This is a genomic window from Ruegeria sp. HKCCD6428 (genome assembly GCF_013110595.1).
Taxonomy (GTDB): domain Bacteria; phylum Pseudomonadota; class Alphaproteobacteria; order Rhodobacterales; family Rhodobacteraceae; genus Ruegeria.
The window spans coordinates 340,122-389,139 of record NZ_WVQX01000004.1; the positions used below are offsets into that span (position 1 = coordinate 340,122).

The 49,018-nt window shown below is 59.0% G+C and carries 47 protein-coding genes and 2 tRNA genes (1 of these 49 running past the window's edge); 30 read left to right on the forward strand and 19 right to left on the reverse strand.

What is annotated here, in order from left to right:
• The 3 genes in view from GS620_RS12280 to gatC are tightly spaced (at most 38 nt apart) and all read right to left on the reverse strand, a layout consistent with a single transcriptional unit that may run on beyond the window.
• Nucleotides 1-244: the start of a hypothetical protein gene (locus GS620_RS12280; RefSeq protein WP_171362448.1), read on the reverse strand. It extends 461 nt beyond the left edge of the window; only the first 244 of its 705 coding nucleotides appear in the window; the start codon lies at nt 242-244; its stop codon lies off the left edge, out of view.
• A gap of 38 nt (nt 245-282) precedes the next feature.
• Complete coding sequence (gene gatA / locus GS620_RS12285; RefSeq protein ID WP_171616090.1) at nt 283-1,770, reverse strand: Asp-tRNA(Asn)/Glu-tRNA(Gln) amidotransferase subunit GatA; 1,488 nt, start codon at nt 1,768-1,770, stop codon at nt 283-285.
• A gap of 3 nt (nt 1,771-1,773) precedes the next feature.
• Nucleotides 1,774-2,061, reverse strand: a complete 288-nt coding sequence (gatC, locus tag GS620_RS12290; protein WP_171092525.1) for an Asp-tRNA(Asn)/Glu-tRNA(Gln) amidotransferase subunit GatC — start codon at nt 2,059-2,061, stop codon at nt 1,774-1,776.
• Between the two features lie 228 nt (nt 2,062-2,289).
• Between gatC and GS620_RS12295 the strand changes: the two genes are divergently transcribed.
• Together GS620_RS12295 and GS620_RS12300 are read left to right on the forward strand one after the other, a co-directional pair.
• Nucleotides 2,290-2,448 (forward strand): hypothetical protein, encoded by a 159-nt coding sequence (locus tag GS620_RS12295; protein WP_171167089.1) that lies wholly within the window; start codon nt 2,290-2,292, stop codon nt 2,446-2,448.
• 156 nt (nt 2,449-2,604) lie between these two features.
• Complete coding sequence (locus GS620_RS12300) at nt 2,605-3,168, forward strand: DUF4202 domain-containing protein (RefSeq protein WP_171616092.1); 564 nt, start codon at nt 2,605-2,607, stop codon at nt 3,166-3,168.
• Nucleotides 3,169-3,239: 71 nt separating this feature from the next.
• On the opposite strand, the gene GS620_RS12305 is transcribed toward GS620_RS12300, so the two are convergent.
• Nucleotides 3,240-3,911: a ceramidase domain-containing protein gene (locus GS620_RS12305; protein ID WP_171616095.1), complete on the reverse strand. Its 672-nt coding sequence runs from the start codon at nt 3,909-3,911 to the stop codon at nt 3,240-3,242.
• A 60-nt stretch (nt 3,912-3,971) separates the two neighbouring features.
• On the opposite strand from GS620_RS12305, the gene GS620_RS12310 reads away from it, so the two are divergent.
• Entirely contained in the window at nt 3,972-4,664 is a 693-nt protein-coding gene (locus GS620_RS12310; protein ID WP_171616097.1) for a metal-dependent hydrolase, read from the forward strand.
• 15 nt (nt 4,665-4,679) lie between these two features.
• Here GS620_RS12310 and GS620_RS12315 read toward each other — a convergent pair whose 3' ends face one another.
• Entirely contained in the window at nt 4,680-5,144 is a 465-nt protein-coding gene (locus GS620_RS12315; RefSeq protein ID WP_171616099.1) for a nucleoside deaminase, read from the reverse strand.
• On the opposite strand from GS620_RS12315, the gene GS620_RS12320 reads away from it, so the two are divergent.
• From GS620_RS12320 to GS620_RS12385, 14 genes are all read left to right on the forward strand, one after another.
• Nucleotides 5,143-6,021 (forward strand): pseudouridine synthase, encoded by an 879-nt coding sequence (locus GS620_RS12320; RefSeq protein WP_171616101.1) that lies wholly within the window; start codon nt 5,143-5,145, stop codon nt 6,019-6,021. The two genes, GS620_RS12315 and GS620_RS12320, sit on opposite strands and share 2 nt — an antisense overlap.
• A gap of 175 nt (nt 6,022-6,196) precedes the next feature.
• On the forward strand, nt 6,197-7,111 hold the full coding sequence (locus GS620_RS12325; RefSeq protein ID WP_171616103.1) for a 5-bromo-4-chloroindolyl phosphate hydrolysis family protein: 915 nt from the start codon (nt 6,197-6,199) through the stop codon (nt 7,109-7,111).
• A 29-nt stretch (nt 7,112-7,140) separates the two neighbouring features.
• Nucleotides 7,141-8,331: a toxic anion resistance protein gene (locus tag GS620_RS12330; RefSeq protein ID WP_171616105.1), complete on the forward strand. Its 1,191-nt coding sequence runs from the start codon at nt 7,141-7,143 to the stop codon at nt 8,329-8,331.
• 49 nt (nt 8,332-8,380) lie between these two features.
• Nucleotides 8,381-9,301: a DUF2927 domain-containing protein gene (locus tag GS620_RS12335; protein ID WP_171205350.1), complete on the forward strand. Its 921-nt coding sequence runs from the start codon at nt 8,381-8,383 to the stop codon at nt 9,299-9,301.
• 22 nt (nt 9,302-9,323) lie between these two features.
• The gene (locus GS620_RS12340) at nt 9,324-10,472 is read left to right on the forward strand and encodes an SPFH domain-containing protein (protein ID WP_152458781.1); all 1,149 of its coding nucleotides are present in this window, start codon (nt 9,324-9,326) and stop codon (nt 10,470-10,472) included.
• Nucleotides 10,473-10,618: 146 nt separating this feature from the next.
• Nucleotides 10,619-11,734 (forward strand): TFIIB-type zinc finger domain-containing protein, encoded by a 1,116-nt coding sequence (locus GS620_RS12345; protein WP_171616108.1) that lies wholly within the window; start codon nt 10,619-10,621, stop codon nt 11,732-11,734.
• 101 nt (nt 11,735-11,835) lie between these two features.
• Nucleotides 11,836-12,504 (forward strand): nitroreductase, encoded by a 669-nt coding sequence (locus tag GS620_RS12350; protein ID WP_371809804.1) that lies wholly within the window; start codon nt 11,836-11,838, stop codon nt 12,502-12,504.
• A gap of 42 nt (nt 12,505-12,546) precedes the next feature.
• Nucleotides 12,547-12,984, forward strand: a complete 438-nt coding sequence (gene dtd, locus GS620_RS12355; RefSeq protein ID WP_171114725.1) for a D-aminoacyl-tRNA deacylase — start codon at nt 12,547-12,549, stop codon at nt 12,982-12,984.
• Nucleotides 12,984-14,087, forward strand: a complete 1,104-nt coding sequence (locus tag GS620_RS12360; RefSeq protein WP_171167066.1) for a glycerate kinase — start codon at nt 12,984-12,986, stop codon at nt 14,085-14,087. The genes dtd and GS620_RS12360 overlap by 1 nt, the downstream gene beginning before the upstream one ends.
• A gap of 237 nt (nt 14,088-14,324) precedes the next feature.
• The gene (locus GS620_RS12365) at nt 14,325-15,911 is read left to right on the forward strand and encodes an ABC transporter substrate-binding protein (protein WP_171167064.1); all 1,587 of its coding nucleotides are present in this window, start codon (nt 14,325-14,327) and stop codon (nt 15,909-15,911) included.
• A gap of 15 nt (nt 15,912-15,926) precedes the next feature.
• The gene (locus tag GS620_RS12370) at nt 15,927-16,883 is read left to right on the forward strand and encodes an ABC transporter permease (protein ID WP_152458791.1); all 957 of its coding nucleotides are present in this window, start codon (nt 15,927-15,929) and stop codon (nt 16,881-16,883) included.
• On the forward strand, nt 16,880-17,695 hold the full coding sequence (locus GS620_RS12375; RefSeq protein ID WP_171205344.1) for an ABC transporter permease: 816 nt from the start codon (nt 16,880-16,882) through the stop codon (nt 17,693-17,695). The genes GS620_RS12370 and GS620_RS12375 overlap by 4 nt, the downstream gene beginning before the upstream one ends.
• Nucleotides 17,692-19,329 (forward strand): ABC transporter ATP-binding protein, encoded by a 1,638-nt coding sequence (locus tag GS620_RS12380; RefSeq protein WP_171616110.1) that lies wholly within the window; start codon nt 17,692-17,694, stop codon nt 19,327-19,329. The genes GS620_RS12375 and GS620_RS12380 overlap by 4 nt, the downstream gene beginning before the upstream one ends.
• Before the next feature lie 153 nt (nt 19,330-19,482).
• Nucleotides 19,483-20,319: an alkaline phosphatase family protein gene (locus GS620_RS12385; RefSeq protein ID WP_171616112.1), complete on the forward strand. Its 837-nt coding sequence runs from the start codon at nt 19,483-19,485 to the stop codon at nt 20,317-20,319.
• A gap of 23 nt (nt 20,320-20,342) precedes the next feature.
• On the opposite strand, the gene GS620_RS12390 is transcribed toward GS620_RS12385, so the two are convergent.
• From GS620_RS12390 to GS620_RS12415, 6 genes are all read right to left on the reverse strand, one after another.
• The gene (locus tag GS620_RS12390; protein ID WP_171616114.1) at nt 20,343-21,146 is read right to left on the reverse strand and encodes a methyltransferase domain-containing protein; all 804 of its coding nucleotides are present in this window, start codon (nt 21,144-21,146) and stop codon (nt 20,343-20,345) included.
• A 99-nt stretch (nt 21,147-21,245) separates the two neighbouring features.
• Nucleotides 21,246-22,169 (reverse strand): alpha/beta hydrolase, encoded by a 924-nt coding sequence (locus GS620_RS12395; RefSeq protein WP_171616116.1) that lies wholly within the window; start codon nt 22,167-22,169, stop codon nt 21,246-21,248.
• Between the two features lie 12 nt (nt 22,170-22,181).
• Complete coding sequence (locus tag GS620_RS12400) at nt 22,182-24,071, reverse strand: acyl-CoA synthetase (RefSeq protein ID WP_171329518.1); 1,890 nt, start codon at nt 24,069-24,071, stop codon at nt 22,182-22,184.
• Nucleotides 24,072-24,231: 160 nt separating this feature from the next.
• Nucleotides 24,232-26,052 (reverse strand): ABC transporter transmembrane domain-containing protein, encoded by a 1,821-nt coding sequence (locus tag GS620_RS12405; protein ID WP_171616118.1) that lies wholly within the window; start codon nt 26,050-26,052, stop codon nt 24,232-24,234.
• Nucleotides 26,053-26,181: 129 nt separating this feature from the next.
• Nucleotides 26,182-26,255: transfer RNA gene (locus GS620_RS12410), tRNA-Gly, on the reverse strand.
• Nucleotides 26,256-26,348: 93 nt separating this feature from the next.
• Nucleotides 26,349-27,221 carry a MurR/RpiR family transcriptional regulator gene (locus GS620_RS12415; protein ID WP_171114706.1) on the reverse strand — a complete coding sequence of 291 codons (873 nt, stop codon included), beginning with the start codon at nt 27,219-27,221 and terminating at the stop codon, nt 26,349-26,351.
• A 103-nt stretch (nt 27,222-27,324) separates the two neighbouring features.
• Between GS620_RS12415 and GS620_RS12420 the strand changes: the two genes are divergently transcribed.
• From GS620_RS12420 to GS620_RS12450, 7 genes are all read left to right on the forward strand, one after another.
• Nucleotides 27,325-28,110 carry an N-formylglutamate amidohydrolase gene (locus GS620_RS12420; RefSeq protein WP_253283898.1) on the forward strand — a complete coding sequence of 262 codons (786 nt, stop codon included), beginning with the start codon at nt 27,325-27,327 and terminating at the stop codon, nt 28,108-28,110.
• A 16-nt stretch (nt 28,111-28,126) separates the two neighbouring features.
• Nucleotides 28,127-28,645, forward strand: coding sequence for a TRAP transporter small permease subunit (locus GS620_RS12425; protein WP_152458809.1), 519 nt, complete (start codon nt 28,127-28,129; stop codon nt 28,643-28,645).
• Nucleotides 28,645-29,970 (forward strand): TRAP transporter large permease subunit, encoded by a 1,326-nt coding sequence (locus tag GS620_RS12430; RefSeq protein WP_171205339.1) that lies wholly within the window; start codon nt 28,645-28,647, stop codon nt 29,968-29,970. The genes GS620_RS12425 and GS620_RS12430 overlap by 1 nt, the downstream gene beginning before the upstream one ends.
• 67 nt (nt 29,971-30,037) lie before the next feature.
• Nucleotides 30,038-31,069 (forward strand): TRAP transporter substrate-binding protein, encoded by a 1,032-nt coding sequence (locus tag GS620_RS12435; protein ID WP_170343589.1) that lies wholly within the window; start codon nt 30,038-30,040, stop codon nt 31,067-31,069.
• A 90-nt stretch (nt 31,070-31,159) separates the two neighbouring features.
• Complete coding sequence (locus GS620_RS12440) at nt 31,160-32,512, forward strand: glutamine synthetase family protein (protein ID WP_171205338.1); 1,353 nt, start codon at nt 31,160-31,162, stop codon at nt 32,510-32,512.
• Between the two features lie 94 nt (nt 32,513-32,606).
• Nucleotides 32,607-33,989 (forward strand): aldehyde dehydrogenase family protein, encoded by a 1,383-nt coding sequence (locus tag GS620_RS12445; RefSeq protein ID WP_171616122.1) that lies wholly within the window; start codon nt 32,607-32,609, stop codon nt 33,987-33,989.
• A gap of 67 nt (nt 33,990-34,056) precedes the next feature.
• Nucleotides 34,057-35,202, forward strand: coding sequence for an iron-containing alcohol dehydrogenase (locus GS620_RS12450; RefSeq protein WP_171616124.1), 1,146 nt, complete (start codon nt 34,057-34,059; stop codon nt 35,200-35,202).
• A gap of 60 nt (nt 35,203-35,262) precedes the next feature.
• Here GS620_RS12450 and GS620_RS12455 read toward each other — a convergent pair whose 3' ends face one another.
• The gene (locus GS620_RS12455) at nt 35,263-36,495 is read right to left on the reverse strand and encodes an HlyD family secretion protein (protein ID WP_171616125.1); all 1,233 of its coding nucleotides are present in this window, start codon (nt 36,493-36,495) and stop codon (nt 35,263-35,265) included.
• Nucleotides 36,492-36,920 (reverse strand): hypothetical protein, encoded by a 429-nt coding sequence (locus tag GS620_RS12460; protein ID WP_171616127.1) that lies wholly within the window; start codon nt 36,918-36,920, stop codon nt 36,492-36,494. Before GS620_RS12460 ends, GS620_RS12455 begins: the two co-directional genes overlap by 4 nt.
• A gap of 162 nt (nt 36,921-37,082) precedes the next feature.
• Between GS620_RS12460 and GS620_RS12465 the strand changes: the two genes are divergently transcribed.
• The 3 genes from GS620_RS12465 to GS620_RS12475 all read left to right on the forward strand — a co-directional run bounded on the left by GS620_RS12465 (nt 37,083) and on the right by GS620_RS12475 (nt 39,214).
• Nucleotides 37,083-38,156: an FAD-binding oxidoreductase gene (locus GS620_RS12465; RefSeq protein ID WP_171616129.1), complete on the forward strand. Its 1,074-nt coding sequence runs from the start codon at nt 37,083-37,085 to the stop codon at nt 38,154-38,156.
• Entirely contained in the window at nt 38,153-38,806 is a 654-nt protein-coding gene (locus GS620_RS12470; RefSeq protein WP_171616131.1) for a DUF938 domain-containing protein, read from the forward strand. The genes GS620_RS12465 and GS620_RS12470 overlap by 4 nt, the downstream gene beginning before the upstream one ends.
• A 72-nt stretch (nt 38,807-38,878) precedes the next feature.
• Nucleotides 38,879-39,214 carry a carboxymuconolactone decarboxylase family protein gene (locus GS620_RS12475; RefSeq protein ID WP_171329503.1) on the forward strand — a complete coding sequence of 112 codons (336 nt, stop codon included), beginning with the start codon at nt 38,879-38,881 and terminating at the stop codon, nt 39,212-39,214.
• 42 nt (nt 39,215-39,256) lie between these two features.
• Here the strand turns inward: GS620_RS12475 and GS620_RS12480 are convergent, their stop codons facing one another.
• From GS620_RS12480 to GS620_RS12505, 6 genes are all read right to left on the reverse strand, one after another.
• Nucleotides 39,257-41,764, reverse strand: coding sequence for an FAD-dependent oxidoreductase (locus GS620_RS12480; RefSeq protein ID WP_171616133.1), 2,508 nt, complete (start codon nt 41,762-41,764; stop codon nt 39,257-39,259).
• A 142-nt stretch (nt 41,765-41,906) separates the two neighbouring features.
• Nucleotides 41,907-42,185, reverse strand: coding sequence for a hypothetical protein (locus GS620_RS12485; RefSeq protein WP_171616135.1), 279 nt, complete (start codon nt 42,183-42,185; stop codon nt 41,907-41,909).
• A gap of 86 nt (nt 42,186-42,271) precedes the next feature.
• Nucleotides 42,272-43,681, reverse strand: a complete 1,410-nt coding sequence (locus tag GS620_RS12490) for an FAD-binding oxidoreductase (RefSeq protein ID WP_171616137.1) — start codon at nt 43,679-43,681, stop codon at nt 42,272-42,274.
• Nucleotides 43,682-43,774: 93 nt separating this feature from the next.
• Nucleotides 43,775-45,562: a gamma-glutamyltransferase gene (gene ggt, locus GS620_RS12495; protein ID WP_171205330.1), complete on the reverse strand. Its 1,788-nt coding sequence runs from the start codon at nt 45,560-45,562 to the stop codon at nt 43,775-43,777.
• Between the two features lie 110 nt (nt 45,563-45,672).
• A complete protein-coding gene (locus GS620_RS12500) occupies nt 45,673-46,062 on the reverse strand; it encodes a GFA family protein (protein ID WP_171231164.1) in 390 nt (129 codons plus the stop codon).
• Nucleotides 46,063-46,082: 20 nt separating this feature from the next.
• Nucleotides 46,083-47,069, reverse strand: coding sequence for a D-glycerate dehydrogenase (locus GS620_RS12505; protein WP_171167022.1), 987 nt, complete (start codon nt 47,067-47,069; stop codon nt 46,083-46,085).
• 198 nt (nt 47,070-47,267) lie between these two features.
• Between GS620_RS12505 and GS620_RS12510 the strand changes: the two genes are divergently transcribed.
• From GS620_RS12510 to GS620_RS12520, 3 genes are all read left to right on the forward strand, one after another.
• A complete protein-coding gene (locus tag GS620_RS12510; RefSeq protein WP_152459907.1) occupies nt 47,268-47,729 on the forward strand; it encodes an SH3 domain-containing protein in 462 nt (153 codons plus the stop codon).
• Nucleotides 47,730-47,825: 96 nt separating this feature from the next.
• Entirely contained in the window at nt 47,826-48,815 is a 990-nt protein-coding gene (locus GS620_RS12515) for an NADPH:quinone reductase (RefSeq protein WP_171616139.1), read from the forward strand.
• Nucleotides 48,816-48,905: 90 nt separating this feature from the next.
• Nucleotides 48,906-48,980, forward strand: a tRNA-Gln gene (locus GS620_RS12520).
• Nucleotides 48,981-49,018: the final 38 nt, after the last annotated feature.

Consider the following 49,018-nt stretch of genomic DNA (forward strand, 5'->3'; position numbering starts at 1 on the left):
CGGTCTGGTTGGCGATATCCGCGTTTTCACCCGTGGCAACAGGCGCCGTACCCGGGGCGCCCAGCGGTTGTTGTGAAACTTCGACCGGGGCCAGCAGAGGGTTGCCGGCCACGCCCTGACCTGCCAATTGAGCCTCGCGCTGCGCCTGGTATTCAGGCGTGTTGAAACCCGTGCTGGTCAGCGGCGCGACATCCGTGCACGCCGTTGCCAGTGCAAGAGCGGGGACCAAAAGCAAAACGCGCATTGTTTGGCTCCGTGTCTAGTGCTTCAGTTGCCCGAGGCTTACCACCATTTCCCGGGCTTGGCCACAAAACCGGCCGCGTTTTCCAGCGCATAGGCGGTATTGAGCAGGTCGCCTTCTTCCCAGGGACGCCCGATCAGCTGCAATCCCAGCGGAAGACCTTGTGTGTCCAGGCCTGCGGGGACCGAGATACCGGGCAGTCCGGCCAGGTTCACGGTCACGGTGAAGACATCGTTCAAATACATTTGAACAGGATCTGCTTCGGTCATTTCGCCCAGACCGAAGGCCGCCGATGGGGTTGCCGGGGTCAGGATGGCGTCGACACCGGCCGCGAACACGTCTTCGAAGTCTTTCTTGATCAGCGTGCGCACCTTGCGGGCACGATTGTAATAGGCGTCGTAGAATCCAGCCGACAAAACATACGTGCCGACCATGACCCGGCGCTGCACTTCGTGGCCAAAGCCCTCGGCGCGGGTCTTTTCGTACATCTCGGTGATGCCATCCCCCTGCGCCAACTGTGCACGATGCCCATAGCGGACACCGTCATAGCGGGCGAGGTTCGAGGACGCCTCGGCCGGGGCGATCACATAGTAGGCAGGCAGCGCATACTTGGTGTGCGGCAGCGAGATATCGACGATCTCGGCCCCCGCATCCTTCAGCATCGCGGCACCATCGGCCCAGAGCTTTTCGATCTCGGCGGGCATGCCGTCCATGCGGTATTCCTTGGGGATACCGATCTTCTTGCCCTTGATGTCGCCAGTCAGCATCGCTTCGAAATTCGGAACGGCCAGATCCGCACTGGTCGAATCCTTGGCGTCATGGCCGCACATGGTTTCCAGCATGATCGCGGCGTCGCGGACATTCTTGGTCATCGGACCGGCCTGATCCAGCGAGGACGCAAACGCCACAATGCCCCAGCGCGAGCAACGACCATAGGTCGGCTTGATGCCGGTGATCCCGACAAAAGCCGCGGGCTGCCGGATGGAACCGCCGGTATCGGTACCCGTTGCTGCAAGGCACAGATCGGCAGCAACGGCGGCCGCAGATCCGCCCGACGAACCGCCCGGCGTCAGCTGCGCATCATCGTTACCACGACGCCACGGGCTGACCGCGTTGCCATAGACCGATGTTTCGTTGGACGAGCCCATGGCGAATTCGTCCATGTTCAGCTTGCCCAGCATCACCGCGCCTGCGTCGGCCAGTTGCTGTGACACGGTGGATTCGTATTCCGGCTTGAAGCCTTCAAGAATGCCCGACGCGGCTTGTGACGGCACGCCCTTGGTGCAGAACAGGTCCTTGATGCCGATCGGCAGGCCACACATTGACGGAGCGTCCCCACCCTTGATCCGTTCATCCGCGGCCTTGGCGCGCTCCATCGCGATCTCGGGCGTCTTGTGGACGAATGCGTTCAGCGCATCTGCTTCATCAATGGCTTTCAAGCAGGCTTCTGTCAGCTCAACAGAGGTGACGTCGCCGGCTCGCAACGCGTCGCGGGCCTCGGCCAGGCCCAATTTGTTCAGATCGCTCATGTCTTACTCCACCACTTTGGGGACTGCGAAGAACCCTTCGCGGGCGTCGGGGGCGTTGGCCAGAACCTTGTCCTGCTGATTGCCATCGGTGACTTCGTCCTGACGGCGCTTGAGGCGCATGGGTGTGACCGAAACCATCGGCTCGACACCTTCCACATCCACTTCGTTCAGCTGTTCGATGAACCCAAGGATGGTGTTGAACTCGGATGCCAGCGCCGGCAGCGCGTCATCCTCGACCTTGATCCGGGCCAGTTTGGCCACTTTGGCGGCGGTGCTTTGGTCAATCGACATCGGCTTCCCTCATCTATGTTAGGGGGCGTTTACCCGTCTGTAGCGGCAGTCGCAAGACCGGGCTGCCCTGGGCAGGTCCGAGTTTGGAACTCCCCCCTTTTCTGAGGCTATTCAAAACTGAATGACTGGTATGCAAAAAAGTAAACCGAATAGTTCATTATCGATCTTGAAAACTAAACTGTACTGTTCATTTTATTTATGCGACATAACGCAAACCGGAGAAAAAACATGAAACCCCTGATAACAGCCGCAGTCTTGTCCGCCACGATTTTGGCCGCACCGGCCATGGCTTTGGGTATCGACACAAGCAACCTGACACGCACGTTGACCTTCCCGTCCCCTATCACGGAACCGGTCACGCAGGATCAGGTTAAACCTGCCAAGTAACGCGCAGGTCCTGGCCGGGTCAGATATCCCCTCTCTGACCCGGCTGTTTTTCATTTTCGAGGATGCACATCCCAGAGCAAGCCGCTAGCATGACGCCGAATACAGAACAGAACTGCGCCGAGGTTTCGTAGTTCAGGCAAGCCAGTGGAGCAGATTATGAGCACGCAAAAACAAGCGGTTCTGGACGCAATCGACGCAGCCAATGCAAATGACCCCAACCAAGACGAGGGCCGCCCCGCGGCGCTGTTGTATGGCGAACGCATGAGTGCCGAGCTGGGCCGCCTGTTTCCGGACGCTTCTGACGCCCTTCAAATCGCCGCGCGCGGGCAGCATGTGGAACGTTGGAAACTTGCCCGCAGTGAATATCCCGAAGGTCGGGTTGGATACCTGTCATGGCGCAAGGCGCAGGGCGAACACCATGCCGACGTGGTCATGGGGTTGATGACCCGCGAAGGTTACGATTCAGAACAGGTCGAGGCCGCAGGGCGTATGTTGCGCAAACAGGGCATCAAGCGGGACGCGGAAGTGCAGGCGTTGGAAGACGTGATCTGCTTTGTGTTTCTGAAATGGTATTTCCAGCCCTTTGCCGCAAAACACTCGGCCGAGAAAATCCAGAGCATCGTTGAAAAAACAGCCCGCAAGATGTCGCCCGAAGGCCGCGCTCGGGTGTTGAACGAATTTGATCTGCCCGACCATCTGGCCGCAGCCTTTCAGAACTAGGAGCGGACCAGGGCGGTTTCGTTGACCTACTTGTCACGAGGCTCGGAGGACACAAGCGATCCTTCCGCGCCTCAAGACGCCGGGCCTTTGCCGAAACGGCCCCTGACAAGAGCTGCGCGATAAACCTCGATCATCCATCCCAGCATGATGGCATTCAGGATATGCCACATGAAATGCGTCCCCATTGGCCATTGCCTGCAAATAGGCAAATCCAGCGCCCGGAACGTGATCGACAGAATCAGGATCAAGGCCCCGATTGTCATCCCTTTGGCCAGGATCATGTCTTGGCCCCGCAGCAGGAACGCATAGATCAGGATCAACAAAGGAACCGGCGCGTAAACCGCCGACCCGCCAAGCCCCGGCACAAGCTGGAACAGGGGCGCAACGAGTGCCGCATAGGGAAGAAACAGAATCGTACCGCAGATCGCCATTCCGGACGACATGCGACAGATGTCGCGGTTCACCGCAAATATATAGACCAATATGAACAGCAGGATCGGCGCCACATCCGCCAAAGCCGCCCAAACCCGGGCATGGGTGTGAAACAGATAGCTTCCGACCCCGATCATGGCCAAAATCACGACCAGACCCTTGGCAAACGGCATGTCCTGATCGCGCACGCGCCGCCACATGATCCATGCGGCAATCAGAAAAGCAGCGTTCGTGATCGCATTGATCGGCTCGGCCCAATAGTCCGCCGACACGCGTTCGCAATAGCCATCAATTTCTCGAATCCAGTCCATGGAATTTTACATAGCCGATGCTAGGCTGCTGCCAAGAGACCTTATGGGAGGAAAACCGGAATGAACATTATCTGGCTGGGCCATGGCAGTTTTCGCATTGAAACTCAGGGGCAGGTTCTGTTGATCGACCCGTGGCTGACCGGCAACCCGGTCTTGCCGGAAGATCAGCATGATGCAGCGCTGGATGGTGCGTCTCATATCCTTCTGACCCACACGCATTTCGACCATGTGGTTGACATTCTGCCGCTGGCCAAACACCTGAAAATCCCCGTTGTCGGACAGTATGACCTGATGGGATACTGGAGCGAAGCGGAAGGCATCGAGACCATCGGTTTCAACAAAGGCGGCACCGTCGATCTGAACGGCGTCAAGGTGACAATGGTTCCGGCCTCTCACAGTTCGACTTTTTCAACACCAGATGGTCTGCGCACCGGCGGCAGCGAGGTCGGCTTCATGATCGCGGCCGAGGGGCGTATGCTCTATGTTTCGGGCGATACCGACATCATGGCGGACATGGATTGGATGGGGGATTACTACAAGCCCGATATCGGCATCCTTTCAGCCGGCGGGCATTTCACCATGGATATGAAAGCCGCCGCCTATGCCGCGAAACGGTACTTCGACTTCAAGACGGTCATCCCATGCCACTACAGGACGTTCCCCATTCTGGAACAATCCGCACAGGCATTGATCGACGGATTGCCGGGGGTCGAAGTGATCGAACCTGAGGTTATGAAAGCCATCACCGTCTGACGACAGCGCAGCGCGTCAGCCCGGCTTGTCCTGGCGGCGCGCTTCGAAGAAGGCCTTCAAAAGCGCGGCGGCCTCTTCGCCTGCAATCCCGTCATAGACCTCGGGCACGTGATGCGCCTGTGCATGTGAAAACACGCGCGCGCCATGCGCCACGCCCCCGGATTTGGGGTCTGCCGCACCGTAATAGATCCGCCGGATACGCGCGACCGCCAAGGCTGCGGCGCACATCGCGCAAGGCTCCAGCGTGACGTAGAGATCATGATCCGGCAGCCGTTCAGAGCCCGCCTGCGCACAGGCTGCTCGCAAGGCCATGATTTCCGCATGGGCCGTGGGATCATTCAACTCGCGCGTCCGGTTTCCGGCCGCGGCCACGACCGTTCCGTCCGGACCAACGACAACAGCCCCCACGGGCACCTCCCCCCTGTCGGCTGCCGCTCGCGCCTCGGACAGGGCCTGTTGCATATGCGATTTGAACACCATGCCCCTGACTGCATCAGAAACCCGCCTTTCGCAAGCGCGCGGGATGCGGTATGGCCCTGACATGAACAAGACCCCACCCCCCGGCGATCGGATCGCCAAAGTCCTGGCCCGCGCTGGCGTAGCGTCGCGGCGCGAGGCGGAACGCATGATCGAAGCAGGCCGCGTGGCAGTGAATGGCAAGACCATCGACAGCCCCGCCCTGAACGTGACGGCGAAAGACAAGATCGCAGTCGACGGCAAGCCGGTCTCGGAACCGGAACCGTCGCGTCTCTGGCTGTATCACAAGCCCGCCGGGTTGGTGACGACGACCAGCGACGAAAAAGGACGAGAGACAATTTTCGACAAGCTGCCCGACGACATGCCACGGGTGATGAGCGTCGGTCGGCTGGACCTGAATTCCGAAGGATTGCTGCTGTTGACCAACGATGGCGGCATCAAGCGCAAGCTGGAACTGCCCTCGACCGGCTGGTTGCGGAAGTACCGCGTGCGGGTGAACGGTCGCCCGAAGGACGAGGATTTCGAACCGCTGCGCAAGGGGCTGGTGATCGAGGGAGAGCGGTTTCAGCCAATGACCGTGTCGCTGGATCGCCAACAGGGCGCAAATGCCTGGCTGACGATCGGCCTGCGCGAAGGCAAGAACCGCGAAATCCGCCGCGCGATGGAAGATATCGGCTTAACCGTGAACCGACTGTTGCGCGTGTCCTATGGCCCCTTCCAGCTGGGGACCCTGAAACAGGGCGAGGTCGAAGAAGTCCGTCGCCGGGTCATGCGCGACCAGCTGGGTCTGGACGCCGAAGACAAACCCGACAATGCGCCCAAACGCCCGTCACGGCCACAAAGAAAACGGCCTCGGATCGGCAAGAATCCCCGCAAGTGATGCGGGTTCGGCAACCTTCCCCCTAGCGCTAAGCCCGCGTATCCCCTAAATTTTCAGTGAAAGCTGCTATTTGGGGGGCGTGATGTCCGGAAGCGGAGTGCAAAAACTGGCCTACGCCGCACTGCTGGTACTGTTGTTCGGTGTCTGCACTGGCTTGCTCGGGGGTCTGTAAGCCATGGCAAAACGGTTTGGCGGCAAATACAGCCCGCACGGCGATGAATCGGAAAACACTCCACTGCCGAGGGGTCAGTTTGACGGCGCACGGGTCGAGCCCGCTGGCGCACGTGCGAATATTCTGTTTCTACCCGCCATTCCTTTGGTGTTTCTGTCCTTGAACGACGGCGCGATTGGTATGACGCTGGGGCTGGTCGCCGCTGGTTTTCTGACGGCGGCCGCATTCTTGCTGCGAGAAGGTCTGAGAGCTGAGGCCGCGTACAATGCCCGCAAAACCGCCCGACGCCCTGCTTTTCCGCGGAAGATATTTGCCAGTGTTCTCACCGGTCTTGGTGCTGGCCTTGCGTCTTACAGGTCCGAGTTTCTGGACGCTGAAGCGGCAGCGCAGGTCAGCCTGTTAGCCCCCGTGCTGTTTGGTGTCGCAGCGACCGCTCTGCATTCTGTCTCATTCGGGCTTGATCCGATGAAGAACAAGGGCATGGAGGGGGTCGACACCTTTCAGCAAGACCGAGTGGCGCGCGTGGTCGATGATGCCGAGAAACACTTGTCGGAAATGACGGATGCCATAAAACGCGCGGGCGATCGACGTGTCGAAGCCCGAGTCGAGCGATTTCAGGACACCGCACGTGACCTGTTCCGCACGGTCGAGGAAGACCCCCGCGATCTGGCCGGCGCAAGAAAATATCTGACTGTGTATCTACAGGGCGCGCGTGATGCGACTGTCAAATTTGCTGATGTCTATGCGCGCACCCGCGACGCGCAGGCACTGGCCGACTATTCCGCCCTTCTGGACGATCTGGAACAGAATTTTGCCGCGCGTACGCGGAAAATGCTATTGGATGACCGCAGTGATCTGACGGTCGAAATCGACGTGTTGCGTGAAAGATTGCAGCGCGAAGGCGTCCGGCTGGACTGACCGGCCATATTTGAGCGAGGAACATACCCATGTCCGATGAGATCAAGAACAAGGCAGTTCAGGCCGAGACTCTGGTACAGGAAGTCACCGCAGTTTCCCTACCCGAACCGCAAGCCGAAGTCGTGTCGTTGGAGGAAGCCGACGAACCCGTCAGCGCCGAAATTCGCAAGCGGATGAATGAAATCGACATGGACAACACCAATTCGATTGTCGCGTTTGGCTCGTCCGCTCAGGCCGAGCTGCAGGAAATCAGCCAGGCCATGCTTGCGGATGTGCGCAACAAGGATGTCGGCCCGGCCGGAGACAGCCTGCGCAATATCGTGACCACAATCCGCGGTTTCTCGGTCAGTGAACTTGACGTGCGGCGCGAGCGCAGCTGGTGGGAGAAACTGTTGGGCAGGGCTGCACCGTTTGCAAAATTCACAGCGCAATACGAAGAGGTTCAGGGCCAGATCGATCGCATTACCGACGATCTTCTGGGGCATGAGCATACGCTGCTCAAGGATATCAAATCTCTGGATCTGCTTTATGAGAAGACCTTGGACTTTTATGACGAACTGGCGCTGTACATCGCTGCGGGCGAAGAGAAGCTGACCGAGCTGGACAGCCACGACATCCCTGAAAAGGAAGCCGAAGTTCAGGCCGCTCCGGAAGATCAGCAAGTGATGAAGGCACAGGAGCTGCGTGACATGCGCGCGGCGCGTGACGACCTTGAACGCCGGGTTCATGACCTGAAATTGACACGACAGGTCACGATGCAGTCCCTGCCGTCGATCCGCTTGGTTCAGGAAAACGACAAATCGCTGGTCACCAAGATCAACTCGACACTGGTGAACACGGTCCCGCTATGGGAAACGCAGCTGGCCCAAGCGGTTACGATACAACGCAGCGCCGAAGCCGCCGCCGCGGTGCGGGATGCCAACGACCTGACGAACGAGCTTTTGACTTCGAATGCGGCCAACCTGCGCGAATCGAACAAGATGATCCGCCAAGAGATGGAGCGCGGCGTGTTCGACATCGAAGCGGTCAAGCAGGCCAATGCCGACCTGATTGGTACCATCAACGAAAGCCTTGCCATTGCGGACGAAGGCAAGGCCAAACGCGCCGCAGCCGAAGCTGAGTTGCAGAAGATGGAAAAGGAACTGCGCGACACTTTGGCGGCCGCCAAGGCGCGCCGCGACGGAACCGGCGACACTGCCGGTACGGCGGTTCCCGGCTAAGGGCGGGATCGGCGTGCGGGCCTTCGGTTACTTGAAAGGGACCTTGGGGATGGTATCGCTTTTGGCTCTGGCCAATTGCGACGAGACCCTGACGTCATCTGTTGTTCCGCAACCTCGCCCGACACCCGCCCCCGTGGCAGCCAATGCCTATGTGCCGCCGTCGGCCGCAAGTCAGGATCTGGCGCGTTTTTATCAGCGGGTTGAACGGGATTTGCTGGTGCGGGGGCTTTTGCGCACCGATGGGGGCGGTCCGGACACCCCCTATGATGCCGACGATCTGGCGCGGAATTTTGAAGCGATCGCGTTCTACAGCGAGTATCCGACGCAGAGCGTCGCGGTTGGCTCGCGTCAGACGGACGGGCAACTCAGCCGATGGTCCGGCTCTGTCCGCATACAGACCGAGTTCGGGCCCTCCGTGCTTCCCTCTGCACGGCAGAAAGATGCAGATCAGGTGCGGTCCTTTGCAACCCGACTGGCCAGATTGACCGATCATCCGGTTTCCGTCGTCTCCCGCAACGCCAATTTCCATGTCTTTTTTGCAGGCAAGGATGACAGCGCCTATGTCGTATCCCGCCTCAAACAGCTGATCCCGAATATCAGTCAGGACTCGCTGAATCTGGTGGCCAATCCACGCGCCAATTTCGACTGTCTGGTGTTTGCGTCGGCTACGACCTCATCACCACACAGATACGTACGTGCCGTTTCCCTTATCCGGGCCGAATTGACGGATCTGGGTCGCCAAAGCTGCATTCACGAAGAAATTGCTCAGGGTCTTGGTTTGTCCAATGACAGCCCGGCAGCGCGACCTTCGATTTTCAACGATGATGACGAATTTGCCTTGCTGACCAGTCACGACGAAAAGCTGCTGACGATGTTGTATGACCCACGGTTGCAGCCCGGCGTAGGCGTTGATGAAGCGCGGCCCATCGTACGAATTATCGCACATGAATTGATGGGGCAGTCGCTCTGACCCCAAGGACAGGAGAACCCAAATGGGAATATTCGATTTTCTGACCGGAGAATTCATTGATGTCATTCATTGGGTGGACGACACCCGTGACACGATGGTCTGGCGGTTCGAGCGTGAAGGCCACGAGATCAAGTATGGCGCCAAGCTGACCGTGCGCGAGGGCCAGGCGGCCGTATTCGTGCACGAAGGCCAGCTGGCCGACGTGTTCACGCCGGGCCTCTACATGCTTGAAACCAACAACATGCCGATCATGACGACGCTGCAACATTGGGATCACGGGTTCCAGTCGCCGTTCAAGTCCGAGATCTATTTCGTCAACACGACCCGGTTCAACGATCTGAAATGGGGCACCAAGAACCCGATCATGCTGCGCGATCCCGAATTCGGCCCCACCCGGATCCGCGCCTATGGCACCTACACGATCCGGGTGAAGGACCCGGCCAAATTTCTGGTCGAGATCGTGGGCACCGACGGTGAATTCACGATGGACGAGATCAGCTTTCAAATCCGCAACATCATCGTGCAGGAATTCAGCCGGGTGATCGCGGGCTCGGGCATCCCGGTTCTGGACATGGCTGCAAACACCGCCGATCTGGGCAAGCTGATCGCGGCCGAGGTCTCGCCCGTGCTCGACGGTTATGGGCTGGAAATGCCGGAATTCTACATCGAAAACATCTCACTGCCGCCGGCGGTCGAGGCGGCGCTGGACAAACGCACCTCGATGGGGCTGGCGGGGGATTTGGGCAAGTTCACCCAGTATTCCGCGGCCGAGGCGATGACGGCGGCCGCCAGTTCCCCGAGCGGAGGCGGCGGCATGGGCGCTGGCCTTGGTATGGGAATGGGCATGGCGATGGCGAACCAGATGTCGAACATGGCAGCGGGTCAGTCGTCAGGCCCGTGGGGCGCGCCCGCGCCCGCTGCCCCGCAACCATCCACGCATGTGGCCCCGCCGCCTCCCCCGCCGGTGGAGCATGTGTGGCATATCGCGGTGGACGGACAGACCAGCGGCCCGTTCTCGAAGGCCAAGATGGGTCGCATGGCCAGTGAGGGCGAGATCACGCGCGACACCTACGTGTGGACGCCCGGTCAGGACGGCTGGAAGAAGGCGGGTGAGGTGCAGGAACTGGCGCAGCTGTTCACGATCCTGCCGCCTCCGCCGCCCGGGGCGTGAGGCATCGGCATGACCGCATCGCGGAAACGCTCGAAGACAGGCGGGCGCAAAGCGCCGCAGCCGCAATTCATCTGCCCTTGCTGCGGTTATGTCACCCTAGCCGAGCGGGGGGCTATCTTCACTTTCCCCTCGACAAGTGACCACCTATGACCCAGCCTCCTGCCCCGCCATCCGGTTCTGCGGAACATCGTTTTCCATGTGACAATTGCGGCGCGGATTATCGATTCGACCCGCTATCCGGCACTCTGACCTGTGACCATTGCGGCCATTCCGAACCGATCGGTGCCGGCCCCTGGGGCGGCGCCAGCCTGCGCGAGCTGGATTTCGACGCTGCCATCGCCGACCGCCTGCCCGACAGCGAAATCGAGGAGACGCGGGTTCTGTCCTGCCCGAACTGTGCAGCGCAGGTTGAATTCGATCCCAACACCCATGCTGCGGAATGCCCGTTCTGCGCCACCCCGGTCGTTACAGACACCGGGATAAACCGGCATATCAAACCGAAGGGCGTTCTGCCCTTTGCGCTGGACGAGCGCGCCGCCCACAAAGCCATGAGCGACTGGCTGGGAAGGCTGTGGTTCGCGCCGAACGGGTTGAAAGATTATGCCCGCAAGGGCCGCAGGATGCAGGGCATCTACGTGCCCTACTGGACCTTCGACGCCGATACGAAGTCGGCCTATCGCGGAGAGCGCGGCATAGTCTACTATGAAACCCGCACCGTCATGCGGGATGGCAAACGGGTGCAACAACAGGTTCCCAAGATCCGCTGGACGCCCAAGTCGGGCCGGGTGGCGCGGTTTTTTGACGACGTGCTGGTGTTGGCCTCAAGGTCTCTGCCCAAGGCTTACACGGATGCTCTGGAGCCTTGGGATCTCCCGGCTCTGGAACCTTACCAGCCAGAGTACCTCGCCGGTTTTCGGGCCGAGGCCTATACGGTCGAGCTGAAAGATGGATATGCCGAAGCACGCGCATATATGGCCCGCGTGATCGAGCGGGACGTGCGTTTTGATATTGGGGGCGACAGGCAACGCATCCATGCAGTGGACACCGATGTGCGCGATGTCACGTTCAAACATATCCTGCTGCCGGTCTGGTTGGCGGCGTACAAGTATCGCGGTCAGACGTATCGTTTCGTGGTGAACGGCCGGACCGGCCGGGTTCAGGGAGAACGCCCCTGGTCGGCAATCAAGATCACGATCGCCGTTGTGCTTGGCCTGCTGGTTGCCGCGGGCATCGGATACCTGATGGCGACCGGGCAGCAATGACCTTCGGGGGTTCCTCCGCCGAAAACTCTGCGGCGGAACCCCTTGAACATCCCCGGCTTCTCACCCATCCTGCCGCCGGCTGCCCCGGAGGAGAAGATGACGTGACCCTGGCCGACCTGAACACGCTTCTGACCGCGCGCCATTCCTGCCGCGCCTTTCGGCCCGACCCGGTGCCACGTGGTGACATCGAACAGATCGTGGCCAGCGCGTCGCGGGTGCCAAGCTGGTGCAATGCGCAACCTTGGCAATTGGTCGTCACCAGCAAAGACGAAACCGACAGGTTCCGCGACGCGATGTCAAACGAAGCCAGGAACGGCACGCCGGCCCCCGATCTTCCTTTTCCCGTTTCCTACTCCGGCGTGTATCAAGACCGGCGCCGGACGTGTGGCTGGGCGCTTTACAGCGCGGTTGGCATAGAACGGGGGGACCGCGAAGGATTGGCGCAGCAAATGATGCAGAACTTTGCCCTCTTTGGCGCACCACATTGTGCCATCATCTCAAGCCCGGCAGAGCTGGGACCTTATGGTGCAATGGATTGCGGCGGCTTTGTCACGGCTTTTGCGCTCGCCGCTCAGGCTTTGGGCGTGGCAACCATCCCGCAAGCGGCATTGGCGGCGTACAGCCCTTTTTTGCATCAGTATTTTCAGATCCCCGATGACCGGTTGATCCTGTGCGCAATTTCCTTTGGCTATTCGGATATGGATCATCCTGCAAACAGCTTCCGTACGAAACGCGCGGCATTGGGTGACTTTGTGGACTGGCGCGGCTAAACCATCGCTCAGGCAGGCTCAACGTTTCGGGGGAGGAACCAAGTGCGCGCATTGCTGCAAAGGGTGACACAGGCCAAAGTGTCGGTCGAAGGCACCGTCATCGGCAAAACTGGTCCCGGGCTCATGATTCTTGTCTGCGCCATGCAGGGCGACAGCAAGGCACAGGCAGAAAAACTGGCCGAAAAAACCGCGAAACTGCGGATTTTCAAGGATGACGCCGGCAAGATGAACCGCTCGCTTCTGGATGTTGAAGGCTCTGCTTTGGTGGTCAGCCAGTTCACACTGGCGGCGGACACCTCCAGCGGCAATCGCCCCGGATTTTCAAACGCAGCCCCGCCCGAGTTGGGAGAGCAATTGTACAAGGTCTTCGCAGAGCACCTTGCCGCGCAGGGTATCGCGGTGGAAACCGGGCAGTTCGGCGCGGACATGGCGGTTGAGCTTGTAAATGACGGGCCGGTCACGATCTGGGTGGAGAATTGATGGATATTGAAAAGCAAGCTGTCAGGTTGTGGCAGGCCGGTGTTGATGCCGTCGGCGGGTATAAGGCCACCCTGGCCGCCTTGCCTGATGTCCCGAAACCAGACCGTATTCTGGCCGTGGGCAAACCCGCCGCAGCCATGGCGAGGGCTGCGCTGGAGCATTTCGGCGCCATCCCCACGCTTGTGGTCACCAAAGACGGGCATGGCCACGACCTGCCGGCCGGGGTCGAGGTGATCGAAGCGTCACACCCCGTTCCGGACGACCGCAGCCTGGCGGGCGGACGGGCACTGCGCCTGGCCATGGAACAGATGGGGCCCGGATCACATGTTCTGCTGCTGGTCTCGGGTGGCGCGTCATCCCTGGCCGAGGACCTGCTTCCGGGAACATCGCTGGCGGATCTCGAGGCGTTGAACCGCGAACTGCTGTCCAAAGGGCTGGATATCCGCGCAATGAATGCCGAGCGGCGCAAGCTGTCACGTATCAAGGGCGGCGGCCTGCTATCCCATTTCGCCGGAGACCGCGCCACGGTTCTGGCGATTTCGGATGTGCCCGGAGACGATCTGAACGTCATCGGTTCCGGGATCGGAGCATTGCCCGACAAGCATTCCTTTGCCGCCAGCAACCGGATCGTCGCTTCGAACGCGCATGCCCGCAATGCCGCCGCCAAAGCAGCGGAAACAATGGGGCTGAGGATTTGGACCAATGATGAGGCCCTGCACGACGACTATTTGCAGGTCGCGGCGCGTCTTGGGCCCATGCTGCGTGGAATGGAAAAAGGCGTGATGATCTTTGGCGGAGAACCGACCGTGGTCTTGCCTGATCACCCGGGACGTGGCGGCAGAAATCAGGCCCTTGCGCTTGCATTGGCAAAAGAGATCGCGGGGCAGACGGATCTTGCGGTGATCGTGGGCGGCACCGACGGCACGGATGGCCCGACAAATGCGGCGGGTGGAATCATAACCGGAGCAACCTGGGGTGAGGGCGCCGAACGCGCCCTTCAAAACGCCGATAGCGGGTCTTTCCTGGAAAAAGTCCAAGGCCTGCTGACAACCGGGCCAACCGGCACCAATGTCATGGATCTGGTTGTCGCGATACGTGGATGAATTGACGCTTCTCATGCCGCTTTGGCCCGCAATCGACCAGAAACTACCCGAAAATGCAGAATGTACCTGAACACCCACTCAGCAATTGCCGCACACCGGACAACAAAGCGAAGGCTTCGGCCTTCGGCATTTAGGAGAAATAACCTTGCCCGGTTCGCGGAAATAAGCCAACGTTGACTCATGCGTCAACAAAAAGCCCCCCAAGGGGCTGGAACCACTCAATAGGGAGAACACTCAATGAATGAACAAATAACGCATATGGCCGGTCAGGTCACAGCCGGGAAGATGACTCGCCGCGAATTCATGGGGAAAGCCGCGGCCCTGGGTGTTTCGGCGGCGGTGGCCAGCACGATGTTCGCAGACGCAGCACGCGCGGCTGGCCCGAAAAAAGGCGGTGACCTGAAATTTGGCCTTCAGGGTGGCGAATCCACCAACTCGCTGGATCCCGCGACCTATGCCAGTTCGGTTCCGTTCCAGAACGGCAAACAGTTTGGCGACCAGCTTGTGGAAGTTGCACCCGATGGGTCCATCGAACCGCGTCTGGCGGAAAGCGTCGAAGGCAGCGCGGATGCCAAGGTCTGGACCTTCAAACTGCGTCAGGGTGTCGAATTCCACAACGGCAAAACCATGACCAGCGAGGACGTGCTGAAGACAATGCAGCGCCACTCGAACGAAGACTCCAAGTCTGGTGCCCTTGGTATCATGAAGGGCATCGAGTCGATGAAAGCCGATGGCGACAATTTCCAGGTCACTCTGTCCGAGCCAAACGCTGACCTTCCGTATCTGATGGCCGACTACCACCTGATCATTCAGCCCGATGGCGGCATGGACAATCCCGGAGCAGGTATCGGAACCGGACCATACAAGGTGGAAGTAGACGAACCCGGTGTGCGCCACTTGTTCACAAAATACGAGAACCACTGGAACTCTGATTTTGGTAACTTCGACAGTGTTGAAGTCGTGGTTATCAATGACGCAACTGCGCGTACCGCTGCATTGCAATCGGGTCAGGTCCACGCCATCAACCGTGTTGAACCAAAGGTCGCGGACCTGCTGGGGCGCGCACCCAATCTGACCGTGCACTCGACCGCTGGCCGCGGCCACTATGTCTTTATCATGCACTGCGATACCGCACCGTTCGACAACAACGAACTGCGCACGGCCCTGAAGTATGCCATCAACCGTGCGGATCTGGTGGACAAAGTACTCCGCGGCTATGGCTCGATCGGTAACGACATGCCGATTAACGCAGCCTATCCACTGTTTGACGAGACAATCGAACAGCGCGAGTTCAGCGTGGAAAAAGCCGCCGAGCACTACAAGAAGTCCGGTCATGACGGCTCGCCGATTGTTCTTCGTGTTGCAGACGGTGCCTTCCCGGGTGCCGTGGATGCCGCAGCCCTTTTCCAACAGACGGCGGCCCAGGCTGGAATTCCGCTGGAAATCAAGCGCGAGCCGAATGACGGCTACTGGTCCGAGGTTTGGAACGTACAGCCCTTCTGTGCCTCTTACTGGGGCGGTCGTCCGGTGCAGGACCAGATGTATTCGACCGCGTATCTGTCGACGGCTGACTGGAACGATACACGTTTCAAAGTTCAGGCATTTGACGACCTGCTGTTCGCGGCTCGTGCAGAACTGGATGTCGAGAAACGCAAGGGCATCTATAGCCAGATGGGCCGCATGGTCCGTGATGAAGGCGGTCTGATTTGCCCGATGTTCAACGATTTTGTCGAAGGTGTCAGCAACCAACTGGATGGTTGGGAAAGCGACCCGACACAGGAAATGATGAACGGCAACATGTCCCGCAAAATGTGGTTCGTCTGATACAGGCATCGGATAATGCATCCTATCATAAAACTGGTTTCCCAGCGCCTCGCGCTGGGAATTCTATTGCTGTTCGGCGCTTCGGCCTTGATTTTTGGCCTGACCGAAGCTCTTCCCGGAGACGCCGCGCAAGCCGTCCTGGGGCAGTCCGCAACCCCCGAGGCCTTGGCCAACCTTCGCGAAGAAATGGGCCTGAACCGCCCGGCCCTGACCCGTTATTTTGAATGGCTGGGCGGCATCGTTCAGGGTGACCTTGGCCAATCGCTGACCAACAAGCTTGATATTGCCGAGAGCATCGGAAAACGCCTCGGGAACACGTTGTTCCTGGCTTGTGTCGCGGCAATCGTATCCGTCCCGCTTGCGATCTTTCTGGGTCTGCTGGCTGTCCGGTTCCGCAATCGCTGGCCCGACAAACTGATTTCCGCCGTCACGCTGACAACGGTTTCCATCCCCGAGTTCCTGATCGGCTACGTCGTGATCTACTACATCTCGGTCAAACTGGGATGGTTTTCCTCGCTTGCGATGATCAACGACTCGATGTCGTTCTGGCAAAAGCTGAACGCGATTGCGCTGCCTGCCTTCGTTCTGACACTGGTGGTCCTGGCGCAGATGATGCGGATGACCCGCGCTGCAATTCTGAACCTCATGCAATCAGCCTATATCGAAACGGCCGAACTCAAGGGCCTGAGCACGTTTCAGGTCATCGCGCGGCATGCCTTTCCCAACGCAATTTCGCCCATCGTGAACGTTGTCATGCTGAACCTCGCCTACCTCGTTGTCGGCGTCGTCGTGGTCGAAGTCGTGTTCGTCTATCCCGGCATGGGGCAGTACCTTGTGGACGCCGTGACCAAGCGTGACGTGCCGGTTGTTCTGGCCTGCGGCGTGGTGTTCGCGGCTGTTTACATCGGTCTGAACATGGTCGCGGATATCGTCTCGATCCTCGCCAACCCAAGACTGAGGCATCCGAAATGAAAAACATCCCTATTTCGGCTCTGATTGGCCTCATATTCACCGGCGCCTATTTCTTCGTGGCCATTGCTGCCCCGTTGATCGCGCCTTACGGGATGGCGGAAGTGGTCGGCGATGTATGGGAACAGGCCAGCGCCGAGCACCTGCTGGGCACCGACAATATCGGCCGCGACCTGCTGACCCGCATGATCTATGGCGGCCGCACGACGATCTTCATTGCCGCCGCAGCGACATTGCTCAGCTTCTTGACCGGTACATCGCTTGGTCTTCTGGCCGCCGTTCTGGGCGGTTGGGCGGATCAGGCGCTTAGCCGGACAGTCGATCTGATCATGTCGATCCCTACCCTGATACTTGCGCTGGTCATTCTGGCCATCGTTCCGGTTACTGTTCCGATCCTGATCCTTGTCATGGGGCTTTTGGATGCGACACGCCCCTATCGCCTGTCGCGCTCCGTCGCCGTGGACATCAACGTGATGGATTATGTCGAAGCCGCCAAACTGCGTGGTGAGGGGCGGACATGGATCATCTTCCGGGAAATCCTGCCGAACGCATTGTCACCGCTGGTGGCCGAGTTCGGCCTGCGGTTCATTTTCATGGTGCTGTTCATCTCTACCCTGTCCTTCCTGGGTCTCGGCGTTCAACCGCCGCTGGCCGACTGGGGTGGCATCGTGAAGGAAAACAAGGACGGCATCGTGTATGGCATTGGCGCGGCCCTGTACCCCGCGGTGGCCATCGCGACGCTCGCGATCTCGGTCAATCTTGTGGCCGACTGGATCCTCAACCGTACTACATCGCTGAAAGGAGGTCGGGGATGAGTGATACCCTTCTCAAGGTCCGTGACCTCAAGATCGGTGCGACCGTTTACCCACCGGGTGAGAAACCCCATGACATCGAAATCGTGCACGGGGTCAGCTTTGACCTTGAGCGCGGCAAGGTATTGGGTCTGATCGGTGAATCCGGCGCTGGGAAATCCACCATCGGTCTTGCCTCGATGGCCTATGGCCGGGGTGGCGTTGAAATCACCGGCGGCGAAGTCTGGGTCAACGGGCGCGACATCCTGAAATCATCGCATGGCGATATTCGGAATCTGCGCGGGGGTGAGGTTGCCTATGTCTCGCAATCTGCCGCCGCGTCGTTCAACCCGGCCAAGAAGATCATGGATCAGGTTGTCGAAGCGGCTGTCGAGCACAAGAAGTTTTCGCGCAAAGAGGCCGAGGCCCGCGCGCGTGAGCTTTTCGCAAAGCTGGGCTTGCCTGACCCTGACAACATCGGCAACCGTTATCCGCACCAGGTTTCGGGCGGTCAGTTGCAGCGTTGCATGACCGCATTGGCACTGTGTCCTGAACCCGATCTGGTGGTGTTCGACGAACCGACCACGGCGCTGGATGTTACCACCCAGATCGATGTTCTTATGGCGATCAAGGATGCCATACGCGATACCGGCGTTGCCGCTTTGTACATCACGCATGACCTGGCGGTTGTTGCGCAGGTCAGCGACGATATCATGGTTTTGCGGATGGGTGACACAGTCGAATATGGCAGCACCGATCAGATCATCAACAACCCGCAGGAAGAATACACGCAGGCTTTGGTCTCGGTGCGTTCGATCGAGCACGAAGAAAAGCAGCCCACACCGGAACCGCTGCTTACCGTTGACGGGATCACCGCGCGCTACAAGGGGCTGAACTTCGACGTGCTGCACAACGTCAATGTCGAGCTTCATCCGGGGCAGACACTGGCGGTCGTGGGCGAATCCGGCTCGGGCAAATCCACGCTGGCCCGGGTGATCACCGGCCTGTTGCCGCCGCGCGATGGCGAGATCCGTTTTGCCGGTCGCACGCTGTCGCCGGACCTTGCGGGGCGGTCTCGCGAGGATCTGCGCGAGTTGCAGATGATCTATCAGATGGCAGACGTGGCAATGAACCCACGCCAGACCGTCGGCACCATCATCGGCCGCCCGTTGGAGTTCTATTTCAACATGCGCGGCGCTGAGAAGCGCAAACGGATCATCGAGTTGTTGGATGAGATCGAGCTGGGCGAAAAATTCATCGACCGCTATCCTGCGGAACTGTCCGGAGGTCAGAAACAGCGTGTCTGTATCGCCCGGTCACTGGCAGCCAAGCCCAAGTTGATCATCTGTGACGAGGTCACTTCGGCACTGGATCCGCTGGTGGCGGACGGCATCCTCAAGCTGCTGCTGGACCTGCAAAAGATCGAGGATGTGGCCTATCTGTTCATCACCCACGATCTGGCGACGGTCCGCGCGATCAGCGACAGCATCGCGGTGATGTATCAGGGTCGCGTGGCCCGTTATGGCTCGAAGAGTCAGGTGCTGAGCCCGCCCTTCGACGATTACACCGACCTGCTGCTCAGTTCGGTGCCTGAAATGCATCTGGGCTGGCTGGAAGAGGTCGTCGCCCATCGCAAGATGGAAAGCGCCGGTAACTGATCCGGTTCGTGACATTTCGATGAAGGTTTGAATCCCGGCACCTTGTTTGAAGACAGGTGTCGGGATTTTGCTATTGGGGGCGCAAAGTGGCAGCCGATAGACGTCGAATCTCTTAGGGTCGCCGGAACGCAATGTCTCTCAAAGGGCCTCGACATGGACCGCAAGTTTCTCCTCATCATTCTGGACGGTGTCCCCTATCGCAATTTTCGCCGCCTGTTCGGCAATCTCGAAGGCTGGGTCGACAGTGGTGAAGCACGGCTTTGGAAACTGCGTGCCGTGCTGCCTTCGACATCGGCCAGTTGCTATGCGTCGATCCACACGGGCGTGACACCGCAAGAGCATGGCTGCACCGGGAATGGAAACGTCTTCCGGCTGAGCCACAAGGACGTGTTCAGTCAGGTGCGTGAAGCCGGTGGTGTGACCGGGGCGGTGACACACAGCTATTGGTCGCAGTTCTTCAACCGTCACCCCTTCGACTACGTCCGCGACATCGAATACGACGAGCCCGAAAGCGCGACGATCAACCATGGCCGTTTTCACAGCATGACCGGCTATGGCAAAGCCAACCAGATGACGCCATCCGATGTCGACCTGTATGCCACTCTGACCAACATGTGCCTGCGTTTCGGGCTGGACTATGGCATTCTGCACACCTGCACGCTGGACAGTATGGGCCACCGTTTTTTCCACGATTGTGAAGAAATGGATCACGCCTGCTTTGTTGCCGACGAAATGCTTGCGCCTTTCATCCCCCGCTGGCGCCAGTTGGGATATGAAGTGATCGTCACCGCGGATCATGGCCAAGACGAGCGCGGCCACCACGGTGGGCGCGGCCCGCTGCAACAGGAAACGGCGCTGTACTATTTCGGTGACGCAGAAGGGCCAGACGCCGAGACCGTCATAAACCAGTTGCAATTGGCCCCGACCATCCTGAGCCGAATGGGTGCCCCCATTGCAGAGACAATGAAGGCGGAACCGTTTCTGCGGTAATGGTCATGCGGCTTCGGGGCCGCTTATGCGGCCTTCGCCGCCACCACTGTCGCAAATACCTGGTATCCGTAAAGCGACCCGTTTCGAGCACGTCTTTCGTGCTCGGCCACAAGCCCCGCTGCCAGTTCTTTTCCGATATCACCTCGCTCGTACATTTGCTTGGTGGTCAGGTCGACCCAAGGCAACATCTGCTCGGGTGTCGAGACAACTCTGCTTTGCACGTCAAAGTGTTTCACGGATAGTCCGGCATCGGAAATCATTGACCTGAGTTTTGCGACGACAAAAGGATCGGTTACAAACTCGCGGACGAACTCTTTTGCGCAGATATCCAGTGGATCATTTGGAAAAGAGCTGAACGTCGCTTTGGAAAAATCAGCGTCACACACAATCAACAGACCATCAGGCTTCAGCACTCTGAAAGCCTCGGCAATCAGAGATTCGGGGTCTTCTACATGCGTGAGCACCGTGTGCATGATAACCGCATCGACGGTTTCATCTTCCAAAGGCAGCGCGGCACCGTCCGCCACTTTAAACGTCAGGTTCGAATACTCTCTAGCTCGATCGTTGGCTTCCGAGACAAACCCTTTCGAAGGTTCAAAACCTATGACGTTCGCCGGGTGGCAGTGTGATGCGATGCGACGTGTGACGGCGCCTGCACCGGCCCCAACCTCGACAACCGTTGATGCATCCGTGACGTTCAGATGACCCAGATAGGCGGCAACGATCCGTTCCATGGCCGGGTCCGCTTGCCGTTGGTCCATTGAATCCGCAAACAACTTGATGAATTCAGGCCCGGCGGCATCAACGTTCTGGAAGGGGTCGGCCATAAGGTAAGATCTCCTCGGAAAATTTGAGTGAGCTTACCACAGCCAGCCGATTTTCGGCATACAGGCCCCAAAAAGGACCAGAGCCTTCAAATCACTGCATCAGTCGTAGGACCAGATCCCCTGCCCCAGCGCTTCTATCGCAACCGAAATACGTTCAAAACTGTCAGCCGCACGTTTCACCGAGGTTCTCGCGCGCAGATACCCGTGCACAAGACCGAACTCATTGATCCAGTGGGCCTGCCCGCCCGCCGCATTGATCCGACTGCAATAAACCTGCCCGTCGTCACGCAGCGGATCGCAATCAGCCGTTACAACCACGGTCGGCGGCAGGTTTGAAAAGTCACTGTCCTGCAACGGCGCATAGGTCGGATCGCCCTTGGGCGGATCGCCCACGCATCGGACGGTTTCATAAAACTTGATTTCATCCAACGTCAGCAAGGGGGCCTGGGCATGTTCCTGGTAGGACCCCCGGGTGCGGTCCCCACCGAGGCCCGGATAGATCAGCACCTGCCCCAGGATTCCGTCCATACGCCCGCGCGCGTAGTGGGATACCGCAGCAGCCAGATTTCCACCGGCGCTGTCACCGGCCAAAATCAATGGGTCTCCGAATTTGGTTGCGGCCCAGTTCGCAGCCGCCCAACAGTCATCAAACTGTGCCGGGTGCACATGTTCAGGACACAGCCGGTAATCGACGGCGACGACCCGGTACCCGGTTTGGGCGCATAATTCAGCGCAAACATCGTCGTGACTTTCCAGACCACCAACAACGAAACCGCCACCATGAAAATAGATGACGGTTCGGGTTGGTTGCCCGGCAGAGTAAATTCGAACCGGAACACCATCAGCGGTCCGGTCTTCTGTTTCCACCCCAGCTGGGCGTGGTTGGCGAAAGTCCTGACACATGGTGTCATAGACACGGCGCTGATCCTCGATCGACAGATCGACCGCGTCATCGGGATAGCTTTCTGCCGTGCGACGTATGAACGCCCAGGTTTCTTCGTCGATCAGGCGTTCATAGTCCATTGTCCCTCCGGCTTATTCAGACCACTCCCATGGCCGGGTGTATACGCCCAGCACTTTTGCAACATCGTCTTCCGAAGATCCGTTCGCGTCAAGCTGCGCGACAAGGCCGCGTTTCTTATCATCAATGACGGAAACCACCCGCGCCGCCAAACCGGCATCCTCGAGGGCGCCGTTGTAGATACGAGTGATGGCCTGTTTCCGAAGTTCAGGCTTGAACACCTTGCCAACGGCCGTTTTGGGCAGCTCATCCAGAATGGTCATGTGCTTGGGTTGCGCCGCACGTTCATGCACGTGAACCTTGCAGTAATCCATCAGCTCTTTTTCGGTGACAGACGCGCCTTCGACCAGTTCGACAAAGGCGCAGGGAACTTCACCGGAATGCGCATCCGGCTGGCCGATGGCACCGGCAAAAGCAACGGCCTCGTGACCCAGCAAAGCCTCTTCGATCTCGGCAGGGTCGATGTTGTGACCGCCACGAATGATCAGGTCCTTGGCGCGACCGGTGATCCATAGATACCCATCTTCGTCGAAGCGCCCCAGATCGCCCGTGCGCAGGTACTTGTCGAAGTGATAAAGGTTAACGTTCTTGTCGGCCTCGGTATAAGTATTGCCCGCATAGACACCCGGGTTCGAGATGCAGATCTCACCGATTTGATCAGTGTCGCACTCGGTCGGTCCGTCTGGCCCATCCTGCAAGATCTTGACGTCTGTATAGGGGAACGGAATACCGATCGATCCGATCTTTTTCTCACCATCCACCGGGTTGCACGAAACCAGACATGTGGCCTCTGTCAGACCGTACCCTTCGACAATGGTGACGCCGGTCGCTTCTTCAAAGCGACGGAACAGTTCCACCGGCAGCGGGGCGGAGCCCGAGAAGGCCGTTTTTACGCTTGAGATATCGGCATCGACTGGGCGCTGCATCTTGGCTGAAATCGCGGTTGGCACGGTGATGATGAAGCTCACCTTCCAACGCTCGATCAGCTTCCAGAAATTGTCGAACACCCCGTCGCCGCGATATCCCTGTGGCGTCGGGAAAACCACATGGGCACCGGATGATACGGCCGCCATCACAATCACATGCACCGCAAAAACGTGGAACATGGGCAGCGGGCACATGATGACGTCGTTTTCGTCAAACAGAAGCGTGTTCCCCAACCAGCCGTTGTAGATCAGGCCGGAATACTTGTGCTGCGCCACCTTCGGCATACCCGTGGTACCGCCGGTATGGAAATAACAGGCGACACGATCTTCCTTGCTGTCTTCAAACGTCAGCGTCGTCGGTTGCTTGGCCAGTTCCGTGTGGAAGTTCTTGTAATCCGCATGGGCAAGCTTTTCCTTGTCGCCCATCTTGGGGCGCAGAAACGGCACCAGCCATGATTTGGGCGGGGTCAGATACCGGTTCAGATCGATTTCCAGAATGGTATTGACCTTGGGTGCGTGGCGCACCGCCTCTTCGACCTTCTGCGCGACATCTGTTTTCGGGAAAGATTTCAGCGTCACCACGACCTTGGCGCCGGTCTCGCGCAGGATCGCGGCGATCTGTTCCGGTTCAAGCAAGGGGTTGATCGGGTTCACGATCCCCGCAACCGCGCCGCCCATCATCGTGACCAGTGTCTCGTTGCAGTTGGGCAGCACATAGGCGACCACGTCTTTTTCACCCACACCCAGCGAGCGGAACAGGTTTGCTGCCTGGTTGACCTGACCCAGAAGTTGCGACCAGGTCAGGGTCTCGGCCTTGTCCTTCGGGCCCGAGAACAGTTGGAAGCTCATGGCATTGTGGTTGGGGAACTTCCCTGCGGTGCGCGACAAAAGCTGATGGAAGGTGACGGGCAAATCCCGATCCTCCCACGGCATTTCCTGTTCCATGCGCTTCTTGTCTTCCAAACCCACAAAGGCCATGTGGTTCCTCCCGTATTATTCTCCCGCGTTTTGCGCGGGCTTGTTGTTCGCAACCAAGATGGAAGCAAAACGAACCTCGCGCAAGCGAGGCCTTAGCCTTCAGGGGGAGTAAAATGTAGAATGACGCTACGGCGAATTCGCAAGTGCCGGAGCGTCACTCTTATTCTGCGGCGACACCATCGGTGAACTGCAACCGGGCAAGGCGTGCATACAGCCCGTCCTGAGACACCAGATCCTCGTGGCGGCCTTGTGCCACGATGCGGCCTTCCTCTAGCACGACGATGCGGTCGGCTTTCTTAACAGTCGCCAATCTGTGCGCGACGATCAGGGTCGTGCGGCCGGCACGCATCTTGTCCACCGCGCCCTGCACTGCGCGTTCGCTTTCCGCATCCAGCGCCGAAGTCGCCTCGTCCAGCAGCAGAACCGGCGCGTCGCGCAGGATTGCCCGGGCAATGGCAATACGCTGCTTCTGCCCGCCAGACAGCATGACACCGCGTTCGCCGACAAAGCTGTCATATCCTTGGGGCAAGGCCGCAATAAAATCATGCGCGGCAGCGGCCCGGGCGGCGGCCTCGACTTCTGCATCCGAGGCGTCCAGACGACCAAAGCGGATGTTTTCCCGCGCGGATGCAGCAAAGATCACAGGATCCTGAGGCACCAGAGCCATGTGGCGGCGGAAATCTGACCGGTTGATGTCGCGCAGATCAAGACCGTCCAGCGTCACGCGGCCCGAGTTCGGATCATAGAACCGCTGGATCAGTTGGATCACGGTTGTTTTTCCTGCCCCGGATGGCCCGACGAATGCGACCGTCTCGCCTGGCTTCACCAGAAGTGACAGATGATCCAATGCAACCGTATCGGGCCGCGCGGGATAGCGGAAGCTGACATCTTCAAACCGGATTTCGCCCTGAATGTTCTTGGGAAGCGCTTTGGGATTGGCAGGGTCGGTCACGGTATCTTCTGCATGCAGCAGCTCGACCAGACGTTCGGTGGCCCCCGCGGCACGCTGAAGTTCGCTCCAGATTTCGGACAGGGCGGCGACCGAGCCCGCCATGATGATCGAATAGATGACGAACTGGATCAGAACGCCTTCGGTCATCACGCCATTTCGTACGTCATTGGCACCCATCCACAGAACGCCCACGATACCCGAGAAAACCAGGAAGATCACGATCACCGTCAGCACCGCGCGGGTCTGTATGCGGCGCAGCGAGACGGCATAGGATGTCTCGGTCATCTCACTGAACTGCTGGCGGCTGGCCTGTTCATGAGAAAATGCCTGAACGGTCTGTACCGCGCCCAATGCCTCACCCGCGTTGCCGGACGAGGCCGCGATCCAGTCCTGATTCTCGCGGCTGATCACGCGCAGACGGCGACCAAGTACAAGGATCGGCACGATGACCACCGGGATCAGCAACAATACCAGCCCGGTCAGCTTGGCGGATGTCAGCAGCATCAGAACCAGCCCACCGACGAACATCAGTATGTTTCGCAGGGCAATGGACACGGACGAGCCGAGAACAGATTGGATCAGCGTCGTGTCAGTGGTGATCCGGCTCAGCACCTCACCGGTCATGATTCGCTCATAGAATTCCGGGCTCATACCGATGACCCGATCAAACACCGCCTTGCGGATATCGGCCACTACCCGTTCGCCCAGACGGGTCACAAGCGCATACCGAATACCGGTGCCCACGGCCAGAACGGCAGCAATGACCAGCGCGGCCAGAAAATACCAATCCAGAAGCTCTCCATCCTGAATTCGGAAATTGTCGACCACGCGCCGTACCGCCAATGGCAGCGTCAGGGTCATGCTGGCCGTCAGAATCAACGCCAACGTCGCGCCGATCATCAGGAATTTGTAGGGTTTCATGAACGGCCAAAGCGAGGCCAGAACCCCAATCTTCTTTGAACGGGCGCGTTCCTCGGAGGCTCCGGGCGCGGCGGTATGCGTTGGCTTGCTGGCGGCTTGTCTTGCCATGTCTGGCCCTTGTATCCTGAACCGTACTGAGTGACCGCTTTCTTGGAGGTAGCGGCAGGTATGGTCAAGCATCACAACCGCAATCGGCAGGTCGAAAGGGCCATTTGACGCAGAATTTCAAGGAAGGCATGGAGCGGGTAGACGGAATCGAACCGACATAGCCTGCTTGGAAGGCAGGGGCTTTACCATTAAGCTATACCCGCAAATGGTTTGCGCTGGTTAAGTCATGCTTTCGGGATCGTCAAGCCGGAAGTGGCAAATTTAGTGGCGCAATTTTTCCGACACTGCTCGGCCCGTCAGTCCTGATTGCGAAATATCCGGGTCGAGGAAAAGAACCGCTCCAGTTCTTCGATCCGCTCCTTGCTTTCTTCCCAACGCGCCTCCTGCACTTCGGCAATCAGCGTTTCCGAGATCAACTGCAAGGCAATGGTCGAATCCCAACTGGAGGGCGCCTCGACCAATGCGTGGAAGGAATAATTGGCGGTCTTTCCGATTGGCGAACCCCATTGGTCCGTAAACAGAACAACGGTGACGCCGCGGCCCGAGGCAACCTGTGCCAGCTTCTCCAGATGCGCCTCGTAACGGCGGATGTCGAAGATCACCAGAACGGATGACTCATCCATATCCAGAAGGTATTGCGGCCAGACATTCGCCGAATTGCCCAGCATCGTCACATTGGGCCGGATGATCTGCATATGATTGAACAGATAATCCGCATTTGACCGCGTGATGCGACCACCAACGACGTATAGATGGCGCTCTGTCTCGGCCAAAAGACGCGCGACGGCATCGAACATCTCTTTGTCCAGACGTTCCAGCGTGTGGCGCATGTTGGTCCATACCGCCTGGGCAAAACGCGTTGTCGGATGTTCTGCCTCGTCATCCACAACCCAGGCGTCCCGTTTCGAGATCGGCTTTTTGATCTGCGCCGCAACCTCTTCGCGCAGCGCATCCTGCAAGTCGGGGAACCCGTCAAACCCAAGCTTGCGCGCCATGCGAATGACGGTCGGGGTCGAAACCTGCGCCGCAGCGGCCAGCTTGGTGATCGATTGCAAACCGGCCATCGGATAATCCTGCAACAGGACCGAGGCCAATTGACGTTCAGACCGTGTCAGATCGTCCAGCTCATCCTGAATCCTCTGTTTGACAAGTTTGGCAACGGTGGCCATCGGCGCCCTCGTTTCTTGAATTTGTTACAGAATATGTTCGTTTGAAATTTTGTCTACAGAAATTTTCTTGACAGGTGAGAAGTTGCTGTAACAAATGCTACCTATGCGTCACGAGACCGAGTCATCATTGCTTTTGCCGACCGAAGCCCCGGCAGCCCGCGTGCTCAATGCGCACGGTCGCGCGCCTGCCGTGCTGATATGCGAACATGCAAGCCGGTTTATTCCGGCCGCGCTGGATGGACTGGGGCTGGATGAGGCGGCGGCCAGCTCTCACGCGGCCTGGGACATCGGCGCGCTGGACCTGTCGGTGGAGCTGATGGGCGCTTTGGATGCGCCGCTGGTCCACTCGCGCGTCAGTCGCCTTGTTTATGACTGCAACCGCCCGCCCGAACGCGAAGATGCCATGCCGCAAGTCAGCGAAGTGTTTTCCATTCCCGGCAACATGAACCTGACAGATGCTCAGCGCGCCCAGCGGGTTCGCGACGTGTATGAGCCTTTCAAAACGCTGGTTTCATCCACTTTGGACGAACGGCCTGAACCTCCGGTTGTCATCACGATCCACAGTTTCACGCCCGTCTACAAGGGAGCCCCCCGAACGGTAGAGCTGGGGATTCTTCATGACGAAGACGACCGCGCCGCGCAGCTGATGCTGAGCCACGCGGAAAGCTCGAGATTGCGTGTGGCTTTGAACGAACCTTACTCGGCGACGGATGGCGTCACGCACACGTTGCGCGAACACGCGGTCCGGCGCGGGCTTCCAAATGTCATGATCGAAGTTCGAAACGATCTGATCGACACAGCAGACGGCGTGAACCGCATTGCGGGATTGCTGACGCCAATTCTGCAATCGGTCATCCAAGACTTATCGCACGCAGAGGCGAAACCATGAGAGCAGAGGTATCGGGATGAATTTCATGCGGGGATATGTGGCGGTCATTGACCGCACGAACCGCTGGATCGGACGCTTCGTCATGTACGGCATCTTCGTCATGATGGGCATCCTGCTCTGGTCCTCGATTTCAAAAACCTTTTTCCTGCCATCGCTTTGGACCCTGGAAATGGCCCAGTTCGCAATGGTCGCCTACTACATTCTGGGCGGACCCTATTCGATCCAGATGGGATCCAACGTCCGCATGGACCTTCTGTACGGCGAATGGTCCGACCGTCGTCGCGCGTGGACGGATGCGATCACCGTCCTTTTCCTGATCATCTACCTGGGCGTGATGATCTACGGCGGATACGACTCGCTGAGCTATTCGCTGCAATATGGCGAACGCAGCCCGACCGCGTGGCGTCCATACCTGTGGCCAATCAAGGTCATCATGGTCGTGGGCCTGTTTCTGATGTTGCTTCAGGCGATCTCGGAACTGTTCAAAGATATTCTGCGCCTCAGGGGCGATGACATCCCGCGCGAGGTGATCTGATGTCGTACGAATTGATCGCCATCCTGATGTTTTCGACCATGATGCTGATGCTGCTGACCGGGCAGCGCGTTTTTGGCGCGATTGGTTTTGTCGCCGTGATGGCCGCCCTGTTTCTGTGGGGGGATCGCGGCGGCTATGACATTGGCTTTTCGGCCGCCATGAAGCTGATGAAATGGTATCCGCTGCTGACCCTGCCGATGTTCATCTTCATGGGCTATGTTCTGGCCGAATCCAAAATTGCAGACGATCTGTACAAGATGTTCCACGTCTGGATGGGGGGCCTGAACGGCGGGCTCGCAATAGGCACGATCGGTCTTATGGTGCTAATTTCGGCCATGAACGGGCTGAGTGTCGCAGGCATGGCCATCGGCGCGACCATTGCGCTGCCGGAACTTCTGAAACGCGGCTATGACAAGAAAATGGTGACCGGGGTGATACAAGCCGGATCGTCATTAGGTATTCTTGTGCCACCCTCCGTCGTGCTGGTTCTTTACGCGATGATCGCGCGCCAGCCAGTCGGGCAGCTCTGGCTTGCCGGGCTGCTTCCCGGGCTAATGATGGCCGCAATGTTCATCCTTTACATCGTGATCCGCTGCCGCATCAACCCGGCGTTAGGGCCCGCCTTGTCAGCCGAGGAGCGCGACGTGCCCATGGCAGAGAAACTGCGCCTGTTGCGCGCAGGCCTTCTGCCCTTGGGTATTTTTGCCGCGATGATGGTGCCCTTCGTCAACGGCTGGACCTCGCTGGTCGAAAGCTCGGCCATCGGTGCGTTGACGGCGTTCGCCGCGGCCATCCTCAAGGGCCGCATGACACGTGAGGTTTTCGAGACATCCGTGCGGTCGACGCTGGGCATCACCTGTATGTTCATGTGGATCATCCTGGCTGCGCTTGCCTTTGGCGCTGTTTTCGACGGCTTGGGCGCCGTTCGGGCAATCGAGAATCTGTTTACCGAACGGCTGGGCCTCAACCCGTGGGTGATCCTGATCTTGATGCAGCTCAGCTTTATTCTGATGGGCACGTTTCTGGACGATACGGCCATGCTGGTGATCGTCGCGCCTTTGTACGTGCCGCTCGTGGGTGCATTGGGGTTCGACCTGATCTGGTATGGGGTTCTGTACACGATCACCACCCAGATCGCCTATATGACGCCGCCCTTCGGCTACAACCTGTTCCTGATGCGCGCGATGGCGCCACCAGAGATATCGCTGCGCGACATTTACGGTTCGATCCTGCCCTTCGTGATGGTGATGACGCTGGCGCTGGCGATCATCATGACGTTCCCGCAGATCGCACTGTGGCTGCCTGAATACATCTACAACAAATGATCCCGGATCAAACCGGGGCTTCGCGGGCAATCCCCGCACAATCGAAACTGACCAACGGAGAGAGAGAATGACGAACAGACGTACATTTCTGAAAGGTGCTGCGGCCGCTCCCGCCGCTGCTCTGGCGACGCCTGCACTGGCGCAATCGACCATCAGATGGCGGATGCAGACCTATGCCGGCCCGGCGCTGGCCGAACACGTGATCGACCCGGCCATCAAGATGTTCAACACGATCGCCGGAGACCGGATGCAGATCGAGCTGTTCTATGCCGACCAGCTGGTTCCGACGGGCGAGCTGTTCCGCGCCATGCAGCGCGGCACGATTGATGCCGTGCAGTCGGATGATGACTCGATGGCATCGCCCACCGAGGTCACCGTGTTCGGCGGCTATTTCCCCTTTGCCTCGCGCTACTCGCTGGACGTGCCGGTTCTGTTCAACCAGTACGGGCTGAACGAGATCTGGGACGAGGAATACTCGAAAGTCGGCGTCAAGCACATTTCGGCCGGTGCCTGGGACCCGTGCCACTTTGCAACGAAAGACCCGATCAACAGCCTGGCAGACCTTCAGGGCAAACGTGTGTTTACCTTCCCGACCGCGGGCCGCTTCCTGTCTCAGTTCGGCGTTGTGCCGGTCACCCTGCCCTGGGAAGACATCGAAGTCGCGGTTCAAACCGGAGAACTGGACGGTATCGCGTGGTCCGGCATCACCGAAGACTACACCGTCGGCTGGGCGGATGTAACCAACTACTTCCTGACCAACAACATCTCGGGTGCCTGGGCCGGTTCGTTCTTTGCCAACATGGACCGCTGGAACGAGCTGCCCGAAGATTTGCAGACCCTGTTCCGCGTCTGCACCGATCAGTCCCACTATTATCGTCAATGGTGGTACTGGGGCGGCGAGGCCAGCCTGCGCGTCAACGGAGACAAGATGCAGCTGACGTCGATTCCGGACGAAGAATGGGCAACCGTCGAAGCCGCGGCCGTTGCCTTCTGGGACGAGATCGCAGCCGAATCCGAAACCAAGGCGAAGGTTGTTGAAATCTTCAAACAGTACAACGCCGACATGCTCAAGGCTGGACGGCCCTACCGCTACGGCTAAGACTTGGCCAAGCGACCCGCCCCTTGCATGGGGGCGGGTCTGACTGAACGAATGGCCGATGAAGGATTTCGGCAAAGACAAAGGTGGCACATGCTCACGTTCGAACATCTGAAAACGCAGGTATCCGAAGGTTCGGTTGATACGGTTTTGGTCTGCATGGTGGACATGCAGGGCCGGTTGATGGGCAAGCGTTTTCACGCGGGCCATTTCGTGGCAGGCGCATGGGAAGAGACCCATTGCTGCAACTACCTGCTGGCCACCGATCTGGAGATGGCGACACCCGATGGTTATGCCTCGACCAGTTGGGAACGGGGCTATGGCGATTATGTCATGAAACCGGACCTCAGCACCCTGCGCCCGGTGCCGTGGCTTGAAGGCACGGTGATGGTGATGTGTGACGTGCTGGATCATCACACGCACGAGGAAGTGCCGCACGCGCCGCGCTCAATCCTGAAAAAACAGGTCAGCCGTTTGAAAGCCATGGGCTATGACGCCATGACGGCGACCGAGCTTGAGTTTTTCCTGTTTGAGAAAAGCTTTGACCAGATCCGCAAGGAAGGTTTCCGGGATTTGGAGCCGATCTCGGGCTATAACGAAGACTATCATATCCTTCAGACCACCAAGGAAGAGCATGTCATGCGTCCGATCCGCAACCATCTGTGGGATGCGGGCATTCCGGTTGAGAACTCCAAAGGTGAGGCCGAGACCGGACAGGAAGAGCTGAACATCAAATACGCACCCGCGATGGAAACAGCCGAGTATCATTCGATCGCCAAGAACGCTGTGAAAGAGATCGCGTGGCAACATGGTCACGCAGCGACGTTCCTGCCGAAATGGCACCACGAGAAAGTCGGCAGCTCGTCCCATGTGCACCAGTCACTGTGGGCAGATGGACAGCCTGCCTTCTACGACGCCGGGGACGATCTGGGCATGTCGGCGCTGATGAAAAGCTATATGGCTGGGCTGCTGAAATATGCCCCTGATTACACCTATTTCATGGCGCCTTACATCAACAGTTACAAACGCTTCATGAAAGGCACCTTCGCGCCAACGCGGATCATATGGTCCGTGGACAACCGCACCGCCGGGTTCCGCCTGTGCGGTGACGGCACCAAGGCCGTACGCGTCGAGTGCCGAATTCCGGGCTCAGATATGAACCCCTATCTGGCGATGGCTGGCATGCTGGCGGCAGGGATCGCGGGCATCGAGGAAGGGCTGGATCTGCAACCGCCGACCAAAGGCGACGTTTACCAGGGTGAGACTGCGATGATCCCGGGCAACCTTCGCGCCGCGCGGGACGCGCTGCACGGATCGGTCATGTTGCGCGCGGCCATGGGAGATGACGTCGTCGACCACTATACCCGTGCCGCGGAGGTCGAGATCGAGGAGTTCGAACGCGTGGTCACGGATTGGGAAATCGCCCGCGGATTCGAGCGGGCGTAAGGTCGGGACGCGCTGGGGGCTCTGCCCCCAGACCCCCGGGATATTTTGGGCCAGATGAAGCAGGGATCCTGTTTCTTTCGGAAATGGAGTGAAAATGGGGCAGATGTTGAAATGTGTCTCGCCGATCGATGGATCGGTTTATGCCGAACGTGAAGTGTTGCCGCGAGAGGCCGCGTTCGGGGCCGCGGCGCGTGCTCGGGCTGCTCAGGCGGAATGGGCAGCTCGTCCGTTGCAGGAGCGGATCGATCTTGTGATGGCGGGTGTGGCCGCCGTTGGCGCCATGAACGATGAGATCGTGCCGGAACTGGCCCATATGATGGGTCGCCCAGTGCGTTATGGCGGCGAGTTCGGTGGATTCAACGAACGTGCCAGCCATATGGCGGAGATTGCCGAGACGTCCCTGGCAGATATCGCCGTCGGCGAAGACGAAACGTTCAAACGCTACATCAAGCGCATTCCTCATGGGGTGGTCTTTGTGGTGGCGCCCTGGAACTATCCCTATATGACGGCGATCAACACGGTCGCACCGGCGCTGATCGCGGGCAACACGGTCGTCCTGAAACACGCGACACAGACGCTGCTGGTGGGCGAGCGCATGGCAAAGGCGTTCCAGTCGGCAGGTGTGCCCGAGGACGTATTCCAGAATGTGTTCCTGAGCCATGACGTGACCAACGACCTGATCGCGGGTAATGCATTTGATTTCGTGAACTTCACCGGATCAGTCGGCGGCGGTCAGGCGATGGAACGTGCCGCGGCGGGCACGTTTACCGGCGTCGGCACCGAGCTGGGCGGCAAGGATCCCGGCTATGTCATGGACGATGCCGACCTGAATGCCGCGGTCGACACGCTGATTGACGGTGCGATGTTCAATTCGGGCCAGTGTTGTTGCGGAATCGAGCGGATCTATGTTCACGAGAGCCTTTATGATGACTTTGTCGCCAAGGCGGTGGACATCGTGAAGGGTTACAAGCTGGGCAACCCGCTGGATGCCGAGACGACGATTGGCCCGATGGCCAATGTGCGGTTTGCCGATGAGGTGCGAGCCCAGATCGCCGAGGCGGTTGCAGCCGGTGCGGTTGCGCATATCGACACCTTCGCTGAAGACGACGGTGGCGCGTACCTGACACCGCAAATCCTGACCAATGTCACTCATGACATGCGCGTGATGCGGGACGAAAGCTTTGGGCCCGTGGTGGGCATCATGAAAGTGTCCTCGGACAAGGAGGCCATCGCATTGATGAATGACAGTGAGTTTGGCCTGACTGCCAGCCTGTGGACCCGCGATGTGGATCGTGCGGCGCGGGTGGGTGACCGGATCGAAACGGGGACCGTGTTCATGAACCGCGCCGATTATCTGGACCCCGGCCTGTGCTGGACGGGCTGCAAGAATACCGGGCGCGGCGGCGGTCTGTCCGTCATCGGATACCACAACCTGACACGTCCCAAATCCTACCACCTCAAAAAGGTAACGGGCTAAGGACGACGGCCTGCTTCGGACCCACCCCCTCGCCGAAGCAGGCCTTATTTTGCAAAGGAAACCTGACATGACACTTGTTGGAAACTGGTCCTATCCGACCGCCATCAAATTCGGAGCCGGGCGCATCAGGGAATTGCCCGAAGCCTGCGCCGCCGCCGGAATGAAGAAACCATTGCTGGTCACGGACAAGGGGCTGGCCGATCTGCCCATCACCGGCTCGACACTGGACATCATGGAAGCCGCCGGACTGGGACGCGGCCTGTTCAGCGATGTGGACCCCAACCCCAATGAGAAGAACCTTGAAGCCGGAGTTGCGGCCTATAACGCGGGTGGCCATGACGGGGTGATCGCCTTTGGCGGCGGCTCTGGGCTGGATCTGGGCAAGATGGTCGCCTTCATGGCCGGTCAGACGCGCCCCGTTTGGGATTTCGAGGATATCGGCGACTGGTGGACACGAGCCGATGCCGACGCGATCGCGCCAATCATTGCCGTTCCGACCACCGCAGGGACAGGATCGGAAGTGGGCCGCGCGAGCGTCATCACCAATTCCGAGACCCATGCCAAGAAGATCATCTTTCATCCCAAGGTTCTGCCGACCGTGGTGATTTGCGACCCGGAGCTGACCGTCGGGATGCCCAAGTTCATCACGGCAGGAACAGGCCTGGACGCCTTCGCGCATTGCGTCGAAGCCTTCTCGAGCCCGCATTATCACCCGATGAGCCAGGGCATCGCGCTGGAGGGTATGCGATTGGTGAAGGAGTATTTGCCCCGTGCCTATGCAGACGGCACCGATATCGAGGCCCGCGCCCAGATGATGAGCGCCGCTGCCATGGGCGCAACGGCTTTCCAGAAGGGCCTTGGCGCGATCCACGCGATGAGCCACCCAATTGGCGCGGTATTCAACACCCATCACGGCACCACGAACGCGGTCTGCATGCCCGCTGTGCTGGACTTCAACGCCCCGGCCATTGCAGATCGGTTCCAGCAAGCTGCGGCATATCTGGGCATCGACGGCGGCTTCGATGGTTTCCGCGCCTTCGTGCAGAATTTCAACGACAGCCTTGGCATCCCCCGCACATTGTCCGACCTGGGTGTGGCCGAAGCTTCAATCCCAGAGCTTGTCGAAGGGGCGATCATCGATCCGTCATGCGGCGGCAACCCGATTGAGTTGACGAAAGACAACCTGACGCAGCTGTTCAAAGCAGCGCTTTAAGAAACCAAAGGGCCCGGCGAAACTTGCCGGGCCCTTCGCGTTCAGATTGCCAAGGTCAGATCAATGCCCGGTCAAAACCAGAGTGTTCACCGGCATCAGGATCAAACGCAAGCGCAGACCCGCTGCATGCACCACGCCGATCGTGTCGACCACGTGCAGGAAGGTCGCCTCCCAAAAGCCAAGATCCTCGTGCTCCAACCGCTCGTGGTTGTCTGTGTAGACATTGGCCAGACAATTGCTGCCCGGCGGAATGTCATCGGCCATACCTTTGTACAGCGGCTCCATATAGACCAGAATCGAGCCCGGATTGTTGTTGGCCTGCACGTCCCGCAATTCGTCCGATGGGCGGATCTGGCCAGACGGGATGACATCCTGCACCTCGACCACCACGGTGGGGATCACGGTGAATGGCTTTGTCATGCAGCCCAATTCACCAATCATGCCCGGCTTGATCACCTGGGCAGAGAGCTGGCTGAAAGCAGCCTGAAAACGATCATGCCCTGTGTGCGATGGCACAAGAATGCCCGCGGGGCGCAACAACGGGCTTACGTAGTCACCGACCTGAAGGCCGAACTGTTCGACCCGCCCTGTGACGCCCGCGGTGATCACCGTCTTGTCCAACTCGGTCTGCGCAGCATCCAGTTGCGCAATGGCACTGGCCAGCTGCGCGGGGATCAGTTCTTCGATCTGCTGCTCAACCGCGGCACGTTTGGATTCCGCTGCAAGAACCTGGGCCTCTCGCTCGGCGACAAGGTTTTCCAGCCTCTCAATCTCGGCCAGCCTTACGGCGCTTGAACCTTCGTCGCGCAAGGTCGTGTTGCGCTCAAGATCCTCCAGGGACTGCGCAAGTGCAGCCTTGGCACCTGCAATTCCAGCTTCCGCCTCGGCCAAGTCGGTTTCCGCAACCTTAAGCGAGGCCTGCACCTGTGCAATCTGCGCATTTGCCGCCTGGACCTGGGCAGTCTGGCTGAAATCCTCGATCCGGAAAATCGGTTGACCCGCGGTTACCAGTTCGTTGTTCTTGACGAAAACCTCGGAAACACGACCGCCCAATTGCGGCAGAATGGTCACCGTCCGGAAATAGGATGCCGCGGTTTTGCTGGCCGGATGAAAGTAAAACAGCGTGGTGATCACGGTCAGCGCCAGAATGGCACAGGTGGTCAAACCCCAGCGAAGTTCGTACCACATGGTGAACAAGGTAATCTCGTGACCGATCCGCTTGCCCTGTACAAAACGGCGGAACAGATAGTCGGGCAGCACCGTTATCAGGGCGCAGAGCATGGTCTCGATCATGTGGATTGCTCCTGCGCATCGCTGGGTCCAGGATCTGGCGCAGCCGGCACCGTTGTTTCAGGCACTGGTTCCGGAACAGGTGACCGACCCAAAGAACGAATGGCATCGGCAATGTTTCGAAGCGGGGTGGCAAAATCCGGGAACTGGAACCCTGCGACCAATATAGCAGCAACCCAGAAAAGCCCATTATGTGTAAACAGCGCCAGCAGTGCCAGAATGCCCACCAACTGAAATTGCGGGTGATTGTTTTCGTGGGCCATTTTTTCGGGAACCGAATGCAGCGTCAGGTATCCGACACCGATCAGCACCACCAGAACGACGAAAAAAACGACCATGGCGGAGAAAAGGTAATCGCTTCCGTCAGCTGCGACAACATATCCTGGAATATGCCCTGTGGCCATTGGATGAAGGTCTGCTGCGGTCACCTTACCCTCCTGTATATTTTGATACTTCTTTGACCGGGTTGAAGCACAATTTCAAGGCTGCTTATAGTCCGGGAACCCAAACGCGTGGCGAACGAGGAGCTTTGGCGCCAGCATGAAACTCAAGGAACTTGTAGCGTCTCTGCTCAGGATGGATCGCAAGTCATGATTGATTTCCTGATAATCGGAGGCGGCATCGCCGGGCTGAGCGCCGGTGCGCGCCTGTCGCAGCACGGAACCGTGATGGTTCTGGAAGCGGAAGACGCCCTGGGCTATCACGCGTCGGGCCGGTCAGCGGCTTTGTTCGAAGAAAGCTACGGGCCGCCTTCGGTCGTCGCCCTGAACAAAGCGGGGGCTGCCTTTCTTCATACGCAGAATGGCGGTTACCTGACCCCGCGCGGATTGATGCTGGTCGGAGCAATTGACCAGCCCGACATGTTCGAAGCCGATTGCGCCGATCTGAACATGGTGAAAATACCGATGGAACAGGCGATATCGCGCGTTCCGATCCTGAATCCGGGCAAGGTCGGGTTTGCGGCCATCAGCGAAGCGGCGTTTGACATCGATACGGATCGCCTGTTGCAGGATTTCGCCCGGACCATCCGGCAAAACGGGGGAACGGTTTCGACGAAAAGCAGAGTCACCGGCATTCGAAAAGAAAAACACTGGGCGGTTGAGGCCGGTGAGATCTTTGAAGCCCGCACTTTGATCAACGCAGCCGGGGCCTGGGTGGATGAGGTTGCACAGCTTGCAGGGCTGCCCGGTATCGGCATCATACCCCGTCGTCGGTCAATGGCGCGTCTGCCCGCCCCCGGAGGGCATGACGTTTCTGTCTGGCCGATGATGCTGGGCGCCGGCGAAACATGGTACGCCAAACCGGATGCGGGCAAGCTGCTGGTCTCACCATCCGAAGCCGATCCGGTTCCGCCACAGGATGCTTATGCCGATGATATGGTGCTGGCAGAGGGTCTGGCACGGTATGAGGAGCTGATGACCGAACCTGTCACAAGAGTTGAAACGAATTGGGCGGGCTTGCGCAGTTTTGCCCCGGACGGGACCTTGGTGCTTGGGCGCGACCCGCTGGACAATTCGTTTGTCTGGTGTGGCGGTCAGGGCGGGTATGGATTTCAAACCTCACCGGCGGCCTCGCAACTGCTGTGCGATCTTGTTGTCGGAAACACACCCGAACTGGAACCTGACATAGTAGGCATGTTGACCCCTGACAGGCTGAAACGATGATCAAGCGCAGCCTCCCCTCTTCTGCAAGCGTCGCCACTGCGTCTGAAGATGGCAAGCTGGTGGCCCCGGCAGCATCCCGGAACACCGACGCCCTGTGTGCAGTGTTGCAAGAATGGGGCCCGTCCCAGGGCCAGGCATTGGAAATCGCAAGCGGGACTGGTCAGCATGTCAGGGCCTTCGCCGAATTGCTGCCCGGGCTGACCTGGCAGCCTTCGGAAGTTGACCCTGAGCGGCGCGTGAGTATCGACGCCTATACCCGTAACCTGCCCAATGTCGCGTCGGCCGCAGAACTGGATGCAACGCTTTCGGGCTGGCACAGGCGGTTTTACGGCCAGGATCTGATCGTTCTGATAAACTTGATTCACTTGATCAGTTGGCAGGAAACCAGAACCATCATTTCAGAAGTCGCCCAATCCCTGTCACCAAAGGGGCGGTTCATCTTGTACGGTCCGTTCAAACGTTCGGGCCAACTCGCCAGTGACGGGGATGTCCGCTTTCATAAGGCTTTGATCCAGCAAGCCCCCGAAATCGGCTACAAAAACGACGCGGACATTCTGGACCTGTTCAAAAACGTCGGGCTTCACACGCTGGCACCGGTCGAAATGCCTGCCAACAATCTTGCGATCATTGCCGAACGCCCTGACGTCTGATCGAGATCAAAGTCAAACAACCGCGTCCCAATTCATATTCCGGTTACTAGATATGAAGAAGGGCACTCAGCAATGGCATGGCAAGAAAAACTCTCGGCAACACGAAAGAGTTTGCGAAACCTGAACGGATCCATTCCCGATACGACACGCGCATTCGGAGCGCTTGGCAAAGCCGTCAAAGAGGGCGGGACGCTCGACTACAAGACCAAGGAACTCATTGCGTTGGGCATGTCAGTCACCCTGCGATGCGAACCCTGCATCACCCTGCACACCGAAGCTTTGATCAAGGCCGGTGCGACACGGGAAGAAGTGTCCGACGTGTTGGCCATGGCGATCCAGATGGGCGGCGGCCCAGCCATGATGTATGCGGCCAAGGCGCTGGAATGCTTCGACGAACTGTCTGGATGACAAAAAGAAAAGGCCCCGAAGGTTTCCGGGGCCTTTCTTCGATCAACCGTCCTTGCGGATGGTTTCGTTTTTCGGGTCGTAGGGGCTGTCGCAGGTCACGACCGCATCCCACAGCTTGTCCTGCATCTTGACCTTCAGCTTTGTACCTTCGACTGCCAGCTCGGGCTTCACATAGCCCATGCCGATGGATTTCTCGAACACTACGGAATACCCGCCCGAGGTCAATCGACCCACGCGTTCACCTTCCGGTGTGTACAGTGCCTCGCGGCCCCATGGGTCGGCATCCTCCGGCCCGTCGATCAGCAGGGTACAGCATTTCACGCGCACGCCGGTTTCTTCCAGCTTGGCCTTGCCGTAAAAGTCTTTCGACAAATCGACAAAGCGCGGCAGGTCGGCCTCCAGCGGGGTCGCGTCACGGCCCAGTTCGGTGCCAAAGGCGCGATAGGATTTCTCCTGACGCAGCCAGTTCTGGGCGCGGGCACCGACCAGCTTCATGCCATGCTTCTCGCCGGCTTCTTCAAGCAGGTCGAACAGGTAGTTCTGCATCTCGATCGGGTGGTGCAGTTCCCAGCCCAGCTCGCCGGTATAGGCCACGCGGATCGCGTTGACAGGGCACATGCCAAGTTCGATCTGACGGGCCGACAGCCACGGGAAGCGCTTGTTCGACAGGGCGGTTTCCGGATCGGCGTCCTTGATGACCTCTTTCAGAACGTCACGCGACTTGGGTCCGGCGATGGCGAAGACGCCCCATTGCGTGGTCACGTCCTGGATTTCGATATATCCGAACTCCTCCATCTTGTCCTCGGCCGCCTTGCGCAGATAGTCGGCGTCGTACTCGGTCCAGGCTCCGGCAGAGACGAGGTAATAGTTGTTCTCGCCATTGCGGACGATGGTGTATTCGGTGCGCGTGGTGCCATGCGAGGTCAGCGCGTAGGTCAGGTTGATACGACCGACCTTGGGCAGCTTGTTGCAGGTGAACCAGTCCAGGAACTGGGTGGCACCGGGGCCTTTTACGACATGCTTGGTGAAGGCCGACGCATCGATCAGGCCAACGCCTTCTCGGATCGCTTTGGCTTCTTCGACGGCATACTGCCACCAACCACCGCGGCGGAAGCTGCGGCTTTCTTTGTCGAAGTTGTCAGGCGCATCCAGCGGGCCGAAATAGTTTGGACGCTCCCAACCGTTGACCCAACCAAACTGTGCACCACGCGCCTTCTGACGGTCGTATGCCGGAACAGTACGCAACGGACGGCAAGCTTCACGCTCTTCATCCGGGTGGTGCAGGATATAGACGTGTTCATAGCACTCTTCGTTTTTGCGGGCCGCGAACTCGGTGGTCATCCAGTTGCTGGAATAGCGTTTGGGGTCCAGCGAGGCCATATCGATCTCGGCTTCGCCATCGACCATCATCTGCGCCAGATAGTAGCCGGTGCCGCCTGCCGCGGTGATGCCAAAGCTGAAACCTTCGGCCAGCCACATGTTGCGCAGGCCCGGCGCAGGGCCGACCAGCGGATTGCCGTCAGGCGTATAACAGATCGGGCCGTTGAAATCGTCTTTCAGGCCGGACTCGGCACAGGACGGCACGCGCTCGGCCATAGCCATGTACTGATCCGCGATCCGATCCAGATCCAGCGGGAACAGATCCGCGCGGAAGCTGTCCGGCACACCGTGTTCAAACCGCGCGGGGGCGCCATGTTCATAGATACCCAGGATCCAGCCGCCGCGTTCTTCACGGGCATAGGATTCGTTGTCGGCGTCGCGCACGACGGGGTGTTCCGGGTTGCCTGCTTCGCGCCATTTGACCAGTTCAGGGTCCTTGTCCATGACGATAAACGTGTGTTCGACCGGGATCGCAGGCATCTTGATGCCCAGCATCTTGGCGGTGCGCTGTGCGTGGTTGCCCGATGCAGTGACGACATGCTCGGCAGTGATCACAACCTTTTCGTCGCTTTCGACAAGGTTGCCGCCTTTTTCCACCATCTTGGTGCAGGTGACTTCCCAATGGGTGCCGTTCCAGTGGAAGGCATCCGCCTGCATCTTGCGCACGATCTCGACGCCACGCTGACGGGCCCCCTTGGCCATGGCCTGCGTCACATCTGCCGGGTTAATATACCCGTCTTCGGTATGGTAGATCGCGCCCTTCAGATCCGATGTCTCGATCAGCGGCCAGCGTTCCTTGATCTGCTCGGGGGTCAGCCACTCATAGGCAACATCACAGGTTTCGGCGGTAGAGGCGTAGAGCATGTACTCGTCCATGCGCTCCTGCGTCTGCGCCATGCGCAGGTTGCCGACGACGGCAAAGCCCGCGTTCAGCCCGGTTTCTTCTTCCAGCGTCTTGTAGAATTCGACCGAGTACTTGTGGATGTGCGTTGTCGCATAGGACATGTTGAACAATGGCAGCAGACCAGCCGCGTGCCAGGTGGACCCGGACGTCAGCTCGTCCCGTTCGATCAACATCACATCGTCCCAGCCCGCTTTGGCCAGATGATAGGCAATCGAGGTCCCAACGGCGCCGCCGCCAACAACCAGTGCTTTGACTTGGGTTTTCATAACCGGGCGTCTCCCCTTGAAATCAGTTGACACCATATGGCGCACTTGAGGGGGATCGCGCGACATTCATCCGACCAGTGATATGAAAAAAACGACCCGATCATCAAATGCGGGTCGCAGATCGGACATGAAACCCGTGATCTCAACCGCTGGAGCGACAGCGCTTGCTTGTCCCGATCGTGGTGCAGACAAGTTTCCGAACTTCCTCTGACGGTGCCTTCGCCGCGGGTTCCTCGTGCTGTGAAGGTTGGGCACCAGCTTCAAGCCGACTTTCCGAAATCCCGACACGCGCGGATACCGAGGCAACATAACCTTTTAAGCCCAGCCCGTTTTCGGATGCCTTGGCCTGCTGATAATAATCCAGCCCAACAATGGCGACCCCGCAGATCGCTGCAAACCCTGCCAGATATTTTGCGCTCATCTCGACCACCTGTTCCTAACCGAGTCGGTGAGACCAGAACATGTGGACGATTTGAAGGCGCAATGCGGGCCAGAACGCGAAAACCGCTAGGATTGGCCGGTTAATACCTTGCCGGGATTCATGATGTTCTCGGGGTCCAAAGCAGCCTTGATTGCGGCCATATACTGCGTGGCGGCGCCCAGCTCCTTGATAAGGTATGGCCGTTTGCCCTGACCGATTCCGTGTTCACCTGTGCAGGTGCCTTCCATTGAAATTGCCAGGTCGTTCAACCATCCGACAAACTCTTCGGCTTTGGCAACTTCTTCGGTGTTCTGCATATCGATCAAAATAAGCGTGTGAAAGTTCCCATCCCCCACATGCCCCACAATTGGCGCGAGCAAGCCAAGATCAGCTGCCTTCTGCTGAGTGCCGGTCACACATTCCGCCAGGCGCGAGATCGGCACGCAGACATCCGTTGAAATACCACGCGCGCCGGGGCGCAGTTGCAGACACGCCCAATACATATCATGGCGCGCCTGCCAAAGCTTGTTCCGTTCTTCGGTGGTCGAGGTCGCAGCAAAATCCGTACCGCCGAACTCCTCGGCGATCTGACCAAAGGTTTCAGCCTGTTCCGCCGCACCGCTTTCAGAGCCATGGAATTCAAGCAGCAGCAATGGCGTTTCCGGAAGACTCAGCCCGGAATAGGCGTTTGCCGCCTGAACCGACATTTCATCTAGCAACTCTATTCGGGCAACCGGAATGCCATACTGAATGGTCATCATCACCGCGCGGCACGCGGCATCGACCGAAGGAAAGGAACACCTGGCCGAGCTGATCGCTTCGGGGATGCCCTGCAAGCGCAGAGTCAGCTCGGTGATGATACCCAACGTGCCTTCCGCCCCAATCAGAAGGCGTGCCAGATCATACCCGGCCGATGACTTCTTGGCCCGGTGACCGGTACGGATGATCTGGCCGTCCGGCATGACCGCCTCGAGGCTGAGAACGTTGTCGCGCATCGTTCCGTATCGCACCGCATTGGTGCCCGACGCGCGGGTCGCGGCCATACCGCCCAGCGACGCATTCGCCCCCGGGTCAATCGGAAAGAACAAACCCTGATCCCGCAAATGAGTATTCAGCGCCTCGCGCGTGACGCCGGGCTGCACGACACAATCCAGATCTTCGGCGTGGACAGCCAGCACCTTGTCCATCTGCATCAGATCGACCGAGATCCCCCCCGCTGGCGCATTCACATGCCCTTCCAGCGACGTTCCCGTGCCAAAGGGAATCACCGGCACCCGGTGCGCGGCACAGGTTTTGACGATTTCCGACACGTCCTGCGTAGTATGCGGGAAAACCACGGCATCCGGGCTCTGGTTTTCGATCCAGGTCGTGGTGTGCCCGTGCTGTTCACGAATCGCGGCACCCGTTTGCAACCTGTCGCCAAAACGTTGTTTCAGAACGCCTATGACGGTTTCAATACCTGTTTCATTCCGAGGCAAAGCGGTCGCCTGCACCATCGTCATCCTCCCCTGTCCCAGCACGTTGCGGGCCGTTCAGTCCATGACTAAAGGGCCCGTCAAGTGCCGGCAATCCCCACAAATACCGAGGCCCTATTCGCCCAGCGCAATACCTTCGCGACGGGGGTCGGCACCACCGCTCAGCCCGTCGCCGATTTCGATGGCGTGAAGGCCAGATGTCAGGTCACGCGGGTTTACCTCGAACCCAAACTGGGTCAGCCCGTCGGAAAAGCCTTCGGCAGAGGTCCCGACCTCGACATCATATGTTCCGAAACGATTGACAAGATGCGGCAGCGACACGGCTTGTTGCACATCCATGCCCCAGTCGGCCCATGCGATGATCGATTTGGCCACATAGCCGATGATCCGACTGCCACCCGGCGAGCCAATCGCCAGAACCGGCGCGCCATCCTGCATCACGATGGTCGGGCTCATGGACGAACGCGGGCGTTTTCCGGGTTCCAGCCGGTTAGCGATCGGCACACCATTGCTGTGGGTCTTGAACGAAAAATCCGTCAGTTCGTTGTTCAGAAGGAACCCGTTCGTCATCAGACGTGAGCCAAAGCCGTTTTCGATGGTCGTGGTCATCGACAACACGTTGCCATAGCTGTCTACAATCGAGATATGCGAGGTCGAAGGCAGCTCCAGCGACACATCATCCGCCCAGTTCAGCGCGTGGTCGAACTCCGGCTGACCGGGCCCGACATCTGCCAGCGCGCCTTCAGTGTTCAGCGATTCCGCTCGTAGCGACAGGTAGGCCGGATCAACCAGCCCCTTGGTCGGCATGGGCACGAAATCGCTGTCAGCCATGTACCGGCCGCGGTCCGCAAAGGCGAGGCGCGAAGCGTCTCCGATCAACCGCCAGGCCTCGGCGCTTTCCGGCCCCATGGCCGCCAGATCATAGCCGTTCAGCATCCCCAGAATTTGCCCCACGGTCAGCGCACCCGACGACGGCGGGCCCATGCCGCAGACTTCATAGGCGCGGTATTCCGCGCAAACCGGTTCGCGCTCGATCACCTGATACAGCGCAAGATCCGCACCGGACAGAACACCGGGATTGCCCGGAGCATTGCGAACCGTGCGCACGATGTCTGCCGCAATCTCACCGCCGTAGAATCCAGCCGCCCCGTCACTGGCCAACACACGCAGAGTTTCGGCATAAGCTGGGTTCATCAGGCGCTGCCCCTGTTGCAGCGGCGCGCCCCCCGGCAGGAAATATTCAGCGGTTTCCGGGAAGCGCGACAGGCGCTCGGCATCGTTTTCAACAAGGCTGGCCAGACGCGGGGACACCAGGAACCCTTCATCCGCCAACCGGATTCCATCGGCAAACAATCCGGGCCACGAGGAACGCCCCCAGCGGCGATGCGCCTCTTCCAGCAAGGCAGGTGTGCCCGGCGTCCCCACGGACAGCCCACCGACAACCGCATCGAAGAATTTCAGCGGCTCACCGTTTTCGTCCTGAAACAGGGTCGGTGTGGCCGCCAGCGGCGCCGTTTCTCGCCCGTCCAGAGTTGTCATCTGACCGGTCGCTGCATCGTACCAGACCAGAAACGCACCGCCGCCCAAGCCCGAGGATTGCGGTTCGACCAGGCCCAGCACGACCTGCACCGCCACCATGGCGTCTGCGGCAGACCCTCCTGCGCGCAATACTCTGGCGCCGGCCTCCACCGCCAGCGGGTTGGCCGCGGCAACCATCCAGTTCTGGGACGTGACCGGAACGCCATCCAGTTTGGCCTCGAGCGCCGCGATGACCTCGTCGGTCATGGCCTGTACCTGCCCTTCCGTCGCCGTTTCGGGTGCAACGGCATCGGCCGCTTCCTGAGCGAACCCCGGAGCTGCAAAACAAAATGCAGAAAACAGTAGAACTGAAACACGTCTCATCTGATCAAATCCTCCAATACATCCCTGACTATCAAAATTGCGCGCCGAACACGCTCTGAACAAGTCCAAGCTGCACGCCATCAACACATGGCCGACGTCCGCAGCACGCGTTAAGGCTTTGCGTCGCCTACCAATCGATCCTGATCATAGTGGGTCATACCGCGGAACTCGGGCAACCACGCTTCACGCCGGGTGACCCAGCTTTCATATGTTGGCGTCAACTGATCTGGCACATCAAGGCATCCAAGATGCACCTCCACTTCGGTTCCGCTGCGCGCAAAGACCGGAGAGCCGCAGACGGGGCAAAAGAACCTGTCAGCATAACCACGCGCTTCGCCGGAAACCTCTATTCTGTCTTCCGGGAAAACGGCCGCCGCATAGAACACTGCGCCATGATGCTTGCGGCAGTCCAGACAGTGACAGATTCCGACCCGCAGTGGACGACCCGAAGCCCTGATGCGCAGATTTCCACAACGGCATCCTCCTTCATAGACGTCCATTCCTGCTCCTTTCCAGAGCGCTAGAGCATTGCCGGTACAACCTGATCCGGCGGGCGGTGCCCGTCTTCGAAGGTCTTGATGTTGATGATGACCTTCTCGCCCATCTCCACCCGGCCCTCGAGCGTGGCCGATCCCATATGAGGCAACAGAACCACATTGGGCAGCTGCCGCAGGCGCGGGTTTACGTCAGTACCCTGTTCGTAGACATCCAGCCCCGCCCCCGCAATTTCACCTGCGCGGATCATCCGGGTCAGGGCGTTTTCGTCCACGACTTCACCGCGTGACGTGTTGACGATCACTGCCGAGGGTTTCATCAGTTTCAGACGACGTGCGTTCATCAGATGGAAGGTCGACGGCGTTGAGGGGCAATTGACCGAGATCACATCCATCCGCGCGACCATCTGATCCAGGCTTTCCCAATAGGTTGCCTCCAGCTCTTGCTCGGTCTCGGGGCGCAGCCTTCGGCGGTTGTGATAATGGACCTGCATTCCAAACGCGTTCGCACGGCGCGCCACCGCCTGCCCGATCCGGCCCATACCCAGAATGCCCAGACGACGACCTCCGATACGGCCTCCCAGAAACGCGGTGGGCGCCCAGCCGGACCAATCTCCCTGCTGCATCACGCTCAGACCTTCGGGAATACGTCGGGTAACCGCCAGAATCAGGGCCATGGTCATATCGGCGGTGTCATCGGTCAGAACCCCAGGCGTGTTCGACACCAGAATCCCACGCTGGCGCGCGGTGGACACGTCAATATTGTCGACACCGGCACCGTAATTGGCGATGAGCTTAAGCCTTTCGCCCGCCTGCCCCAGCAGACCGCCATCAATCGCATCGGTTACCGTAGGCACCAGGACATCGGCGTCCTGCACTGCGGCCACCAGTTCTTCGCGCGTCATCGGAGTGTCATCGTCGCGCAAGCGCACATCAAACAACTCGCTCAAACGTGTTTCGACCGCTTCGGGCAACCGTCGCGTAACGACAACACTCAAACGTTCTCTTGGCACCTCGGCCCTCCCACTGCTTTGCAAACGGACGCGCGCCATGGCATCGTGGCGCAGGATAAGGCGGGGCACAAGAACCCCTTTGGCATTGAGTCGACCTTTTTTCGAAACCGGATCAACAGGCACAAGAGCAGGCAGTCAGTGAGTGGTATTCGACCGGTAAATCGCCGCTGTCTCGCGGCACTATCCGTATTTCTGATCATGTTAGGTGCATGGGCTGCTCATGCCGACGTGAAACGAGGATCCGTCACCAACCTCCCCCTGCCCCGTTATGTCTCGATGAAAGCAGCAGAAGGCAACGTGCGACGCGGACCTTCTTTGACACATCGAATCGACTGGGTGTTCAAACGACGCGGAATGCCGCTTCAAGTCACTGCCGAATACGGCAACTGGCGACGGGTTCAGGACCGCGACGGCGCTGGAGGCTGGGTTCACTACGCCCTGTTGTCGGGTGTTCGGACAGTACTGATTGAATCCGAAATGCTGCCTGTCTATGCCCGACCCGATCCGACCTCCCCCGTGAATGCGCATTTCGAATCCGGGGTCGTGGCCCGACTGGGAACCTGTTCGCTGGACTGGTGCCGGATCACCGCCGGCGGGTATCGGGGTTGGACCTTGAAGTCGAACCTGTGGGGGGTCGACCCGTCCGAGATTCGCGAATAACCACAGGGCCGACCTTCCCCCGCGTTGCGGACACGCGACAAGGTGTTTGAGTTTCCCGCCGTTATGCTGTGAAACTCGACCAAAACGGAGGCGATCATGCGCGCAGTTACATATTCCACCTTCGGAGACCCGGCCAATGTCCTGCGGATACAGGACCTCCCTCCGGTCCCGCCGGGTCCGGGCGAGGTCACAGTAGGGCTGTCCTTTTCCGGAGTGAACCCTTCCGACGTCAAAGCCCGCGCCGGGACCAGACCGGGCGTGACAGAGCCTCCGTTCCCCCTGATCATCCCGCACAGTGACGGCTCCGGTGTGATCTCGGCCGTTGGCGACGGAGTTTCCGCGTCTCGGATCGGGCAGCGCGTGTGGATCTGGAATGGCCAATGGCAACGCCCTTTCGGCACCGCCGCCAGCCACATCACCCTTCCCGATGCCCAGGCCGTGGCTCTGCCGGATGCAGTGTCGTTGCGGACCGGCGCGATTCTGGGCATTCCCGGTCTTACCGCCTGCCACGCGGTGTTTTCAGGCGGCCGTCCCGATGGGCAAACGATCTTGATACACGGTGGCGCGGGCACCGTCGGCTTTCTGGCCGTTCAGCTTGCTAAATGGGCGGGCGCGCGCGTGATGGCGACGGCCAGCCCTCGCAACTTTGACCGGGTCCGGGAAGCCGGCGCAGATATCGTGATTGATTACGCCAGCAAGGATCTTTCCACCGAAATTCTCGATGCAAATGAAGGAAAGACAATCGGCCGAATCATCGACGTCGAATTCGGCCGGAATATTCAAACAAACGCCGCGGTCATTGCCGAGAACGGTCGCATCAACGCCTATGGCTCTGCCCAAGACATGACCCCCGTGTTTCCGTTCGGACCGATGATGTTCAAAGCCATGACGCTTGAGACCATTTTGATTTATCTTCTTCCGCCGGATCTTCGTACCAATGCCGTAAAGACCCTTCACAAGGCATTGGCGGATGGCGCTTTGACCTGCCCTGTTCAAAAGGTCTTTGCACTTGAGGAATGCGCGTCTGCGCATGCAATGGTGCAGGATGGAAACCGGACCGGAGCCGTGTTGATCGACACCAAATGACCGCCCTGAAAAAAATCTGTTCAACGTGAGTTTTTTTGACAAAACGCTCTTGATCCCTGCCAACAACAATCGTAGACAGCCGCTCACCGTTGGGGTGTAGCCAAGTGGTAAGGCAGCGGTTTTTGGTACCGTGTATCGTAGGTTCGAATCCTACCACCCCAGCCAGTTCATCAGAACATCGTTACTCCGATACCTGTTGACAC

What these genes read in the sequence shown, in the direction of transcription:
- GS620_RS12360 (WP_171167066.1), top strand. Translation starts at nt 12,984, where the DNA reads ATGGATATTGAAAAGCAAGCTGTCAGGTTGTGGCAGGCCGGTGTTGAT.
- GS620_RS12325 (WP_171616103.1), top strand. Translation starts at nt 6,197, where the DNA reads ATGGCAAAACGGTTTGGCGGCAAATACAGCCCGCACGGCGATGAATCG.
- GS620_RS12330 (WP_171616105.1), top strand. Translation starts at nt 7,141, where the DNA reads ATGTCCGATGAGATCAAGAACAAGGCAGTTCAGGCCGAGACTCTGGTA.
- GS620_RS12515 (WP_171616139.1), top strand. Translation starts at nt 47,826, where the DNA reads ATGCGCGCAGTTACATATTCCACCTTCGGAGACCCGGCCAATGTCCTG.
- gatA (WP_171616090.1), bottom strand. Translation starts at nt 1,770, where the DNA reads ATGAGCGATCTGAACAAATTGGGCCTGGCCGAGGCCCGCGACGCGTTG.
- GS620_RS12425 (WP_152458809.1), top strand. Translation starts at nt 28,127, where the DNA reads ATGAATTTCATGCGGGGATATGTGGCGGTCATTGACCGCACGAACCGC.
- GS620_RS12405 (WP_171616118.1), bottom strand. Translation starts at nt 26,052, where the DNA reads ATGGCAAGACAAGCCGCCAGCAAGCCAACGCATACCGCCGCGCCCGGA.
- GS620_RS12365 (WP_171167064.1), top strand. Translation starts at nt 14,325, where the DNA reads ATGAATGAACAAATAACGCATATGGCCGGTCAGGTCACAGCCGGGAAG.
- GS620_RS12340 (WP_152458781.1), top strand. Translation starts at nt 9,324, where the DNA reads ATGGGAATATTCGATTTTCTGACCGGAGAATTCATTGATGTCATTCAT.
- GS620_RS12490 (WP_171616137.1), bottom strand. Translation starts at nt 43,681, where the DNA reads ATGGTGCAGGCGACCGCTTTGCCTCGGAATGAAACAGGTATTGAAACC.
- GS620_RS12445 (WP_171616122.1), top strand. Translation starts at nt 32,607, where the DNA reads ATGGGGCAGATGTTGAAATGTGTCTCGCCGATCGATGGATCGGTTTAT.
- GS620_RS12300 (WP_171616092.1), top strand. Translation starts at nt 2,605, where the DNA reads ATGAGCACGCAAAAACAAGCGGTTCTGGACGCAATCGACGCAGCCAAT.
- GS620_RS12370 (WP_152458791.1), top strand. Translation starts at nt 15,927, where the DNA reads ATGCATCCTATCATAAAACTGGTTTCCCAGCGCCTCGCGCTGGGAATT.
- GS620_RS12420 (WP_253283898.1), top strand. Translation starts at nt 27,325, where the DNA reads ATGCGTCACGAGACCGAGTCATCATTGCTTTTGCCGACCGAAGCCCCG.
- GS620_RS12440 (WP_171205338.1), top strand. Translation starts at nt 31,160, where the DNA reads ATGCTCACGTTCGAACATCTGAAAACGCAGGTATCCGAAGGTTCGGTT.
- GS620_RS12485 (WP_171616135.1), bottom strand. Translation starts at nt 42,185, where the DNA reads ATGAGCGCAAAATATCTGGCAGGGTTTGCAGCGATCTGCGGGGTCGCC.
- GS620_RS12475 (WP_171329503.1), top strand. Translation starts at nt 38,879, where the DNA reads ATGGCATGGCAAGAAAAACTCTCGGCAACACGAAAGAGTTTGCGAAAC.
- GS620_RS12465 (WP_171616129.1), top strand. Translation starts at nt 37,083, where the DNA reads ATGATTGATTTCCTGATAATCGGAGGCGGCATCGCCGGGCTGAGCGCC.
- GS620_RS12320 (WP_171616101.1), top strand. Translation starts at nt 5,143, where the DNA reads ATGCCCCTGACTGCATCAGAAACCCGCCTTTCGCAAGCGCGCGGGATG.
- GS620_RS12390 (WP_171616114.1), bottom strand. Translation starts at nt 21,146, where the DNA reads ATGGCCGACCCCTTCCAGAACGTTGATGCCGCCGGGCCTGAATTCATC.
- GS620_RS12375 (WP_171205344.1), top strand. Translation starts at nt 16,880, where the DNA reads ATGAAAAACATCCCTATTTCGGCTCTGATTGGCCTCATATTCACCGGC.
- GS620_RS12335 (WP_171205350.1), top strand. Translation starts at nt 8,381, where the DNA reads ATGGTATCGCTTTTGGCTCTGGCCAATTGCGACGAGACCCTGACGTCA.
- GS620_RS12305 (WP_171616095.1), bottom strand. Translation starts at nt 3,911, where the DNA reads ATGGACTGGATTCGAGAAATTGATGGCTATTGCGAACGCGTGTCGGCG.
- GS620_RS12295 (WP_171167089.1), top strand. Translation starts at nt 2,290, where the DNA reads ATGAAACCCCTGATAACAGCCGCAGTCTTGTCCGCCACGATTTTGGCC.
- ggt (WP_171205330.1), bottom strand. Translation starts at nt 45,562, where the DNA reads ATGAGACGTGTTTCAGTTCTACTGTTTTCTGCATTTTGTTTTGCAGCT.
- GS620_RS12310 (WP_171616097.1), top strand. Translation starts at nt 3,972, where the DNA reads ATGAACATTATCTGGCTGGGCCATGGCAGTTTTCGCATTGAAACTCAG.
- GS620_RS12395 (WP_171616116.1), bottom strand. Translation starts at nt 22,169, where the DNA reads ATGGACTATGAACGCCTGATCGACGAAGAAACCTGGGCGTTCATACGT.
- GS620_RS12510 (WP_152459907.1), top strand. Translation starts at nt 47,268, where the DNA reads ATGTTAGGTGCATGGGCTGCTCATGCCGACGTGAAACGAGGATCCGTC.
- GS620_RS12415 (WP_171114706.1), bottom strand. Translation starts at nt 27,221, where the DNA reads ATGGCCACCGTTGCCAAACTTGTCAAACAGAGGATTCAGGATGAGCTG.
- GS620_RS12430 (WP_171205339.1), top strand. Translation starts at nt 28,645, where the DNA reads ATGTCGTACGAATTGATCGCCATCCTGATGTTTTCGACCATGATGCTG.
- GS620_RS12400 (WP_171329518.1), bottom strand. Translation starts at nt 24,071, where the DNA reads ATGGCCTTTGTGGGTTTGGAAGACAAGAAGCGCATGGAACAGGAAATG.
- gatC (WP_171092525.1), bottom strand. Translation starts at nt 2,061, where the DNA reads ATGTCGATTGACCAAAGCACCGCCGCCAAAGTGGCCAAACTGGCCCGG.
- GS620_RS12455 (WP_171616125.1), bottom strand. Translation starts at nt 36,495, where the DNA reads ATGATCGAGACCATGCTCTGCGCCCTGATAACGGTGCTGCCCGACTAT.
- GS620_RS12315 (WP_171616099.1), bottom strand. Translation starts at nt 5,144, where the DNA reads ATGGTGTTCAAATCGCATATGCAACAGGCCCTGTCCGAGGCGCGAGCG.
- GS620_RS12345 (WP_171616108.1), top strand. Translation starts at nt 10,619, where the DNA reads ATGACCCAGCCTCCTGCCCCGCCATCCGGTTCTGCGGAACATCGTTTT.
- GS620_RS12435 (WP_170343589.1), top strand. Translation starts at nt 30,038, where the DNA reads ATGACGAACAGACGTACATTTCTGAAAGGTGCTGCGGCCGCTCCCGCC.
- GS620_RS12480 (WP_171616133.1), bottom strand. Translation starts at nt 41,764, where the DNA reads ATGAAAACCCAAGTCAAAGCACTGGTTGTTGGCGGCGGCGCCGTTGGG.
- GS620_RS12500 (WP_171231164.1), bottom strand. Translation starts at nt 46,062, where the DNA reads ATGGACGTCTATGAAGGAGGATGCCGTTGTGGAAATCTGCGCATCAGG.
- GS620_RS12450 (WP_171616124.1), top strand. Translation starts at nt 34,057, where the DNA reads ATGACACTTGTTGGAAACTGGTCCTATCCGACCGCCATCAAATTCGGA.
- GS620_RS12470 (WP_171616131.1), top strand. Translation starts at nt 38,153, where the DNA reads ATGATCAAGCGCAGCCTCCCCTCTTCTGCAAGCGTCGCCACTGCGTCT.
- GS620_RS12380 (WP_171616110.1), top strand. Translation starts at nt 17,692, where the DNA reads ATGAGTGATACCCTTCTCAAGGTCCGTGACCTCAAGATCGGTGCGACC.
- GS620_RS12385 (WP_171616112.1), top strand. Translation starts at nt 19,483, where the DNA reads ATGGACCGCAAGTTTCTCCTCATCATTCTGGACGGTGTCCCCTATCGC.